Raw genomic sequence first — 57,078 nt, forward strand, 5'->3', positions numbered from 1 at the left:
ATCGAGTGGGAATGATTCCGATGGGTTCGCAGGCTATCGCGAACCATCGGAATATCCCCATAGATATCTGAAAAATAACAGAAAACAACTTTCTTTCATTCGCCTCCTATCGCCCCCAAGCGACGGGCGAAATCGGCTTGCCTGACGGTTCGTCGCCATCTTGTCCGCGGCGTCAGTCGCCGATACCGTCAAGGGAATGGAGCGCGCTGACGGTGTTTTTCTGAGATTATCTATCAGAAAAATAACGGGAAATATCCAACGAGAAGGGCCGAAATGGCCTGACGGTCTTTTCCCCGAGATCGGTGCGTTCAACCGACCTTTCGGAGACCTCCCGTGCTCACCGACGCAGCCCTCAAATATCTGAAACCAAAAGCGAAATTCTACAAAGTCACCGACCGTGACGGTCTTTATGTCCTGGTCTCTACGACGGGGGCTCTGACGTTCAAATTCGACTACCGACTGAACGGCCGCCGAGAGACCGTCACCTTCGGCCGCTATGGGCCCGCAGGTCTTTCGCTGGCCCGTGCGCGAGAGAAGTGCCTGGAAGCGCGAAAGCTGGTGGCCGATGGCCAGTCGCCGGCGATCGAGAAGCAGCGGGACAAGCGCCGCAAGCTCGAGGCCAAGAGCTTCGGCGCGCTTGGCGAAAAATGGATGTCCGAGGCCAAGATGGCCGACAGCACCCGGGCCATGCGCCGCGCCATCTTTGAACGCGACGTGCTCCCGCCGTTTCGGTCGCGGCTGCTGACCGAGATCGCGGCCGATGACGTTCGCGCGGTTTGCAAGAAGGTGAAGGACCGCGGCGCCCCGGCCACCGCTGTACACGTCCGGGACATCATCAAGATGATCTTCGACTACGCGAACCTGCATGGCGCCAAGGTTCCGAACCCGGCCGAGGAAGTCGGACCCTCCTCGATCGCCACCTTTGTGCCGAGGGACCGTTCCCTGTCGCCGACCGAGATCCGCCTTCTCTTCGGGCTTCTGGAGCAGGTGGCGACCCTGCCGACGATCCGCCTGGGGCTGAAGCTGATCGTGCTGACCATGGTGCGGAAGAGCGAGCTGCAGGACGCCACCTGGGACGAGGTCGACTTCGAGAACGCGGTCTGGACGATCCCGAAGGAGCGCATGAAGCGCTCAAAGCCCCACAGCGTGTACCTCGCCCAGCAGAGCCTCGACATCCTGATCGCCTTGAAGACCTGCGCTGGGAACTCGCCCTATCTCCTGCCGTCCCGCTACGAGGCCAACCAGCCGATGTCGCGGGCGACGTTCAACCGGGTCACCGCCGCCGTCGCCGAACGCGCGGAGAAGGAGAACCTGCCGCTGAAGCCCTTCACCGTCCACGACTTGCGGCGAACCGGCTCGACCCTGCTCAACGAGCTGGGATTCAACAGCGACTGGATCGAAAAGAGCCTCGCCCACGAAGACGGCCGCTCCTCCCGCGGCGTTTACAACAAGGCGGAGTACGAACACCAACGCCGGCACATGCTCCAGGAGTGGGCCACGGCCGTGGATGCCTGGATCGAGGGTCGCAAGTACGTCCCCGTCCTGACGCCGCCCATGGCCGCCGTGATCGGCCCCGAGCCTATCGAGTGACCGGCCGGGTCTTGCGCAGGCGAACGTCGGGGCCGGGCGCCCGGGGGGCGAGGTTCGCGTGGGAGGCGGCGCGCCGCTCGCGGATCCAGGTCTCGACCTCCGACAGACTCCAGACCACGCATCGCGGGGTGAGGTGGAACCTGCGGGGAAATTCTCCTCGCTGCTCCATTTCGTAGATGGTCGTGTCCGCGAGCGGGACGATGCGCCGGAGCTCCGGCCGCCGGATCGTCTGCTGGCTGGTGAGCGGGTCACCCTCCGGTCGCCCTGGGGCCGTCCGGCCAGGGGAATGGGAGTAGCCGGCGGTGTCGTTGGTCGGGCTCATCGACATCTATCAACTCCGTTCAATGTCCACGGAGATGGGATTGGAAGTTCAGGCGACTGAAAAGTCTCGGGAGGGGAGGCGTAGGGCCGTGGCGGCCTCTGGCGTGGAGATCGGATGGGCAACGCAACACGGGCACAGTCGCGCGCTGCTTTGACCAATGCGCGTCGACGCGACGGGGTGATAGAAGTCTCGTTGAAGTGGGGGGGCGCGATATGGAATGGACCAGTCCATGGGAGCCCGTTGAGGACCTAGAGATCCGCGGAAGGCTGGAGCGCCAGCTTCGGCGCGAACTGCCGCCCCATCACGTCCTGGCCCATCTGGATGTGACCGCGATCGCCAGGCAGCCGGGCGCAGACGACGTGATCTTCTCCCTGGCCGATGGGCGCGTAGCCCAGGTTCACCTCACCTGGTCGGATCCTCCGCCGGTTTCGAACGGCCCCGCGGTTCGCCTCTGCGGCTCGCTCGCGGCATGGCGGGAGGCTGACGCCCAATCGGTGACCGGCCGCGAGTTAGGTCGCGCCTAGCCCGATCTTGGCCGCCGCGTTCAATCGGGCCTCAAGGGCGATCACGCTGGCCATCACATCGTCGAACGCGGGTGGGTCGCCGAAGATCATCCCGCTCATGGCGCGATAGTCGCGGGCCAGCGGCTCCAGCATCTCCGGGGTCGGGGCCAGGGCGAAGGATCCGGGCGCCGCGCTCGCCAGATCAAGGTCCGGGCTGTTGAAGAACATCTTGGCATGGGCCACGCAGTCGGCGCCCAGCTCCAGGTTGGCCGCGGCGGCCGGTCCGACCTCTGAGGCCATGAGCCGATGGAGGTCGTAGTAGTGGCGGGTCACGCGCTGACCGCCGCCGCGAAGCTCATGCCGCGTCTCGAACCAGCGGCGCAGGCCATGGGCGATCACCACCTTGTCCCAGAAGGTGCGCTCCGGATCGACGGTGATCACGCCATCGACGTGAAGATCGAGCTCCGGCAGGTCATCATCGACATAGGGCCGCACCGTCACCACCCGGTTCGGGTCCAGCGCCGACTTGGCGCCGGACTCGATCTTCACGGCCGGGCGCACATAGGCGGCCTTGTCGGCTGTGGGGCTCACGGCCGGATACCAGAGGAGCAGGGTTTGGCCGTCGGCGTCGTCGGGATCGAGCTCCACCCGCGCACCCGGCGCGGGGAGTCCGGTCTCGACGATCGCCTGGGCCAGGAGGGCGCTCATCTGTTCACGAAGAGGACCTGCGATATAGGCCTGGCACGCCGCCTTGATCCCTTCGAGCCTGGCTTTGCGCCGCTTCCCGCTCAGGCCCTCGAGTTCCGCGACTGACGCCCCCTGGCCGAGATCGTCGCGGAATACCGTGACATCGATGTCCTCCGAGAACCGGGAAATGAGGCCATAGCCCTTTGAGAGCGAGGTGCCGCCTTTGAACAGCAGGCGCGGCTGCCTTGGCTTGAGCCGGTTGAACAGTGCGTCCAGGGTCCAGCAGACCCAGAAGTCCTTCTCGATATTGTCCGGGCCCGTCTCCAGTCGCGCGGCCGTCGTCAGGAAGGCGCCGCGCCGGTCTTCGGCCGAGGCGGCCAGGAAGGCTCCGTAGTCAGGCATGTGGCGGTCCCCCTAGGCGCGTTTCAGATCGTGAGGATCGTCGACCAGCAGATCGCGCAGGAAGTCCTGCATCCAGCCCGGGAGAGTTGAGAAGCCCTCGCGAAGGTCCGCGACAATGGCGGGGCCTTGCGCGGGATCTCTGAGGATGCGTAGCAGGCGCTGGCGGATCTGCGGCCGGTCGGCCGGTAGGCGGTCCTTCAGCCAGTGCAGGGCCTGCACGACGCGCATTGCCGGCCGCCCCGCCCAGTAGAGTTTGCTGGGGGCCGCCCGCTTGAACGCGATGTTCAAGCCGCCGAACTGCTGGGGGGAGAGCCGGGCGTCCGTGTGCACCACGACCTTGGCCGGAACGGCGTCGCTCAGGCCAAGATCGTTGGCGGCGGTGATCCCATCCACCAGCATGCGGGCGTTGTCACGACGTCCCAGAGTGTCGATGACGGCCTTGGGATCGGGCGTGCTGGGTTGGCGGGTCAGGCTGTTGAGGCGAGGGCGGTCATAGAGGCCTCGGCCGATGCGACGCACGTCACCGGCGCGGACCAGGCGATGCAACGCCTGGTCCACCGCGTCGCGCGATCCGGCGTCGACGAAGTCGGTCGGCGTCCAGACGCCGAAGGGCGCCTGAGCTTCCATACGCTCCAGGATCGTCGCTTTCAGGTCGAGGGCCGGGCCACGCATCTTTGTCTCCAGTTGTCAGGAATATGTATCCGAATTTCTGACAAATCAATGAATGTCAGAAAGTGGCATGCAAATTTCTGACAAATCCTCACGGCCGTCGCCGGCGAGGCGAGAAGGAGACGTCCAGGCCCATGCGCCGCGCCTGTTCATCCAGCCAGGTCTCCGCCGACAGGTCGCGCTTGCGCACATGCTCGGTCAGATCCTGGAAGAGACGCCGGAACCCGCCCCAGAACACCCGCGGTTCGATGAAGGTGATGTCGTCGCCCAGGTCGTCGTGGAAATTGCGCAGCGCCAGCATCATCACCACCATCGGCTTGTTCTCTGCGGTCTGAACCGCGAACTCCGGCGATTTCAGCCAGACGCTGGCGATGATCGCGAACGGGTCGCTGTCGGTAGCCTCCGCGAACTTGATCACCCGCTCCAGATCAATGCGGTCCTGGCCGGCCTCGAAGCGCTCATAGGTTCGCAGCGGCAGGTCCATGGCGCGGGCCACGTCGGCCGCGCGCAGCCGTCGGTACTTTCGCACCCCAACCAAGGCGGCCGACAGCAGATCGCCGATTGTTGGCTCAACTGGCTTCGGCTCATCGTCGGCCATAACGCCCCGAACAGCTGCAAACTGGCGCCGCCCTGCGTCGAGCGCATAGGGACCTTACTCCTTTTAGGGTTGTGAAGTCAGCATCGCGAATGGTCAGCAGTCGGGGGAGGGGGCGGGCGTTGGAACCTCTGTGGAAAGGCCCGCTGATTGGGGCCGGCCCGCCGCCGGCGCGCCGTCTCCGGCGAACCCCCTGGCTCATGGACCGGACCCTATTCGCGGCGCCCGCCGGTGACCGTTCTACGGGATCAACTCCGGGCGCTCAATATCGCGGGTCATGACCCGACCTCGGCGGCGGCCGACCGGAACGCAGGCGGCGCTCATCAACTGCGCGCCCGCCGAAAACCGCCGGATGCTCCCCACAAACCGCCGATCCCCCGCCAGATTCCGGCGCGGGCGACGGGGGAGGGGCTGTGGCGCTCTCTTTTCCTACCCTTGGGCCGCCTGCCGCGCTCCGATGAGCGATCATGGGCATGCCGTCATCGCGCCGGGATCGTGAGGAGCTTCGGTCGGGTCGGACCGACGGTCCGCCGCGCCCCAAACCCAACCGCGCGGACTTCGCCTGGGAATTCCTGCGCCGCAATCCAGGCTATCGGGCAGTGGCCAAGGCGCGGGTCTGGACTCGCAGCTTTGAGGATCCCCACGGCGAGGAGGCCGCCAGGCCCTGGGGACTGCAGTTCATCGCCGACCCGGATATGCCGGCCGGCGTCGCCGATGTCTTCTGGCGTCCCGAGGTCGCACCCAGCCAGGTCGTGATCCTGGAGCGCTCCCGATTGGTCATGGCGACGCCCCTGCGGTTGGGAGGCAACGTCGCCCTTCAACGCCGCGGGACGAATGGTCTTCACGTGAGGCTGCAGACCGGCGTCCAGGCCCTGGTGCGGGACGGCGATCTTACGGAGCCCCTGGCGGTCGTCCTGCCGATCTCCGGGCAGTTTTCGGCGGCGTTACGCGCCGCCCAGGGCCTGCAGCGAACCCTAGCCGGCGCGGCGTCACCGCAGGACGATCTGAGGCCCCAGCTGCGCCTGCGCTTGGACCGGGCCTTGGCGGCATTTGACGGGGCTGGACTGGGGTGGAGCTATCGTGCGGTCGCGACGGAGGTCTTTGGGAGCGCCATCGTGACGCGAGAGGCTTGGCGCACCTCGACTGTCCGCGACACCACAATCCGACTTGTTCGGGCCGGTCGGTTGATGGTGGCCGGAGGGTATCGATCGCTATTGCAGGGAGAGAAGCGCAGCGCTGTTGGGAGTTGAGCGAATGGCAAGGTTGGGCTCTAGGCTGACGTTCGGAACTTCCGCTCATCGACGCCGAACCGTTGCGAATCAAGCCAGCAGCGTCAGCGGCGCGAGTGGCTTCAACACGTCCATTGGTGCGGAGCGAGCCGAAGCGCCTAGCGAAAGACCACGTTGAAACTCAGCCGACTTTTGCTCTGTGATGGTGAAGGCCCGGCCACGAGCATACTGCAAGCATAGGCGCAGCCTGAGCGGGGCATTGATTGCGGTTTCGTGCTTAAGCTGTAGTATTGCTCCGTAAGAGACTCAGCGCGCAGCCTTTTGGGGGCCTGTAGAGTGAGGTTGCGTCCGGTGACTAGGGGCGGAGATCAGCAGGTAGTGGAACGTTTTGAACGATAAGATGGCGCTTGGCCTGCTGGCCGAAGTGATGGGCTGGGCTGATGATGAGGAGGAGGTCGCGACTAGCGAGTATGGCTGGCTCCGATTGATGAGCTCGGTGAAATACGACGGCTACGCTGATTTCCACGCCGGCATCAGATTCCTCGAAAGCCTAGCGACTTGGCTGAAGCAGTTTGCGAAGGTCGACCGGGCGGCCGCCTATCAGTTCGTGAAGACCCGCCTCGTCTATGTGTCTCTGCCTGAACTGCATCGCCTGATCGAGACTTTCGTGCCGGAGGTCGTCACACCAACCATCCGGGGGGTGGTAGCGCAGGAACTGGGGATCAAACCCTATGAGGTCTGGCAGACCCAGCAGGGGGCCGACAGCTTCAAGCGCCACCTGAGGCAGACCCTGTTCGTTGGCATGAGCGACGGTAGCCGTATCGACATCCTGCGGCGCGTCAACAGCCGTCGCCTATCGACAGAACAGATCGTACCAATGATGAACATCGATCGCGCGAAGTGGCGCGATCTCGCCAAGAAGCTGAACAAGGAGGTCGAGGTCGGCGCGAAATTTGAACACGTCTACCTGATCGACGACTTCACAGCCTCAGGAACGACCTTCATCCGCAAAGAAGAGGACGGATGGACGGGGAAGCTGACAAAGTTCAACGCCCTGATCAAGGAGACCCAGGACGATATGGGGAGCGATTTCCCAATCGCCCAGGGCTATCACCTCCACGTCCACCACTACATCTCCAGCGATCAGGCGCGTCTCGTGCTGGATGAGCGCGTAAAGCAAGCGCAAAGCGATTGGACCGAAGCCTGGTTCGGGGAAGTAGACGTCACCGAAGGCCTTCGGCTGCCGGCGTCTCTGAAGCTCTCGCCGGAGTTCGACAAGGCGATGCTGGATTTGTGCGACCGCTACTACGATCCCGCCCTCTACGAACGCCTGAAGCAGCACTGCGACCCGGACGTGCAGACCGACCTGAAGCTGGGCTATGCGAACTGTGCCTTGCCTCTAGTGCTAGACCACAACACCCCCAACAACAGCATCTCGCTCCTATGGGCCGAGACCGCCGGAGGCGAAGGCGCGCATGCGATGCGCTCGCTCTTCCATCGGCGCGATCGACACGGCTAGCCATGACCAATCCCTTCCTCCGGCGGGCCACCGAATTCATCCGCGACGATTCAGAATTCTTGTCGATTGTCAGCCCTGAACCGCTCTCCGCGTTTCTCGGCAAGCACCCAAAGCGGTCGGCTTTCTTCGACATGCCCGTGCGCGTGATCGGCACGCCGGGCAGCGGCAAGACCATGATAGCCACCTTGGTGGAATATCGGCTGGTGGAAGCCATCCTGCGGGACCAGAGCAGCCAGAACAATCGCGCCCTAGCTGCGGCGCTCACCGCGACCGGCTTCTGTAACGGCGATGAGCCGACGGTGGCGGCCGTACGGCTGCCCATGGAGTCGGAGTATCGGGATTTCTGGGAGCTGCCCTACGATGAGAATGTTCGCACAAAGCTCGTCCTTTCACTGATCCAGGCCCGCGCGATCCTGGCGCTGTTCCGCAATCTGACCGCCGATCGCCGCCGCCCGGTCTCGGACGTCAAATTCTCGCTTCGAGAGGAGTCCGAGGCCCAGCTGGAGGCCATCGGCGGTGCACAGCCGGAAGCGGTCTTGGCGCGAGCCCGGGAGGTAGAGCGGGCGGTCTACTCGGTCGGGGCGAGCCTGATCCCGCCCGACCTCTCTGCAATTCCCCCAGCCGCTCAGGATCCCTATCAGCCGTTCGAGAGCCTGCGCGACATCGAGATCACTTGGAGAGAGGGTAAGCGGATCCGTCTCAAGTTCCTGGTGATCCTCGACGATGTGCACACGCTACACCCAGACCAGCTAGACATGCTCTTCCGCGCCATGGGGAAGCGCGAGATGCGTATTGGGCGCTGGATGATGATGCGCTTCGACGCCCTGTCTCCGGCGTCGGCCTTCCAGTCCCTAGACGAGGAAGGCGGGCCCGGAATGAAGGTCGACCGGGATTTCCTCGACATCTTCATGCAGCAGTCCTCGCGCAGTGATGACCGGCGAGGGTTTCGCAGGCTCGCGGCGGACATGTCGGACCGCTACCTGCGACTCGTGCCTACCCTTCGTGACCGGCGGTACACGCACTTCGCCCGCCTGCTCAGCGAGCAGCCGCCCCGGCTCACCGACGCCAAGGCCGATGAGAACCGCGAGGCGACCGACCGTGAGCAGCGTCGACATAGGATCGCCCCGCAGCGGCGGCAGGCCATCGACGACATGGTCCAGGCCTATGCGAAGGGGGCTCAGTCCGTTGACGTGGATGAGGACGTTCAATTCGGAATGTCTCGCATCCTTATGAACCGCTATGTGGTGCGCCTCGCGGCCCAGGCCCCCACGCTCTTCGAGGACGAAGATCCGGAACCGCGGACCCCATTGAAAGCTGACGCCGATGTCGCGGAAGCCGCTCGCCTGCACCTGCACCATGACTACCAGCGGCCACTGCACTATGGGCTGAGCGATGTTAGCGACGCGGCGAACGAAAACGCTGAACTCTTCCTCCAGATGGCAGGCGCCCTTGTGGACCGGATCGAAACCCGCGCGATCCGCGGCCAGGACCCCGCCCTGACGCCCGTTCAGCAGCAGGCAATCCTGCGCGACAAGGCCAAGGACATCGTCGCCAGATGGTCGTTCCCCTTCCATCGCAAGGTCCGCAGCTTGGTCGATCATATCGCCGGGGAGTGCCTGGAAGCCTCTCTTCTCGGCAATGCGCCGCTCGGGCCGGGTGCCAACGCCATCGCCGTTCCGGATGCGCAGATGGACGCCTTGCTGCGCAAAGGGGAGGAGCCAGCCATGGTGCTCAAGTACGCCCAGGCCTATGGTGCCATCGTTGCCGTGCGGGAGTACGGCCAGGGCGGTAAGAGCTGGTGCCTGCTCGAGCTCGCCGGCCCAGTTTGCCTCAAGTACGGCCTGACTCTGCGCCGCGGCGGCTTCCTGGAGCGCCGCGTCGACCAGCTCGTCGACCTGATCGAGGCGCTTTGACATGCGCCCGCATTGGGAAAACTGCATCACACACTTCGACGCCGCGGTCGACGGCTTCATCGCGGACTATTTCGGCGATCTGGAACGACGCTGCTTCCTGCTCGCCGGTGCCGGGTTCGACCCTCGCGCCCGACTTATCGCTGAACGGCTCTCAGCGGCGATGTCGGATCGGCTACAGGCCGTGTTCATCCGCGAGAACCGGATGGATGCGGCCCTGAACCTGATGTCCGACGCCGAGGCCAATGAGAGAGCGCTTCGTGAACTCGTGCCGCGGTGCCGGGTCGAGCACCTTTCGGTGTTCGCCGAGGACAATGCGCCGGTTGGTGGCACCAGGATCAGCGCGCTGCTGAACGCCATGGAATGGCCGGACGTGACTGATGTTGTCCTTGATCTCAGCGCACTCTCGGTCGGCATCGGGTTTCCTGCAGCGCGCCTGCTGCTTCACCAGTGCGAAGCGCGCAAAGGCGTAAATTTCCACCTCATGGTCACCTCGAACCCTGAGCTCGACGCCCGGATTACGGGAGAACCGTCCCAACAGGCGGTTACCGTGCGCGGGTTTGCAGGCGAAGCGGTGATGTCGGCAGAGTTGCCCTTGGCTCCCGTGTGGCTACCGCACCTGGCGCCGGGCAAGCAGCTGACGCTTGCGAAGATTAACGCCGGGGGCCAAGGCTATAAGGTCTGCCCGGTTGTGCCGTTTCCCGCGCGAGAGCCGCGTCGCGCAGACATGCTGCTGGCGGAGTACGAGAACGAGCTCCGCAACGAGTGGGAGGTGGACCCGAGGGACCTCATCTATGTGTCGGAACGTAATCCGCTCGACACCTATCGGACTATCTCCACCCTGAAGCACCGTTACGATCAGACCTTCGCCGAGATCTACACCCCGCAGATCATCCTCTCCCCCGTGGGCAGCAAGGTCATGGCCGCCGGGGCCTTGATGGCCGCCATCGAACACAATCTCGTCGTCAAACACGTGGAGGCCTTGCGCTACGAGCTCGCACCTGCGACTGGCCCCACTCACGCCGCCGCCCTGCAGGATATGATCGTGCACGTTTGGCTGCACGGCCCGATATATGACGTCTACACACCACCCGATCCCGAGCTCGCGGCCGAGCCCATCGCCGAAAGCGACGCCTAGGGTCCGCAGATGAACCTGTTCGCTGAAAAACTGGATCATCTGGCGGCAACGGTCTCGCTGGCCGCGTCGCAAGATCACGGCGCCTTGGCCTGTGCGATGACCGCTCGCGGTCCAGGCTTCGCGACGGCGGTCGGGTCCGGCGGCTCCGCGATCACCGCGTCGTACTTTGCGGCATGCCGGCGCACCCTCGGCTTCGGTCCTACCTGGGTGACGACCCCTGCTGACTTCGTCCTGACCGGAGAGAATGCGACTGGCGGCGCCGTGTGGCTGTTCAGCGGAAGTGGCGACAACACCGACATCGTCGCCGCCTATGATCGCGCCACGGCCATGCGGATCCCCGATCTCTTCGTCCTCACCAGTCGGAAGGACGGCGAGTTGGGGCACCGGGCGACAAAGGACCTCTTCCTTGCCGCATGCGGGGCGGAGAAGGATGGCTTCCTTGCCACCCATACTCTCGCCGCGGGAATGACCGCGCTCCTCACGGCCGCCGACCTGGCCGCAGGTGGGCAAGGGGCTTCGCCGGGCCAGCGTCTTGCCGCGGCTGCCGCCGGCGTCCTTGATCCTGAAGCCCGAGCGCGCGTCGCCGAAGCGCTTAGCTCCCTTCGCCTGACCGACAGCCTTTTTGTTCTGCACGACCCGCGCCTCGCGCCGGCCGCCCTGGCCATCGAGACCTCCGCCTGGGAGGCCGCGCTCTGTCCCGTGCAGAGGGTGGACTTTCGGAATTTCGCCCACGGTCGGCATGTTTGGGCGGCGCACCGTCCTGGCAATGTCTTTGTTCTGGCGCTGACAAGCTTCGAGACCCGGGCCATGTGGTCGGAGATCGAAGCGAGGCTTCCCGCGGCGGTGCGGCGTCTCGAACTCGACGCCGGCGGTTGCGGCCGGTTCGCTACCGCGGTCAGCGTGTTCTCCGCTCTTGCGGTGGTGGAGGGCATGGGTAAGGCGCTCGGCGTTGACCCCGCGCGGCCGGGCGTCAGCGATTTCGGGCGAGACCTGTTCGCCTCCGGTAGCCTTCAGGACATGGTGCGCCGGCTGCCGGCACCCTTGCGCGCGAAGCGCCTTGCTGTCGATAAGTACGATTCGCAGGACGCGGCCCAGCTCGATCTCGAGGCTTGCCACGCGGCGATCCGAGCGACCTGGGCCGAAACCCCGATCTCCGGCCTCGTCCTCGACTTCGATGGGACGCTGGTCGCGACCCATGCGCGAACCCGGCCAATTGGGCGCGAGATCGGCGTGGCCTTGAGGCGCCTGATCTCGCAGGGACTGCGACTGGGAATCGCGACAGGACGAGGGGGTTCGGCGTCGCATCAACTCCGCAGGACGTTGACCAAGTCCATCCAAGGCGACGTGCTCATAGGATACTATAACGGAGCCTGCATCCTGCCGCTCGACCAGGATCTTGAGACCTCTAGGCCCCCGGTCGCGCCGGAGATCTCAGCCGCGGTCGCTTGGCTGACCTCCGTCTACGGGCTGGCGGCGGAGAAGATTCACAACAGCTGCGTACAGCTGACGCTCCAGCGGACGGACGTGCCCGATGTCGGAGCGCTGGACGAGGCGCTCCGGTCCGCGGGCTGCTCAGGGTTGCGACTCGTTCAATCCGGGCACACGGTGGACATCTGCTTGGCGGCCACCTGCAAGACGTTGGTGGTCGCTGCGCTCGCCAGCCGTTGGGGGCTCGACGACAGTTCAATCCTTCGCGTCGGGGACAGTGGCGCTCCCCAAGGCAATGATCATGACCTGCTTGGTAGCGAAATGGGCGTGAGCGTCGGCGAGCTCTGCGGCCGTGCGCGGCAGGGATGGCCGATGTTCGGGCCGCCGATCGCTGGACCGGACGCCGTCCTGCGCTTGCTTCTCGCCCTGAGGCCGACAGAGCCGGGTCGCTTCCAAATCGATCTTGACGCGTTAGATGCAGTTGACTGACCTCATGGGTGCGCACAAAACGAGAACATCGGTAGGTGTGGCCTCCATGGAACGTTTCATCGACGTCGCTGGCACCGGGTTCACCGTCCTGGATCGGGTTTATGTGGGCGAGGCCGCCACAGAGGCGCTCGGTGGTTCGTGCGGTAATGTGCTCGTCTCCCTGGCCATGCTCAGCCATTCGGTGGCGCCGGTGCTGGTGCTCGGTGCCGACGACGTCGGAGATCAGCTGGTTTCAACCTTCGAGGCCGCGGGCGCAGATACGCGATACATCGTGCGGCGTCGCGAAGTTGCTTCGCCTGTCCTGGCCCAGCAACTCGATGAGGTGTCAGGCCGCCATTGGTTTACGACGACCTGCCCGGACACCGCCGAACAGCTTCCGCGATACACTAGTATTGTCCGGGAAGACGTGGACCAAGCGCGGTCGGTAATCAGGCGCTGCAGCGTGTTCTATGCAGACCGTATCTCAGACGCGATCGTGGAAGCGATGGAGGCTGCTTACGCCGCCGGGGCGATCGTCTATTTCGAGCCGTCAACGATCGACGACGAGACCTTGTTTGAGCGGGCGCTGCGTGTCACCCGCATCCTTAAATACTCCTCAGATCGCCTCGCGGAGAAGACCGTGACGCGCCACCTTCAGGCGAACGCGATCTCGATCGTGACCTATGGCGCCGCCGGTCTGGAAGTCCTGAGGGAGGGCGAGCGCCATTGGTGTGACGCTGTCCCGGCGGAGAGGGTGCGCGACACTTGCGGTTCGGGCGACATGGTCAGCGTTGGCCTGATCGACTGGCTGCTCGGGGCGGGGAGATCGGATCGGCCCCGGACGCCGTCAATGCTGCTGCACGGCATTCGCGCAGGCCAGCGTCTCGCCGCCGCCAACTGCGCCTTCGCCGGGGCGCGAGGGGTCTTCCATCGCTATGGCGCGCATGGCGTTCGCGCGATCATGGACGGGTGTCCAAGATCCTCCATTGATCAGGTCTGCAACGACTGAGCCTCGTCACTCTGCGGCGGCGAGCACGATCCCGCGAAACTCCGCGCGCAGTTCCATGAGCATCACGCCCAAGGTATTCTCACCAACGCCGTTGACCTCTCCCCACAGCCGATTGACGGGGTTGTCCACGATCGCGCTTTCCACCAGCCGCGCGTCTCCGGTCGAGAGCAGCAGCTCTCGAAGGTCGTCGTGTTGGGTGAACTTGGCCCGAAGCACGCGGCGCATCCGATCGAACTTGAGTTTCGACCAGCCGGGCGTCACGTCCCAATAGTAGAGACCGTGCGCAGCCATGGCGAGCAGGGCGGGTGAGGGTGCCGTCATCAACCAAGCCTTCACTTCAGGCTTTCGCGCCTTGCCCGCCTGGTAGGCGTGCTCCGAGGTCCTATAGCGCTCACCCTCGAATTCGATCTCCCGGCGATATAGATTGCTGAAGACGCCGTAAGGCTTCTCGTTCGCGCGGTAGAAGCGAATCTCGTCAGTCATGACGACTGCTCCTTGCAAATTAGCACGCCTATGATATGCAAATATGCATGAAATTGACTACTGAGGCAAGAGAGAATCTCGCTGCCACCATCAAGGAGCGGGTCGCGGAAGTGTCCGAAAGCATTGGGGAAATCGCTGCTCTGGCGAACGTCGATCCGAGCCAGGCGAGCCGGATTTGCCGAGGGCAATTCAAGACCGCCAGCCACAACGTTGTGCGGATTTGCAATGTGATCGGCGTGCCAATAGAAGGCGTGGCTGAGCCCTCAGCGTTCCCCCGTCCCTCCCGCGACCAGCGCCGGATCGAGGCGACGGTGGTTGCGCTCTGGGATCGGTCGCCAGACGACGCTGATCGTCTCGTCCGGTTCCTCCGAAATCTCCGGGCGTTGCGCGGGCCCAATCCGGACGTTGAGGCCTAGGGTGCCTGGCACCCAGACATTTCGACTTGCGAATCTGTGCCTCAGCTTTGCCGATCTGCCGACAGCTTCGCCACATCGACGCGTGGCGCAAACCGCATCAATGCCTCAACCCGGCGTCGGAACTTGAGGCAACAACATCGGCTTCCGGCATTGAGCTGAAGGTCTGCTTCTGGCGGATTGTGTTGAAAAAGGCGGTCGCTGGGCGGGTTGCGAGGTTGGCGCGAGCGGCGACGGTGGCCCCTCAGGCGGTTGTGGTGACCGGTGGCGGGATCAGCTTGGCGAGTTTCCGCAGGTTTTGGGCTGTGGCTGCGAGGTGGAACTCATCTCGGGCGCCTTGAGGACCACGAAGGCGCAGGCGGTCGAGCTTCAGGATACGTTTGAGGTGCGCAAACAGCATCTCCACCTTCTTCCGCTCTCGTCGTGAGGTGACGTAGGCGTCGGTCTTGGCGATCTCGCGAGCGATGTCCCGGGCGCCTTCGTAGATCGAGCGGGTCACTTTCCGCGCCGGTGTGTTGGGCGAGCAGCGGCTCTTCAGCGTGCAGGCGTCACAGTCGGCCTTGCTAGCCCTGTATCGATAGGTGTCGTCGGGCGGCGCGTTGGGCCTGGGTGTCCGGAAGGCGCGGCGATTGCGCTTCAGGGTCTTGCCGGCTGGACAGCGATAGATGTCGGCGGCTGGGTCATAGGTGAAGTCGCTGCGGGCGAAGGTCCCGTCGTCCCGGCCGGACTTGTCGATGACGGGGATGTGCGGCGCGATCCGCTGCTTGTTACCAGCCAGTCGAGCATCTCGGCCGAGCCGTAGGCGGTGTCGGCGGCGATCCGCGCAGGCAGTAGATCGTGGCGCTCAGCGACCCGCTCAATCATCGTCCTGACCGCGCCCACCTCGGCCTGGCGGACCGCGGTGGTCGCTTCGACATCGACGATCACCGCATGATCGAGGTCGATCAAGTAGTTGGTGGAGTAGGCGAAATACGCGGCCCCCTTGTCGGCGCCGGTCCAACGCGACGCTGGATCGGCCGGGGAGATGAACTTCGGAACGACCGGTGTCGCCCCGCCAAACGCAGCGTCATCGAGCACCGCCAGATACTCGTTGATGGCGCGGCTGGCCGCCTCCGGCGGCAACCCGTCGGCGCCCCGGACGCTCCGCTGGCGATTAGCGTCGGCCTTGATCAGACTGGCGTCAGCGGCGAAGCCCTCGCCGCCCACCAGGCCCTCGCGCATGCAACGGTCAACGACCGCCTCGAACAGGTGGCGCAGCAGATCGCTCTCGCGGAAGCGACCGTGACGGTTCTTCGAGAAGGTCGTGTGATCGGGCACGTCGCCGTCAAGGCCGAGCCGGCAGAACCAACGGTAAGCGAGGTTGAGATGGACCTCCTCGCACAGCCGCCGCTCCGACCGGATGCCGAAGCAGTAGCCCACGATCAGCATCCGGATCAGCAGCTCGGGATCGATCGAGGGGAGGCCGATCGGGCTGTAGAACGGCGCCACGTGCGCCCTGACGCCTTCCAGATCCATAAACCGATCTATCGACCTCAGCATGTGGTCGGCAGGTACATGGCGCTCGAGCGAAAACTCGTAGAACAGCGCCGCCTGATCGATCCGATGATCACCCATCATGGCCGACTCTCCTTCCCGCAATGGAAGTGAATCAGCCCCGCATCACCGCTTCAACCCGCCTTTTTCAACACAATCGGCGCTTGCCGGACCTTGAATTGCCAGCCTGTGAGGATGCTCGCCCTGCAAGCCTCCTAACGGGCGCCGCCGTGCAGCTTGCCCACCCTCAGTTGCTCTCCTGTCGAGTTGGACGGCATTGCGCCGCCGGGGAGGCCGGGACCGTGGAGCGAGTCGCAGCCGGCTAATCCGATAGCGGCTTGAGCACGGCCCAGGGCTCGACCCTGAGCGCCTCTGCCAAGCGCCCAATTGCCTTAGCCTAGGGAGGCCGCGTCCAGCGCTCAAGATCGCTTAGGTAGCCGATCATCCCGCTCGGTCCCACGAGTTCCTGCATAGTCACCCTTTTGCCCGCGTTACCCACTACCGGGCCCAGGCATCTGGCTGACAAAATCCTCACGACGTCGCGCACCCGCCGCGCCACCGCATGAGGCTTAGATGCAGTACCAAATGCCCCCGAGCGAAACTGACTTCACCGTGATTGATCGGTTGCCGGCCGTCTTGGCCCGCATCGGAATGAAGCGATCGTGGCTCTATCGTGAGATTGCCGAGGGGCGCTTTCCTCGGGCTCGGAGAGTCGGCGCCCGCGCAGTCGGTTGGCTCCGCGCCGATGTCGTCGCTTGGGTTGAGGCTCGAGGACGGTGAAGCGGACCCCACGGAGGCGCAAAGATTACAAATATAATTTCCATGTCGTGACGCTTGGCTGGGGCTCTCAGCGGACACCGCCGCACGCCCACAGAAGAGCCAGCGAATGAACAGCTATCAGCATCTGCCCGACCGTGAAGAACCCGCGCCAGCGCATGCGGCCCGCCGCGGAGTTGCTGCAGCTAGGGTTCGACCTTATGGCGGCGGCCGCCGCCACCGCCGATACGGGTCGGAACTACGTCGAGCGGTCTGCCGACTTCCGGGATGGTCTGATCATTGCGCTATTGGTGCATAGGCCCATGCGGGCAGCCAACGTCGCGCAGATCCGCATTGGGAAGCATCTTCGTCCTTCCGCGGGCGGCTGGTCCGTCACCTTCAGTTCGGAGGAGATGAAGGCTCCTCGGGCGTTCGAGTTCGGCTGGCCTTCTTCACTGGTGGCCGGGCTCAATGAGTACCTCCAGGTCTATAGGCCTCGACTGCTCCGCCGGGTGGGGGCGGAAGCCACCGACGCCCTTTTCGTGTCGACGAACGGACGCGCATTTGACGCCAATCGCGTGGGCGAGCGAGTATTTCTTCGGACTCGAGCGGCCTTTGGAACGCCGGTGAATGCCCATGCCTTTCGGTCAATCGCCGCGACGACAATCGCCACCGAAACGCCAACGAACATCACGGACGCAGCGAAGGTGCTTGGTCATGCATCTCTTCGAACGACGAGGGCGCACTACATCCAAGCGCAGGCGATAGACGCCGGCCGAACCATGCACAGGGCGCTTGAGGAGTTGCGCTCCACTGCCCGACGACGGGGCGACAGGTAGTCAGGTCCAATGCGGGTTGAGACGCCTTGGGTGGCATCCGTTTCGAGGCCGCCGCGCTTTCTTGGCCATGCTTCGTTGGCATCGGAATTCAGAAATGTTGCGCCGAATTCCGGGCCGTTGGTATTGTTGTTGGCATATATCTCCCGGTAAAATTTAACTTATTGAAAAATAATGTGTAAAGCGAGATATATGAGTCCTGACGGCCCCACCAGCAAGCCTCCGCGGGCGCCGGCACGCGACCCTCGGCGCGGGCTGCGACAGCCGAGGTTTGGGCTAGGTCCCACGAGGAGGCCTATTTGCGCGACTGTCTGGCAGTCGGCGCAGTCTGAGGTCGATTTGTCTCCGCGCCCGATGGCCTGACGGAGCCTTCGCCACTTACGAGAACAGGTGACGCCCTCGTTTCTTGCGATCGGCAGGATCATCAGGGCACCCATCCCTCAGGACGTTCACCCTAGGAGCGGAGACGAGATAGGCCCGGTAGCGGGCGGCGGGTCCGGCGCCACGCGCGCCGCGATCGATGTCGCCAGCAGGGGTGACGCGTGAGAAGCAGCGCAGGAGGTCGCGGGGTTCGAGCCGGCGCGCCAGATCGACGATCAACCCCGGTTGGCTGAGGTCCGGACGAACGGCGGGCGCGCCGTCGTAACGCGCGCGTTCGGTGATCTGGATTATGGGGGCGTCGATCAAGCGCTCGGCCGAGAGCTGTGCGAGGGCCCCGTAGCTGACCGTGCCGATCCAGGCGGCGTTTTCCTCAACGCGCCGCAGGTCGACCGCGATCGAGAATTCCCTCCACCCGCGGAGCGGAAGGATCGGATCGAAGGTGCCGAAGGCGCGCGATTGCGGCGCGGCCATATAGATGAGCGCCAGGGCCGAGAGGCTGAAGCCCACGGCGATGGCGACGCCGCGCCAGACACGGGCCGCCATGACCTGGGACCCGCGGTCGGCCGCGACTGCCGCGCAGATGACCAGGGACGCGAACACCGGGACCGGCCAGTGGCCCTGCACACGGTCGTGCAAGCTGTGCAGCAGTAGGTAGGCGACGAACGGCGCACTGGTGGCGATCGGCAACAGGAGGTGAACCGCGCTGGGGTCGAACCGCTCGGCCCAGCCGTGCCGGGCGCCGCGATGGGCGTAGATCGCGATCATCGGGTTGAGAAGGAAGACCTGGCTGATCAGCAGGTCGGCCAGGTGGGCAGGCGAGAAGCCGGAGGGCGCCGCCCGTCCGAACTGCTTGGCGAAGGTGATCCACTGATGATCGGCGTTCCAGACCACATTGACGCTGAAGATTGCGACGGCGGCGAGGGCTGCGGACCAAGGCCAGGGTGATCTGAGGATCCGCCTTCCCTCTGGCAGCAGCCCCAGCCAGAGCAGCACGCCGGGAGCGAGGAACAGGGCCGAGTACTTCGAGAGGACCGCCAGGCCGGCCGCGATGCCCGCCGCGGGCCACCACCCTTGGGAACCGCCGGCCCAGACCTTGGCCAGGCACCAGATCGTGACGATCCAGAACAGCGTCGCCGGCGCGTCCGGCGTCGCCAGGATGCCGCCCAACCCGATGGTGGTTGTCGCGTTGTACCAGACCGCCGAACGTAAGGCGGTGGCGGGGCGCGCGCCAAGCGTGCTGGCGACGGCCGCCACGAAGCAGGTCGCGAGTCCAGTCGCGAGGACCGACACCAGACGCACACCCAGCGGATTGTCGCCAATGAGGGTGACGCCGAGGCGGATCCACCAGGCGATCATAGGCGGATGGTCATAGTAGCCGAATTGCAGGTGCTCGGACCAAAGCCGGTAGTAGGCCTCGTCTTCAGTGAGGTGGATCCAGCGGGCGGCGAGCAGACGCAGCACCGTCAGGCCGATCGCGACCGCAGCCACCTGGATGTGGAGACGGCGCGATCTCACCATACCGCGAGGGACGTCGTGACGAAGTTCCACGCCGCGCCCACACCGGCGCCGGCGAGGCCTGCGAGCCACCAGATCGGAACGTGCTCGTGCAGCATGGCGGCCACGGCGACATTGGCGGCCAGACCGACACTGCAGAGCAGGCAGAACCGCAGGTATCCCGTGAGCAGGGCCAGGCCCCGCTTCCGGCGGTCCCGATAGGTCACCAGGTTGTTGATCAGATAGTTGGAGGTCATGGCGGTGAGGGCCGCGACAAGTTGGGCTTCGGCGAAACCCACCCGCAACATGCCACGCAGGACCGTCAGGTGAATCGCCACGCCGCCGGCGCCGACGAGGCCGAATAGCAGCAGGCGCGGCGACAGGACGTCATGGCTGAGCTTGGAGGCCAGCAGGCCCAGGTAATGCGCCACCACCCCGCCATCGAGCTTGCTGTCGCCGGAGGTGCGGGGGCGGAAAGCGTAGGGCAGTTCGAGGCAACGCGGCGGACTCGGCTGCGAAGCCAGGATGTCGAACAGCACCTTGAAGCCCTGATTGTTGAGCCGCGGCGCGACGGCGTCGATCAGCGGGCGGCGGATCATGAAGAAGCCGCTGACCGGATCGGTCAGCTCGGCCGACAGGGCCTGACGTCCAAGCCAGTTGGCGAAACGGCTGCCCAGGCGTCGGCGGGGCCCCAGGGCGGAGGCGTCGGCGCCGAGCCCGGCCAGGAACCGGCTGCCGATGACAAGGTCGGCCTGGTCAGCCCGCAGGGCCGCCAGCATGGTGGGCAACAGGGTTTCGTCGTGTTGCAGGTCGCCGTCCATGACCGCGACATAGGGCGCGGCGCTGGCTAGAGCGCCTTCGATCACCGCGCCGGCCAGTCCGCGCCGGTTCATCCGATGCAGACATTGAACCCGCCCATCCAGGGCGGCGATGCGCTTGACGGCGTCTGCCGTGCCGTCTGGCGAATCGTCGTCGACGAAGATGACCTGCCACACGACGTCGACGAGGACCGCATCCAGTCGTGCGACCAGTTGGCCGACATTGCCACACTCATTGAACGTCGGAACGACGATGGTGAGTTCCAGCCCGCGAGCCGCCGCCGACGAGCGCGAGCACGGGGTTTCGTCGGAGGACGAGTCTGCGGGCTCAGCGGCCAAGGTGTCGAGCAAGGAATACCCTCCCCCCCGATGCCGGGGCTGGTGATGTCTTTTGAACGACGACGCGGTCGCCGAAGCGCCTCATCATTTTCTTTGGAGGCAGATCGACGTCGGCGGCGTCTTGATTCTTAGACTGGAGCGCGGGGTGCGCATGAAGCCGGCTGATCGATGGCGCACCGGGGTGCGACGGGCCGCCCTGGGGGCGATTTCGGCGCTGACGACGCCAAGCGTCGGATGGTCCGCAGACGTCGTTCCGATCCCCGGCTATTGGGAGATCACCAGCATCGCCACCCTGATCATCAGCTCCAAGACTGTGGAGCAAAAGTGCTTCACCGACGGAGACATCTCCAAGTTCCTGCAAGGGCCGAGCAATCGCCACTACACCTGCACCTATCCCACCCGCGTCGTGGGCGATGGCCACATCCTGTTGCAGGGTCGTTGCGTGACGAAGCGCGGACAGGTCGCCTTGATCAGCGCGAGGGGCGACTACGCGGCCGAACACTTCCGTCTGACGGCGCGACTGCGGACCAAGATCGCGGGGGCGCCGCTTGCGGCGACCGCCACCACCACCGCCCGTCGGATTGGCGATACCTGTCCTGACAAGGTGCCGTCCTAGGTGTGTAGTTCCAGCTTCTGATGGTGCATCATCGATCCTGAGGGGTCAGAAGGAGGATCTACTTTGGGAAGCGTTTATCACGGCTGCGCCCGCACGACGCCGCGTATTCGAGCCGATTTCCAAGCGGCGCAAGAGAGCAGCAGGGCCCTTGCCGTTCGCTACGGCCACAATCCCAAGACCGTACTCAAGTGGTACAAGCGGCCAGGCCGACCACGGCCCACTCCTATCAGGGTGACCAGCCTGATCCCAGACTTCGCGCTGGTTCTGCGTTGGTCGTCAATGACCCCATTAAAAGACGATTGCAGCGCAGATCGGCGGCCGGCCGCCCCTCTAACTTAGGCGATCTAGCCGCAGGCGCTCGCGCTTGTCGGTCAGGTGCGCCGCCGACAGATAGGCGACGGCCACTGCAGACAGGCCGCTTCCGCCTGACAGCAGGAACATGAGCAGGATCTGGTATTTCACCGCCTCCAGCGGGTCGAGGCCGGCCAGGATCTGTCCGGTCATTATGCCCGGCAAGGTCACGATCCCGGCCGCCGACATCTGGTTGATGATTGGCAGGAGTCCGCGGCGGATCGCGGTCCTGACCAGGGGCGCCATCGCCCCGGCGTAGGTTTCCCCTAGCGCGAGCCGCGCTTCGATAGCGGATTTTTCCCGGCTCACGCCGCCCAACATGCTGTCGAGGGCGATGCTCGCAGCATTGAGGACGTTGCCAAGGATGATGCCCGCCAACGGTATGGCGTAATGGGGGTCAAACCATGGATCTGGCCGGATCGCCGTGGTGAGGGCCAAAATCGCGGTCAAGGCGGTGGCCACCGCGACGCTGCCTGCGCCGATCAGGTAGTTCGCCTGCCCCTTGAAACGCCGCTCCGACCGCGTGGCGACTTCGCGGCCCGCCACCAGGACCATGACCACGACGATCAAGACCGTGGAGGCCGGATTGTTGAGCGCGAAGATGAAACGCAGCAGATAGCCGACCGCCACCAGTTGGATGACCATGCGCACCGCGGCGATGGCGATCTGCCTGTGCATGCCAAGGCGAAGGGCGATCGAGATCACGGCGTCGAGGACAATCAGCGACGCGGAGATCGCCAAGTCCTCGGATGAAAGCAGGATGGGGGTCACAGGAGGGCCAGGCGTCCCTGGCGCATTTCGTAATGCCGATTCCCAAGCCTCTGCGCCTGAACCGGATCGTGGGTGACCAGGACGAGGATCAAGCCCGCCTTGAGGCGGGCCCGCAGCACCGCCTCGGTGCGAAGGATGCTGTCGCGATCCAGCGAGCTGGTTGGCTCATCGAGCAAAAGCACCGGGGGCTCGAGCATGAGGGCCCGGATCAGCGCCAAGCGTTGTTTCTCCCCGGTCGAAAGGCGCGATACCAGGCCCTCAAAAAGTTCGGCCTTCAGCCCCAGGCCTTCGGCCAGGGTCCGCGCGGCGTTCAACTGAGATGGCGCGAAATGTTCGGCGACCCGGTCCGCCCACCAGCCGGCTTCGGCGGCCACATAGACGACCTGGCGACGCCACGAAGGCGCGGAGCATTGGCTTCGCGCGACCGCCCCCAGCACAACCTCGCCGTCGTTTTCGTCAAGGTCGGCGATCATGCGCAGCAGCAGGGATTTGCCGGACCCGGACGAGCCCGTGATCGACACACAAGAACCTGGGGCGATCTCGAAGTCGAACGGACCGGCGAGGCGGCTCGACAGGCCACGAACCTGGAACATGCTCACCTCACCTCAGTTCGGTCCGGCGCGACCGCGGACGTGGCGTCCCGCCGCGGGCCGCTGGCCTGGAGGGCCATGACCGCGGCAAGCGCGATGCCGGCTCCCATTGTCCAGCCGGCCAGCACGTCGGTCGGCCAGTGGACGCCCAGATAGACCCGGCTGACGCCGATGGCGACAACCAGCAGCGCCGCGCTGACCAGCAAGACACGTTTCACCGAGGCGCGCGGATTGCCTGCCGCGAGAAGGGCCGCAAGGGTCAGGTAGACGACCGGGGCCATGACGGCGTGACCGCTCGGGAAGCTCGCCGAATAGACGAGATCGTGCTGGGCGACCAGGTTTGGCCGGGGTCGGTTGATAAGGTGCTTGATTGCCTCGGCTGCGACTTGGGCGAAAATCACCGCGCCGCCGAAGATCAAGGCTTGGGTCCTCCGTCTGTGCAGGATCAGCAGGACGATCGCCAGGCCGGAGATCAGCGCGAGCGCCGTGAACCCGCCCAAGGCCGTGACATCGCGCGCCGACTCCTGCAGCCACCTCGGTCCGAGCGGCGTTGCGAGATCAGCGGGCGTCCGAAACGAGAGCAGGACCGCCCGATCAAAGGGCGTCGTCTCCTGCTCGCGGACCTCTCCCGTCAGAGCCAGAAACGCCCAGACCCCCACCATCAGCGCGAGACAGCCAATGAGGAGACGCACTTCCGTGCGGCGGACAAAATGACGAACGGCGTTAGGTCTCGCGGCTGGGGACAAGAGGCTCGCGGAGGATTTCCGATGAGTTCGCGGAGGATGTTGAACCATCATGGATGCCCCTTAGCCGATAAGCCATTGCAGACCACAGGACTTCCCTTCGACCCCACGCTTGCCTCAGGGTCAGCAGTTAGGCGGCCGTGGTCTCCAATGCGGCGCTGTCCGCCCATATCCTTCACGCCGGAAACCGTCATGGCGCTGCCCCTATGGGGATCTGTGTCGGAAAAGACTGAAAGCCCAGACAGTTTGGTCAAAGTCGCCAGCAGACGCCTTCCCGGAAGCGGGGCGCCTCATTCGGGCGATCCGAAAGTGGCCTTCGCTTCGGCGATATAGTCACGGGTGAGGGGCGCTGCAGTCTGGCGTCGGGCGATCTGCAGTTGGAATACGACGATGTCCTCGAACCGGAACGCCGCCTCCGCCATCGACAAGTAGTACTCCCATAGGCGGCAAAACACTTCGCCGAACAGCGCCACCGCCTCAGGCCGCCGCGCCAGAAATGAATTGCGCCATGCGCGAAGGGTTTGGGCATAGTGGAGGCGAAGCACCTCGACGTCGGTCACCACCAGTCCAGCTCGCTCGATGACCGGTAGAATCTCCGACAAGGAAGGAATGTGGCCTCCTGGGAAGATGTGCTTGGTAAGCCACGGGTTGGTCAGGCTCGGGATGTCCGATGAACCGATGGTGTGCAGCAGCATGACGCCGTCATCGGTGAGGCGGCTTTTGCATGCCTCGAAGAATTCGGCGTAGTGGGGCAATCCTACATGTTCAAACATGCCCACGGAGACGATCCGTTCAAAGCGCCCCTCAACGGCCCGATAGTCCTGCAGCGCAAAGCTGACCTGGTCGGAAACCTGTTGGTCAGCTGCGCGCTGACGGGCCTTGGCGAGCTGTTCTGCTGATAGCGTCACCCCGAGCACCCTGCTCGCATTCGCCGCCTCGGCCAGAAAGCAGGACAGTCCACCCCAGCCGCAACCTATATCCAGCACGCGGTCGCCCGGACGAAGCGCGAGTTTCGCCGCGACGTGGCGCATCTTCGCCACCTGCGCCTGGGCGAGCGTCTGCTCAGGGTGCTCGAAGTAGGCGCAGGAATATTGCCAGTATGGATCCAGGAAGAGTTCGTACAGGCGATCGTCCAGATCGTAGTGATGACTTACATTCCGCCGCGATGACTCCGGGTCATTGCGACTGAAGCCTCGGGCGAGCGCGCGAAACCGGTCGATCCACCGCGCTGTCCAGGGCGTCTCGTCCTCCGCAGCGTCCTGCAGGATCAAGACCAGGAAGTCATAAATCGATCCCTGATCGAGGACGAGACGGCCCTGGGTGAACATCTCCCCGGTCTTGAGATCTGGATCGATAAGGACGCCCCAGATGGAGGCGGGGTCGGTGAATCGGGCGACCACGGCATTGCCCGTCCCGTCACCGAAGCACAGGCGCTCGCCATCGGGCGCAATGATCACCAAAGTCCCCGCACGGACCTGGGGTCCCAGGGCGCGGCGAAGGAGACGCGACGCCAGCATCATCGCGCGCGCCGGTGCTGATCCCAGGGTGTGCGGCGGGCTTGAGCCTGCGCTGCGGGCCGACCGTGCACGAACCGGTAGGGTAGGACTGGGTCCATGACGGGGGGCCTCAAAGGCGCCCTGACGAAAGGACTTCGCCGGGTCGCTTAAGGGAACGACGTCACCGTCGGGCCATATCCTCCGACCTAGTACCTGTAGTCGAGCCTGACGCCGACGGTGCGCGGCCGCTGGGGCGTGATGGCGGCCTCATGTCCGAACCGGAAGGGATTGCCAAAGGCGAAGGTGTTGGCCCGCCCATCGGCTGGGTTGTCGAGAAACAAGGCGCCTGTCCAGCGCTCCGATTCCAGGGCCGCCTGCAGACGTCCGGAAAAATAGTCGCCCATCCGGTAACTGGACTGCGCGTCAAACGTGAGGTGCGAAGCTCCGATGTAACCCATCGCGGCGTCCAGTTTCAGCTCAAGTCCAGATTGCAGAGGGCGATGATAGCTGACGCCGAGACTCGCCGTGACCGCGGCGACACCAGGTAAGCCGGCATCGCTCTGAGACCGGAAGGCGGGGTTACGTTTGGTGATCTGGGGATCGTTGAGCAGACCGGCTGCGCGCAGCTCCCAGTGGTCGCTGGCGCGCCAGGTCGCCTCAAGTTCGACGCCCCGATTTGCGCCGTCGCCGACGTTGACCGCATAGGACAATCCGGAGGGAAGGAACTGATCAGTCTGGATATTGCGCCAATCGGCGAAGAAGGCCGCGGCGCGCAGATGAAGCTGACCGTCGAGCAGGGAGAGCTTGGTTCCGACTTCGTAGTTCCAGAACTCATCAGGGTCGAATTCGTGTTCGGGGTGACCGGCTTCACCGTCGAAAGCCTGGTCGATCGGCCCGGCGGTATTGACGCCTCCGGCCCGATAGCCTTCCGAAACCTGCCCATAGATCACGATGTGATCTCGGGGTTGAAACCTGACGGCGAACTTTGGCGAGAGGCCAGCGGCGTGCCCGGTCGCGGAGAAGTCGCGACGTGACATGCCTTGAACCACCGTCGACATCACGTCGAAATCGAACCTAAACCATCGCACGCCTGCGACCAGGGTAAGTTGCTCGGTCAGGTCGTAAGAGGCCTCGCCATAGACCGCGAATTCGCTGAGTTCGTCCACCCGGCGCTCTCCGTAGCGCTGGCCGCGTGAAGGTGTCCTCTGATTGAGCTGCGTCTCCTGCGTAGAATTGCCCGACGATAGAAATCCCCCCGCCAGCCACCGCCAAGGCTGGCCCTGCGGGGAGGTGAAGACTATCTCATTGACTTGCAGGTCGATGTCCTGCGAGTCGTCCAGTGCCGCGACCCCCTGAGCAACGCCGAATGCGGGCAAGGCAAGTGAGGCGTCATAGCGGCTCGTGAAATGGTGGCTCAAGCTCGCGCTCGACGCCACGAGGCGCCCCCAGGGGCCTTGCCCCTCAAGTGTCAGGTAACGCTCGTCAAAATCATTGTCGTGAGGTTCCCGCACGGCGTTGCCGCGGCTAAGGCGCCCGCTGACCGTCGTAGCGTATTGGGTGTCGGCGGTGAGGATCGATTGATGGATTAAGCCGCCGGTAAGGGACCAGTCGTCATTGATCGCGGCCTTGAGGGCGGCCCTCCATCCGTCGCGCTCGAAGTGATTGATCCGCCGGACCGCCAGATTGACGTCATCGACATAGCCGCTGGCGGCTTCGCGATAGACGGACCCCCGAAACGCCAATCGGCCAGCCACGATCGGGCTGTTTAGGGTTGCGGAGATGTCGTGGTTGAGGCCGCCGGATTGGGTCGCGGACCCGCTGACCGAGACGTCTGCGGACCAGGCGTCCAAATCGGGCTTTCGGGTCACGATGCGGACGATGCCGCCGATGGAGCCAGCACCATAAAGGGTGCCCTGCGGACCGCGCATGACCTCCACCTGATCGATATCGACAAGTTTTAGGTCGGGGTCTGGGGCATTATAGGTGATAGGCACATGGTCGACATAAAGCCCCACGGTCGACTGGGTCTGTCCGGTGAACGCGCCGTCCGACATCCCCCTCAGGAAGATCTTGTCGCGCCCGGGTCCTAGATTGGTCACGGTCATGCCGGCAACCTGATCGGCCAGCGCCGTCAGGTCTCCAACACCTCTGGCCTCGAGCTCCCGGCCGGCGACAGCGGTGATGGAGTATGGGGTGCGACCGGGCAGATCCGTTCGCCGACCCGACGTGACGACCAGTTCCCCCAGCTCGACAATTGGCGCTGGGGCTGGCGGCGGCAGCGTCGACGGGTGGGCCTTGGAGGGGCGGCGACGGATCAGGATCGTTCGCGTTTCGGGAATCACGGCGATGCAGCCCGAGGCGTCCATGAGGCGGGCCAGAGCATCGGCCAGTTCGTAGCGGCCCGACAGCTTGGGGCTTGAACCTCGACAGGCGCCAAGGTCGCCGCCGAGAGATACTTCCGCCTGGAGGGCGAGTTCGAGCAGTGCATCTGAGACCGGCTGGGCCGGTATGTGAAATCGATAGACTTTGGGGGCCTGACGCGGCGCCCCCCAGGCTGCCGAGGTCGGCGTCAGCGCCAAACCATAGACCGCGAGGCCCATGAGTCCGCCATAGGTCCATCGCCCGCGTTTCACGCGCGAGACCTTACCGCGACTCGCGGGCCATCAGGTGTGTTTCGTCAGGCTTGATGACGGCTTTCACCGGAAGGAAGGTTTCCAGCGAATGCAGCATGGGCTCCTCGCGGTCAATTCGCAGGGATCCCGTAAAGCGTAGATGCAATGCGCTTGGGTCGACAACGACGGGCTTGCCGAAGTAGCGCGAGAGATCCCTTGAAACCTCTGTCAGGGGGCGATTGTGGTAGATCAGGAGCCGTCGACGCCAGGCGAAAGCGTCCTCGGGATCGACCTTTTCAACTCGGCTGCCCGTCGCACCCTCCGTGTGGCTCAACTGCTGGCCGGCGACCAGTTTTGCTTCGGGCGCGCGACCGGCCTGGCCGACGGCGACGATTCCACGCTTGACGGTCACCCTGAGCTGTCCGGCGTGATGCAGGATGTTGAACTCCGTCCCCAGAACCGTGACGGCTCGATCTCCAACGCTCACCACAAAGGGCCGTGTGGCGTCATGCGCCACGTCGAAGGCGGCCTCACCCTCAATAAGTGAAACTGTTCTCTGACCACGTTGCATGCGCACCGCGATTTCTGTCTCCCCGTTCAGAACGATGCGTGAGCCATCGTCGAGGGACACAGTCTGGAGCTGACCCGTGCCGCTCCGGTAGACTTGGGGATGATCTTGCAGCCCCGGAACGATGAAGAGCAGGGCCGCAGCGGCAATGGCTGCGGCCGCCCCAAGTGCTTGTAGCCATCCGGCTGAAATCCGCCGCGACGTCTGGGGCCGGAAGGGGACCACGACGCCAGTCGACGCTTGAAATGGCGCTATCTCGGTCAAACCCTCGATTTCGATCCAGGCTGTCTCGATCTCCCCATAGGCGGCGCTGTTGGCTGGTGAGGCCTCTAGCCACTCGCGATAGGCCAGCCAGTCGGCCTCGGTCGCGTCGTCGTCCTGCAGGCGCACAAACCACGCCAAAGCCTGCTCGCCCGGATCGGTGTGAATTCTGGTCATCGAATCCCTGACGTCGCCATGGACACAACGTCTTTCAGAAACTGTTTCCCTGGCGACAATTTAGTCACAGTCATCGCCTCACCTTGGCAACCAGGTGGCGCAAGGCGTCGATCATGTGCTTTTCGACGGCGCTTCGCGACATTCCAAGCCGAGATGCGATCTCGGCATGCCCCAGGCCCTCGAATTTATGCAAACGGAAGACCCTCTGGGTTCGTTCGGGCAGGGCTTCAAGGGCGGTTATGACCCTCTGAAGCTGCTGCCGCGCGGCGACAACGGCTTCCGCGTCGGGGATGTCGGCAATGTCCTCGGCTGCGGAGAGGACATGGTGCGTCGTGCGCCAAGCATCGTCTCGGGCGGCGGCGCGGTGCTGTTGGCGCAGACGATCGAGCATAAGATTGGCCGCAAGGCGATAAAGGTAGGCGCCCGGATTGCGGATTGCTTCATCCGACTGCGTCATGGTGACCTTGAGATAGAGGTCCTGAACGAGATCTTCGGCTTCCGTCATGGAATGAAGGCGGGCCAGGAAGAACCGTCTCAGTCCCAGTCGCCGTTCGAAATAGGCCGTCATCAGAGGCGTTGGCGTCTTGTTGTCCACGTCGCGTTGACCCCGGTCTTGCCGCGCCAGTTGGTTAGCAGGCTCGCGCCCTAGGCGCACCCGTTCCGGATATTTTTGAGGCGCAGGCCTCCACGCATCGTCCCTTCATTGGGTGGCGACGGCTCGATCGTCTGGGCCGACCAACGGTGCAAGGGAATTCATGCGCATCTATTGCGACTTTGACGGGACGGTTACACGTCGCGACACCACAGATCTTGTCCTTGGCGCGCTGGCTTCGCCGGCCTGGGAAAAGTTGGAAGTCGCCTGGGTGAGGGGACAGATCAGCGCCGCCGAGTGCATGCGCCGCCAGATCAGCCTCATCCAAGGGTCCGACGAGGCCCTCGACGCCGTTCTCGATTCCGTGGAGATCGACCCCACCTTTTCGGGGTTTGTCGCCTGGTGCGAAAACCACGGCCTGCCGCTGACAGTCGTCAGCGACGGGGTGGATCGGTTCATTGGCCATATCCTTCGGCGGCACGCCTTGGGCCATGTGCCGGTGGTCGCCAATCGGCTGGCGGGCCGCTCCGATCGGTGGCGCCTGAGGCAACCGCACATGAAGCCGGGCTGCGCCGCAGGGTCCGGGGTCTGCAAATGCGCCGTGGCGACGCAGCCTTCCAGCGGACCCATCGTCTTCATCGGCGACGGCCGCTCGGACTTCTGTGTCTCGTCGCGCGCCGATATCCTCTTCGCCAAGGACAGTCTCGCCCGCTACGCGGCCGGCAGAGGCAAGGCCTTCCATGCCTTCACATCCTTTGACGACGTGACGCGCGCCCTAGCGCGGTCGATGGCGCCGTCGTCAGCGCCGCCCAAAGTCCGCGCTCTCAGCCTCTGAATTCAGGAAACACCATGTACGACACTGCTGAGGCCCCGGTGGCCAATCACGACCAATTGCGGGCCATGGAGGCCGAGTACTGCTCCTGGGGCGACACCGTCCACTACATGCCGGAGCCCAAATATTTCGAAGGTTGCGACGGCTCATTCATGTTCGACGCCGAAGGCTGTCGGTTCCTGGATCTGCAGATGTGGTACTCCGCCGTCAACTTCGGCTACCGAAACCCCCGCCTAAACGCCGCCGCCCACCGGCAGCTGGATCAGCTGCCCCAGGTGGCCTCCCAGTACCTGCACCGGGAGAAGGTCGAACTCGCCGCCATGATCGCCCGCGACGCGGAGCGGAAATTCGGCGCCAAGGGACGGGTGCATTTCAATGTCGGCGGCGCCCAGGCCGTGGAGGATTCGCTCAAACTGGTGCGCAACGCGTCCGGCGGGAAGAGCCTGATGTTCGCCTTCGAGGGCGGCTATCATGGGCGCACGCTGGGCGCCTCTGCGATCACGTCATCCTACCGATATCGCCGCCGCTTCGGCCACTTCGGCGACCGGGCCCAGTTCATCGAATTCCCGTATCATTTCCGCGGCCCCAAGGGCATGAGCAAGGAAGAGTACGGGCTCGAATGCGTGAAGAAGTTCGAGCGGCTGTTCGAGACCGAGTATAACGGCGTCCTCGACACCAAGACCGGCCAGGCCGAGTTCGCGGCCTTCTACGTGGAGCCGATCCAAGGCACGGGCGGCTATGTGATTCCCCCGCCCAACTTCTTCATCGAGCTGAAGAAGGTGCTCGACCGCCACAACATCCTGCTGGTGGTCGATGAGGTCCAGATGGGCTTCTTCCGTACCGGCAAGCTTTGGTCGATCGAGCACTTTGGCGTCGAGCCCGACATATTGGTGTTCGGCAAGGCGCTGACCAATGGGCTGAATCCGCTGTCCGGCCTCTGGGCCAAGGAAGCCCTGATCAATCCTACCGTCTTCCCGCCTGGCTCCACGCACTCCACTTTCAACGCCAATCCCATGGGCACCGCCGTCGCGCTCGAAGCCATGAAGATGATGGCCGAGACGGACTACGAAACCATGGTCATGGCCAAGGGCGCCTACTTCCTGGAGGGGCTCCGGGAGCTACAGACCCGCTGGCCGCAGATCGGCGATGTCGACGGCCTGGGGCTCGCCCTGCGCGCCGAAATCTGCCAAGCCGACGGCTTCACCCCCAACAAAGCACTCCTGGACCGGATCGCGGAGGAGGGCCTCAGGGGCGATGTCGAGATCGATGGCGAACGCCTGGGTCTGATCCTCGACGTGGGCGGCTACTACAAGAACGTCATTACCTTCGCCCCGTCCCTGGAGATCAGCCTCCCCGAGATCGACCTGGCCCTGAGACTTCTGGACGCCCTCCTGCGCCGTTGCGTGGACTAGACGTCGGTGCGGCCCTTGTTCCTGCACCTGGATGACGCCCTGGACGGTCAGGTCTCACTGCTTGACCGTGGATGCGCCGCGGGGGGGCGGAGGATCGCGGCCCAGGACCTTGGTCCGTCCTTGCGCCTGTGGAGCCGGCCCCTGGCGCTCAAGTACCTCGAAGACAGATTGTGGAGCGCTGCGCCCGCATGCCCCCCAGAGATCACCTTCGCCGGCTCAGGCGACTTTCACCACATCACACCGCTCCTGTTGGCGCGCGCGATCGAGGCCTCGGGCGTCGATCAGGTGACCGTGGTGCATTTTGACAACCACCCAGACTGGGTCCGCTTCCCCAACGGCCTGCATTGCGGGTCCTGGGTGGGGCAGGCCGCCAGGCATCCGAAGACGGCGCGCCTGATCACCGTGGGGGTCTGCAGCAACGATATTGATCGTAGCGAAACCAAGGGTGCCGACCTGGGACTTATCCAGGACGATCGGGTGGAGCTATATCCTTATCGTTCGCCGAGAGGCGGGGCGTTCGTCCACCTGGGCGGCCGCGAATGGCCGACTATCCTCTCCATCGGCGAGGATGGGTTCGCCGACTTCCTGGCCAGGAGAATTCAAACCCGGGCTGTCTATCTCACCATCGACAAGGATGTTCTGCGGGCCTCCGACGCCGTCACCAACTGGGACCAGGGTCAGACCAGCTTTGGTCTCTTGAGGGCGCTGATTGAGAAGATTGGATCACAGCATCGCCTGATCGGCGCCGACGTCGTCGGTGACTGGTCGCGGCCACGCTATGGCGGCGGCGTGGCGGACGCCTTGCTCAAGCGCGGGGAGGCTTTGCTCGACCAGCCGTGGTCGCAGCCCAATCCCGTCTACGCGATGCAGGTGAATGAAGCCATCAATCTGCGCCTCTTGGAGCTCTTCGCGGAGGTCTGTCCATGATCGCGATGGGGTTAGGGCGCAGCGTCAGCCTGGTGGCATTCTGCATCGCCGCTGAGGTGGCTCGAGAACTGGCGTTCAAGCATGCGACGGACAGGGCGGGGGATAGCAAGAACCTGGCGCTGGCCTTGGCACAGGAGCCCTTGATCTGGATTGGGATCCTCCTGTGGCTTCTCGAAACCATCGCGTGGCTGGTTGTGCTTCAACACGTGCCCCTGAGCGTCGCCTTTCCCGCGATGATGCTGGTCTATGCCAGTATTCCGGCCGCGGGCGCCTTGTTTCTGGGTGAACGGCTCAGTCGAAGCCAACTGATCGGCGTCGGCTTTGTTGTGTTGGGCGTTGGCTGCGTCAGTCTTTCGGATCTCCAGGCATGAACCCGACGCCTGATCCCAGCCGCGTAGTGCCCAGCGGGGGTCAACGCCCCGGCGCGCACGCATCAGCCGGCCGACACTTGTCGTGCACAAGGTTGGGGCGAAATGACTGATCAGAGTTTCCGCCTTAAGGGCACGCGCCGCACGGGAGTGCTGCTGCTCCATGGCCTGACCGGCGCACCCAGCGAAATGAAGTTTCTGGCCCGCCGACTTCATCGGCAGGGATTCGACATCTACGCGCCTCAGCTGGCGGGACATGGCGGCGACGTTCGCGCCTTGCTCGCCACGACTTGGCGCGATTGGCTTCAATCTGTGTGCGAGTCCTACGACGTCTACCGGTCCGAGGTCGATGAAATCTATGTGGCCGGTGTTTGCGTGGGAGGCGCCTTGGGCCTGCTGCTGGCAAACGAACGACCCGACATCAAGGCCTGCGCCGTCTACTCCATGACCTTTGAATATGACGGCTGGAATATGCGCCGGTGGTGCGGGGCGGCTGGACTCATCCAGGTGGTCGCCAACCTGCCCCTGCTACGGAAGATCAGCTTCGAGGAACCGTTCCCCTACGGGATCAAGGATCATCGCCTGCGCGATCGCATGATGCGCATGCCCGTGGAGTTCACCGATGGCGCCCTGGATCGCCTGCCGCTCGGCGCGCTTTACCAGATGTACCGGCTAGGCCGCCGGGTCCTGCGTACGGGGCGCGCGATCAAGGTCCCAACTTTGATCCTGCACGCCCGACACGATGACATGAGCCATCCGCGCAATTCCGAACGGTTACGCGACTGCCTGGGCGGTCCGACCACCCTCAAGCTGCTCGATGACAGCTATCACATGATCCATGTCGACCAGGAGCGTGACCGCGTTGCGGCGCTGACCGGCGTGTTCTTCGGCGCCGCGGAGCTTGCGCCGCCGCAACCGCGCGGAGCAAGTCATGCCTGAGGCACGGATCGTCGAGTCCATCACGGCCATTGGTCGGGACGCCTGGAGCCGAATCTTTCCGGGTGAAATCGAGTCCTTCGACTATCTGCTTGCCGTCGAACAGGCGGACTTGGCGGGCTTCCGGTGGCGCTATGTCCTAGTGGAGGAAGGCGGGCGCCTCGTGGCCGCGGCGCCAGCCTTCTTCACCGAATATCTTCTCGAGACCACGCTGAATCGAACCGGCCAGCGCGTCGCCGCCGCCATCCGCCACGTCTTTCCCGATGCGCTCACCCTCCATCTCGCATGCCTGGGTTCGCCCTGCACCGACACGGCGCTGCTGGGTTTCGACCCTGGCGCGGACTCCGACAGGCGGCTCGTCCTGCTTCGCCGCCTGTTGGCGGAGTTTGACCGCGCCGCCAAGGCGGACGGCTGCGGCCTACTGGCGGTGAAGGATGTTCCGGAAAACGCCCGCGACCTGTGGGCGGCGGCGCTCACCGCTCGCTATAGACCGGTTCCCGGCTTGCCTGTCGCGCAATTGGCGATCGATTTCGATTCCGTCGAAACCTATCTGGGCCGCCTCTCGGCCGGCACCCGGCGCGACATGCGCCGAAAACTGAGAGCGCGGCAGGCGGTGAGGGTCGAGGTTCGTCACGATCTTGAGGGCGTGATTGATCGGGTGATGTCGCTCTATGGGCAGACGCGCAGTCGCGGCGAAATGGCCTTCGAAGAGCTGACCCCGGCCTATTTCACGGGGGCCCTCGAACGGCTCGGAGGGAACGCAATATGCGTGCTCTACTATGCCGATGACAAGTTGCTTGCGGCGAATTTATTGCTGAAAAACAACGACCTGTTGCTTGACAAATTCTTCATGATGGATGCTGAGGCAGGGCGCGCATATAGTCTCTACTTCCTGAGCTGGTTTCAAAATCTCGAACTTTGCCTGCAAGAGGGACTGAGCCGTTACCAAAGCGGTCAGGCGGCCTACGGAAACAAGTTGCGGCTTGGAAGTACGCTGCTGCGAACCTCGATGTACTTTCGACACCGCAATCCGGTGCTGAACGGCGTCCTTCGCCTCGTTGCGCCGCTGCTTTCGGCAGACCTCGGTGCGGAGGCGGCCGCATGACGAAGTCTTCACCGTCCTCGCGGCAAAGGCGCTGGGCGTTCTGGTTACTTTGGGCCGCTATGCCCCTGCTCGCTGTGGGATATCAGATCGCCGCGGAGGAGGCCGCGCGCGCTCTGTCCAACAGGCCACTTGATCTGAATTGGTTGCGGTTCGCCGCCAGCCTGCCCTGGTTCCAGGCGTTGGTCATCATTGATGTGGTCAGCTTCGTCGCCTGGATGGTTGTGCTGGCCGAGTTCCAGCTGAGCGAGGCTTTCACCATTTCGGCGGTGGGCTACGTGCTCGTCATCGCGGTCAGTTGGACCGTGTTCGGCGAGCCGGCGGGGCCGTCGCAGATCATCGGCGCTGGCGCGATCCTGGTTGGAGTCTGGCTAATCGGCCGGAGGGAAGGCGCGCCGTGCTGATGACCTTGGCGTTGCGGAGCCTGCGCCACGGCTGGCGGCGGTTCGCCCCTGCTGTGTTCGCCGTTGGCTTCTCAGGGCTGCTGGTTCTGCTGCAGGCTGCGGTGATATTGGGGATATTCTCCCTTTCCAGCATCTATGTGACGCGGTCGACAGCGGACCTGTGGGTTGGGTTCCCGGGCGTGCAAAGTTTGGATCTTGGCCGGCCGATTTCGGGACAGGCCGAATTCTTCATGCGAACCCAGTCCGGTGTTGGCCGCATCGAGCCCTTCCTTTGGGGGTCTGGAGAATGGAAAACCGCCAACCACGGGGTGGTCAACGTCTACCTCGTCGGGGTGGATACCCAGCCTGGCGCCATGGCGCTTTCAAACGCGCTCGATCAGGACCTCCGAGCCGCCCTAGAGACGCCCGACAGCGTGGTGATCGACGCTGCTGACCGGCGCAAGCTTGAAGTCAGGGTTGGCGGTACGGCTGAGATCAACGGCCGCCGGGTGCGCGTCGCGGGTCTAACCTACGGACTGCGGGGACTGGGGGGGGTGAATGTCATCAGTTCGCTCGCCACAACTCGGAGGCTGGACCCTTCGTCGGGACCAGAGGGCGACGTCGCCTATTTTCTCGCTCGCGTGGGGAGCCCGGCGGCCGCCAAGGCCGTCGCCGCGCGCCTGAACACCATTGGCGCGCGGCGAGGTTTTGAAGCCCTCACGGCCGGCGGGTTCGCCGACCGGACGACCCGCTACTGGCTGTCGGAGTCTGGCGCGGGCGTCGCCTTCATTTTCGGAAGCATCGTCGCGGTGTTGGTGGCCGTGGTGATCACCAGCCAGACGCTGCTGGCGGCCGTGTCTGGCTCCATCAAGGAGTATGCCGCCTTGCGTGCGCTGGGATTTTCAATGTCCGCCCTGCGGACGATCGTGTTGGCGCAAAGCTTCTGGGTCGGCGCCTGCGGCATGACCATCGGGGCGGTCCTGACAGCCCTATTGGCGGTCGTCGCCAGGGCCCAGAACGTTCCAATCATCCTGTCCGCGGAGGTGATGGGCTTCGGCAGCCTGATCATTCTGCTGGTCGCGCTTTTGTCTGGGGTGCTGGCCCTGCGTCGTGTCGCCCAGGCCGATCCGGCGGCGCTCCTACTATGAGTGGAACCTCCATGTTCAAGCCTGTTGGCGCCGTCGCGTGCGCAATTTTGCTGACGACGGCCTGCGCGCCCGCCCGGGATGATCGCGTCCAGGCCCGGTCCGCGCCCCCGCCGGCCGCGGCGGCGCGCGGTGTGGTGGAGAGTGGCGCCGGCCTGATCAAGGTCAGCGCCGCCCGCGAAGGCTTGGTCACGCAGGTTGACGTTGAAGAGGGGGATCCTGTCGCCGCCGGGCAAGTCCTGGCGATCTTGGATGACCGCCAGTCTCAATTGCGCTTCGCGATCGATCAAGCCGAGCTGGCTGAGCAAAATGCGCGGGTGGGGACGGCGGACGCCAAGCTCTCAGGGGCCAGACGGGACCTAGAGCGGGTCCGCCGGCTTGTTCGCCTGGAGGCTGCGACGACCCAGGAGGTTGATCAGGCGATCACCGCAGAGCACGTCGCCGCCGGCGAAGCGGAGGAGGCGGTGCAGGCTGCCCGAGTGGCGATGGCCCGCGCACAGTTGTCCCAGGCCGAGATCGCCTCGCAGACCATCCGCGCGCCCGCGGCCGGCCTGGTGCTGCGGCGCATGGCTGTGGCGGGCGGATCCGCCACCGCGGCGTCAACGCTCTTTGTCATCGCGCCTGACGGCGGGCGCGTCGTTCGGGCGGAGCTGGACGAGTCCCTATCGGACCGAGTTCAGCCGGGGATGGCCGCAATGGTCTCCCGGGAGTTTGACGAAGGCGCACCGCAGCGCGCGCACGTCCTGCGCGTCGCAGAGTCCTTCTCGGGCGCATTGCTCAATGATGATCCTGCAGCCCGATCTGATAGTCGGGTGCTCAATGTCATCCTGGCGCTGGACGGCCGCCCGGCGTTCAGGCTTGGTCAACGAGTCCTGGTGCGGTTCACCAAATGAAACAGCGGTTTGTCACCGGAGTCACGATCGCAGCGTTGCTGGGGATGCAGGGGTGTGCGACCCCCGTCCCGTCGCCAGGGGCAAAGGCCGTCACAGACAGGCTCGTTCCCGCAGGTCCGTCGCCTTGGCGTCTAGATTTCGGGGATCTAGCTCTGAGAGACCTCCTTCGCCAGATAGATCTCGGTTCGCTCGACATTAAGATCGCCATGGCGCGCCTCGACCGCGCCGACGCCGAAGTCGCGGCGGCCAGAGCGCTGAGCCGCCCGCAGATCGAGATCGGCGTGAACGGGGCGGTTGGCGGACACAGTCTATCCGAGCAGGCGGCGGCGGGTTCACCCTCCCTGACTGCGACCTACGAGCTGGACATTTGGGGTCGAATGGCCAGAGCCCGTGACGCCCTAGAGCATGAGCGGCACGCGGTGATTTCGGAGGTCGTTGTCGCCCGGCGTCTGGTCGGGGCGGAGGCCGCTCAGGCGTACTTCACCCTGCGCGCCGCGCAGTCCCTGACCGATATCTTGGACTCTCGCCGTCGCGACGCCCAACGGCTGGTGGACCTGACACGAGCCCGTTACGCTGCGGGCCGCGCCAGCCGAGATGAGGTGTCATCGCGCACGCAGGCCGTCGCGGACCTCGACGCCGAACTCACGGCGGCGCGGTTAGACGCACGGCTCGAGACGCTACGTCTCGGCGTCTTGCTGGGCAACACGACAAATCCCATCATCCCGAGCGCCAGCTCATCCCCTTGGGTGTTCCCCTCGAATGAGCTGCTTTCGTCGGAGACGGTGACTGCCAGGCCGGACGTCGCCGCGGCCTATGCCCGATTGAAGGCGGCCGACAGTCGTCGGGCCGAAGCCGTCGCCGCGTCGCGACCCCGCTTCGTTCTCAGCGCCTCTCTAGGCGCCGCGGACCCGAGCGTCATCAATCTCCTGGATGCGAAGGCGCTCGTCTGGGCGGTGGCGGCGGAGGTGTCGCAATCAATCGTCGACGGGGGGGCTCGAAAAGCTCGGATTGGGGCGGCCTCGGCCGAGGTCGACCTTGCCGATCTCGCCTACCGCAAGGCGGTCGTCCAGGGGTGGGCGGATGCGCGCCGCGCCCTGGCTCAGGTGACGGCGGCAGATGCGGACCTGGCGAGGGCCGATGCGCGCCGCCTTACCGCAAACGAGCAAGTCACGATCGTCCGCCGTCGACATGAGGCCGGAGCGGCCGACGCCCTGGACATCCTGGGCGCTCAAGATGGGATCGCAACCGCGGAGATCCGCGTCAACGCAGCGAGACTTAGGGCGACCTCGGCCAGGATTGATCTCGCCCTTGCCGCGCCGGGAGCCTGACCATGCCGATGATCTCCGCAGTTGGCGTGGAAAAAACCTATGGCGAGGGCGTCGCGCAGATCGCGGCCCTGACAAGCATGGACATGGTGGTGACCGCCGGGGAGTTTCTGATGGTCACTGGCCCCTCCGGTTCCGGAAAGTCGACCCTCCTGGCGATACTATCGGGCCTGCTGCAGCCAAGCCGCGGCCATGTCGAGGTAATGGGGCGCAACCTCGGCGCCTCGAATGAGAAAGATCTCGATCATCTGCGACTGCATCAGTTTGGATTCATCTTTCAAGGCTTTCACCTCCTACCGTTTCTCACCTCGCTGGAGCAGGTGGCCATGCTGCCTGAGCGCCAGGGATTGTCGAAGGCCGCCGCGCGAACACGTGCTCTAGAGGCGCTGGAAGGGGTCGGCCTTGGTCACAAGCTGCATAGCCTGCCCGAGGCATTGTCGGGCGGTGAGAAGCAGAGGGTCGCGATCGCGCGCGCACTCGCGAAGCGACCGCAGATCATTTTCGCCGACGAGCCCACCTCCGCGTTGGATTCCGTCAATGGCGGCCTTGTCGCTGACCAACTCAGGGCCGCCGCCCTGCGCCAGGGCGCAACGGTTGTCTGCGTCACCCATGACGCCAGATTGATGACCCGCGCCACCCGCTTGGTCCAGATGGAAGACGGCCGGCTACGGGCCGCAGCGACGCCTGACACGTAGGCCGCGTTGGCTCGACGAGCACTGCCGGGACCGTCCGTGCCCCGCCGCAACGCGCCAGGAGGTCTTCCGCATCTCAAGCGCGGCGGGGTGGGGATCGAATTTTGAGGAGGTCCGACGGCCTCGGCGTCATCTAAATATGTCCTCCAGACCAAGCGTATCCCGAACCCTTCAATGCCAGGCCGGGGATGACTCCCGTCGCCTTGACGCGCCGGCTGTTCGTGCGGGCGACGCGCATTGTCCTTCCGGGCCATGCGAGGAAAATCGCCTGCCGGCGCGCGGTGCGCTTGTTCCAAACCGTCGGCCCCACCTGAGCGCGATGAGCCTTGGGGTCGGCGTGGTGATGGTCCAACTCATGGCGGCGCCGGCTTCTGCGCAGCCTGCCGCGCCAGCGATGCGCATGGCCGCCGTCTCGGCTGCGACGCCGGACCCGTGGCAGGCCTTCAACCGGCGCATGTACGACGTCAACGGGCGGCTGGACGACAGCATCTTCGCCCCGATCACCCACGCCTACATGTCGGCGGCTCCGCCGCCCCTGCGCAAGGCGTTCGGCGCGGCGATCGACAACATGCGAGAGCCGCGCACGACAATGAACGATCTGCTTCAGGCGCATCCTGGCCTGGCGGTGCAGTCCACGGGCCGATTTCTCATCAATTCCACCCTAGGGGTGTTTGGCCTCTTCGATGTGGCCTCTGCCTCAGGACTTCCGGTCCACCGCGCCGACTTCGGCCAGACCCTGGGACGCTATGGTGTCGGGCCGGGAAATTATGTCTTCGCGCCGGTGCTGGGCCCACTAGACCTGCGGGATGGTCTTGGACGGCTCGTTGATGCCGTGACCGACCCCCTGTCGCTCGTCGCTGGCGGCTGGACGACACCGTTCGGCGCATCACGGTTGGCGGCCTCCGCCCTGGACTACCGCGCGGACGCTGACGCCCAGATCAAGGCGTTGGGGCAGGACGCCACAGACCCCTATGCAACGGTGCGCTCGGCCTACGGGCAGCGCCGCGCCTATTTGGTCGGCCAGGCAAGGGGGGACGAGCCCGACTTGCCTGACTTCGATGCTCCCCCTGAGGCGCCCTAGACCGTGTCGCCAGATCCGACGCCGGCTCATCTGCTCTCGCCTGAATCCGCGCCGATGCGCGGGCCCACGCCTATCGCGGACGTCAAATGACCTTACAGAAAGCCACGACCGCACTTGGCCTGTGCTGCGGCCTCCTATCCGGTACGATGGCGTGGGGCCTGGAGCCTCCGTCAAGTCTTGCCGCATCGGCGATCTCGGCGCGCCGGGACGCTTCCGCCGAGGTTTTCGTCGCGCAGCAGGCGCAACGAGCGCTCACCATTCTGGCCGACCGCCGCCGTGGCTTGAAATCCAAGGACGACGACTTCGGAGAGCTGATCGACCAGGTCGTCGACGTTCCGAGAATCACGAACTTTGTCCTGGGCAAGTACGCCCGCACGATCACGAGCGACCAGCGGTCGCGGTTCGCAGCCGCCTTTCGCAAATATTACCAGAGCGCCTATGAGGCGCGTCTGGGCGACTACGGCGGGGAACAGATTTCCATCCTTGGCTCCACGATTAGGGGGCCGGAGGATGTCGTGGTCAGCAGTGTCGTGAGAGGGGGAGGCCTGAAACAGGATCTTCCAGTGGCCTGGCGGGTGATCTCCAGTGGATCGACCCGGAAGATTGTCGATGTCCAGGTCAAAGGCGTGTGGCTCTCGATCACCCAGCAGCAGGACTTTGTCTCAACGCTCGACAACGCCCACGGCGATATTGAGCTGCTCATAGCTCAGCTTCTCCGTGATCCTCACGCTCAAGCCAAGCGGCTGGCTCACAAGAGCTGAGGCGACGCACCTCGGCCGCCACGGTGCTCAACATTGCTGAGAATGCGCCACCGCCGGCCTCCCTCGATGGCTGCCGGCGCACGACCTGACTGGAGATTTCGATGCAACGAACCGACCTTGCCGAAACCGCTGTGGGCGCCGCGGTGCTCGCCGTCGCTATTGGCTTCATCGTCTACGCCCTGAGCGCGGGCGACCGACTGCGGCCCGAGGGATACGAGGCGGTCGCCCGTTTCGGCCAGGTGGGCTCGCTGGCGCCAGGATCAGCGGTCCGCCTGGCCGGGGTGAAGATTGGGTCGGTTGAGAGCGTATCCCTCGACCCCCGCTCCTTTCTGGCCGTTGTTCGCCTGGGTCTCGACCCTGCGATCAAGATTCCCAGCGACTCGTCGGCGAAGATCGCCAGCGACGGCCTGTTCGGCGGCGCGCATATCGCCATAGAGCCGGGCGGATCGCCGGAGGTCTTGGCGCGCGGCGGCGAATTCCAGAATACGCAGGGCGCGATCGATCTCCTGGGGATGATTGGTCAGGGACTGCGTCCGCAGGCGGTCGATGCGCCTGCGTCTGCGGCTGCCAAATAAGATGCCTGCGACTTCCAGGATCTTCAACGTCACGCGGTTTGTTCGCGTCGTCGGACAAGGCGGACTCGCCGCCTGTCGGGACGCCGGAGCCGTGACCCTGTTCGCCGGTCAAGCCTTTGCGGCTATGGGCAGGCGTCCCTGGTTCTTGGGCCAGATGGCCCGGCAGGTTTGGGTGATTGGTTACAATTCACTGCCTGTCGTCGGCCTGACGGCGATCTTCACCGGCGCGGCCTTGGCGCTCAACATCTATACCGGCGGAGGGCGCTTTAACGCCGAACAGATCATGCCGCAGATTGTCGGGCTAGGCATCACGCGCGAACTCGGCCCGGTCCTCGCGGCGCTCATGCTGGCTGGCCGGGTTTCCGCCGGGATCGCTGCCGAGATCGGCGCGATGCGCGCGACCGAGCAGATCGACGCGCTGCGCACCCTTTCGACCGACCCGTTTCAATACCTCATCGCGCCCCGCCTGGCGGCCGCCATCCTGGTGCTTCCGCTCCTGACCCTCGTGGCCGACGCCATTGGCGTGGGCGGGGGGTGGCTGGTGGCAAGCCAGACACTTGGTTTCAACCCAAACGTCTATATGCGCGCGACCATGGATTTCCTTCGGGGGTGGGACATCGGTTCGGGTCTCGTCAAGGCCGCGGTCTTCGGACTGATCATCGCCACGATGGGCTGTTTCCATGGCTTCAAGGCTTCTGGCGGTGCGCGCGGGGTCGGTCGGGCGACCACCGACGCGGTCGTTTCCGCCGCTGTTCTTATCTTCGCGTCAGACTATCTGCTGACGACGCTGTTCACGCACAAGCCGTGAGCGCGCTCCCAAAAATCGAGTGGCGCGGCGTCACCAAACGTTTCGGCGACCGCGCGGTCCTTGATCGTTTGCAGCTTTCGGTCCTTCCCGGGCGGTCCCTTGTGGTCATCGGGGGATCGGGCCAAGGCAAATCGGTGATGCTCAAGACCGCTCTTGGCCTCCTTCGGCCAGAGGGCGGCCAAATTCTGATCGACGGCGAGGACGTCGCGCGGCTGACCGGACGAGCGGCGCAGCAGCGGTTCTCGCGCCTGGGCATGTTGTTCCAAGGCGCGGCCCTGTTCGACAGTCTGAGTGTCTGGGAAAACATCGCCTTTCGGCTCATCAACGCTGATGGAATTGCCCGTCATGAAGCCAGGCGCCGGGCCCTGGGGGCCCTCAGCAAGGTACGGCTTGGCGCCCGCGTCGCGGACCTCAATCCCGCCGAGCTCTCTGGAGGCATGCAGAAGCGTGTCGCACTCGCGAGGGCCATCGTGGCGGAGCCCGAGATCATGTTCTTTGACGAGCCGACCACCGGCCTAGACCCGATCACCGCCAGTGCGATCAACCAGCTCATCACCCAGCAGGTCAAAGGGTTGGGCTGTACGTCCGTCACCATTACCCATGACCTCGCGTCAGCCCGCGCGATCGCCGATGAGGTGGCCCTGCTCCATGACGGGAAGGTTCAGTGGCAAGGGCCAGTGGCCGATCTGGACCGATCCGAGGACCCCTATGTGGAGCAGTTCGTCGGCGGCTTTGTCTCGGGGCCGATCACGTCTGACGTGTGACAACAGTGTCGGCGAATTGCCATGCGCTATCGCGCCAGCGGGCCCAGGATCAGCGAACATGAACGCAGCAAGTGTTGGGCTGATATGATGGTGAGATGCTGTTCGGGGTAGTCAAATCGGCCAAATTTTACAGATTTGAGTGACGTCAGATCTGCAAAGCAGGGTTTGAGCTTGGGCAGAGCTGCCTCGAGATCGCGGTCTTTCAAGATGATCAACCCATTGCGGCCGACGAGCATGCTGAGATCTCGTCCGTAGGCGAAGCCACGTGGATCGGCTGAGGCCACGACAATGACGTGCTCGCCGGACGTGGCTTGGCCGATCTTTCCGGCTTCCATCCATTTCGGCGACACGATGAAGGCATCCTGATCGTGATATTCTGGAAGCGCCTGCAGCGCTTTGACGATTGGCGTCCATTCCACCAACTCCACCGAAGGATCGCCCTTGGGGAAGGCGGTTGGCCACAGGCGCCCAATCGCCCCCGTCGATGCCTCAATCAAGAGGAGTCCCCAGAGCGACAGGAGCGCGCCGCCGGCCAGCAACACCCATCGCCGCGGCCACCGGCGTATGGCGTCGGCCCGCGCAAGCCGGTCACCAAGTAGCGGCATGACAAAAAGCCAGGCCGGCATGGACCAATGGGGCAGCGCGTTCTGTCCCCAAAGTGGCGTGACGGTGAAAAGCGAAATACCAGGCAGGCTCAGCGCCAGGCAGAACGCGCGCCTTGTATCTGTCCAGTCACGCGGGGTCTGGGGCCACATGGCCGCCACGGCAGGCGCATAGACCCACGGCAGGAGAAGCGCCATCTGTCCCAGGGCCGCGGTCAGGATCGCCGTGGGGCGAAGGTCGTGGGCAGGGGTGGCGCGGCCGCCTTGAAAGAGGAAGGAAACCCAGCCGTGCTTGGCGTTCCAAACGATCACGGGTGAGACGATGGCCATCGCCAGGACCGCTGCGATGTAAGGACCAGGCCTTCGGAGTTGGGAGCGTCCCTGCGGGGTAGTCAGCAGGAGCAGAGCGACCCCAAGGGCGAACAGGACCGCCTGGTACTTTGAGAGACCCGCCAACCCGATCCACACGCCGGCCAGCGGCCAGGAGATGTTGTGGACGGCAAGCGGACCGGCGCGCCGGGCGTCGGGGAGGGTCAGCAAGGGGGCAAGGCGATTGGCGGCGGCCAGGAGGCAGAAGATCAGCGGACCATCGGGCAGAATCCATCCCCCGGCGGCGACGGAGAAGAAGCCTGCGAGGTTGATCGCGATGACCGAGCACAGCGCCGCCGCCGAGCCAAAAAGCCGGCGTGTGAGGGTGAAAAGCAGCCAGGACGAGCCCGCGAACAGCAGGACGAACGGCACGCGGGCCGCGCGGCCATATCCAAGGACACCACCGAACAGGTGGATGATCCATTGGTGCAGCGGAGGGTGATCAAAGTACGAAAGCTGGAGATGCCTCGCGATCGACAGGGAGTAGGATTCATCGACTCCCAGACCGAGCCAACCGGCGGATATCAGACGAAGCCCCAGAAACGCGGCGATCCAGGTCAGGGCCCGCCTGGTCATCTCAGTCTCAACGGGCGTGGCGCTGGCCCGAACCTGCCTGCGCCAGCTCAAACCCTGGATGTCCGGCTTGGGCGCAGCAGGGCCGCGCACTCGCCGCCGTAGGCCGGCCCTCTGGATAGGCCATTGCGATCCGCCCGCGGTTCAACGGCGCCGACAATCCTGGTCACGGTCGAGACGGATGCGTCCCGGACGCCGCCAGCCTCGGCCTCATTCCCAGCCGGGGAGTTGTCGCCCAGGACCTCCGCTACCAGAGCCCGCTTGGGCTTTATCGCCTGATCAGCCCCAACGGCCAAATCGACAATGTTGTCGCACTTCGCCCTACCCGTCGCCTTGGCGAGAGGAGCGTATCCATGAAAGTCGAAGGGGCCGAAACGCTTCCTGGTGACGTGCGCGACCCTGCCAGCGTGTCCGCCTGTGCTTAGGCGCGACTTGCCGGCGGGTGTGACCTTGACGTCGCCCGCAACCACGAAGGCGTTGAGGCTATCCGTTCCGGGGGCGTCGGGGTGCGCAGGCATCGGTCCCATGACACCGAGCCCCTTCGCCGACCGCCGGACTTTGGGGCGAATTGAGGTATACGGCACGGGCTCGAAGGCGAACGCCAGGCGATCGGTGATCCCATGCTCAAGGGGCAGGGGAGCGGCGTCGTCCTGGCCTTTGGAGGTCGACCGACGACCATCGACCAGCTGGAGGGCGCCGTCCGCTTGAGCTGGAAATTGACCGGTCTCTGGCTCCAAATTCCGGCCGGCCCTGGCCGAGACCGCCACCAGCGCGGACAAAAGGGTCGGGGCGAGGGTAGGGCGGGCCGGCATGGGCTCACTCGAATTTTCGACAGAGAATGGGCTCTCGGTGGCCGACGAAGCTGTGCCGCTGGGTCCTCAAAAGTTTTGCTGCGCCCGCCCACGGAGCCGGAGGGGCTGAGATTGGCCTTTGGTAATCTCGCAGCCATGGTCCGGTGACGACGGGGCCCTCAAAAACGGGCATGGTTTCTTGGCGGACCGGACTGTTGAAGGGCGACGCATGACATTGGGCGGCCAACGGGCCACATCCACGCCACCGCCTGCCGCGGCTCGACGCGTCTCGATGGCCCGGCTGGTGTTGGTCTGCGGCCTGGCGGCCCTCTCGCAATCACTGGCTGGCTGCGCCGCCTACCGCCCTTTGCCATTGCCCGAGCGGCCGCAGTTCTCGGGCATGGTGAGCGGATTGACGGTCGACTCCGTCCAACCGCGACTGACGCCACTGAGATCCATTCCCATTGATCCGGCAGACGGGCTGGAGCCGACCGAGCTGGCGGTGCTGGCTGTGCTGAACAGTCCGGACCTTGCGGCGAAGCGGGCGGCCGCGAAGGTGGCCGACGCCCAGATATTCGCCGCCGGCCTGTTGCCCGATCCTCAACTGTCAGCGTCCGTGGACAAGCCCATATCAGGGCCGGACACCCACACCGCGCACAGTCTAGCCGCGGCGATGGATCTCGGCGCGCTGCTGGCGCGCCCTCAGATCCGGCGGGCGGCAAAATGGAACGCCAAGCAGGCGGACCTCTCAGTCCTATGGGCGGAATGGGGGGTCGCCCAGCAGGCCCGCCAGCTCGCCGAGTCGGCGATGGCCAACGAGAGGCGCGCGGCCAATTTGCGCGACCTGCTTCGCCTCGCCACCAGCCGCTCGGAACGCTCCGATCAGGCCCTGCGAAATAGGGACGCGACCTTGCAGACCGCCGCCGCGGACCTCGCGGTCCAACTGGACGTCCAGGTCCAGGTCGCTACCGCGCAGCAGGATGCAGGCAAGGCGCGGCGAGACCTAAACCTGCTCCTGAATCTGGAGCCGGGCGTCATGCTGCCGCTGGTCGCGGGGCCCGATGCAACGCCCTATGACGAGGCCGCGATCCGCGCCGCGCTGGACAGCTTGCCGGCGCGACGCCCGGACCTCCTGGCGCTGAAGGCGGGCTATGCCGCCCAGGACGCCAATCTGCGCAAGGCCGTCCTGATGCAGTTTCCGCTCACCAGTCTCGGCGTCGCGTTCGCGACCGACACGGCCGGGGTGGTCACTCGCGGTCTGTCCGGGGCCTTCGCCCTGCCCATCTTCAATGGCGGACGAGGCGAGGTGCGGGTTCAGGACGCCACCCGTGCGCAGCTGCGAGCGGAATACCTCGCCCGGCTGGACCAGGCCGCCGCCGAGGTGACGTCCGCCCAGATTGAACTGGCGAACGCCCGCCGCCAGGCCCAGGCGCTGCGGGCCGAGGTTCCGCGTCTGGAGGCCCGCGTCCGTCCCGCTGTCGCCGCCTATGACCGCGGCGATATCGACAGTCAGACCTACCTGACCCTCTCCCAGGCCGCCCTCTCGCGCCGCGCCGACCTCGACAATCTCGAGCTCGCCGCGCGTCTCGCGCAGATCAGCCTGGAATCCGCTCTGTTCATGCCGCCGGTTGACGCGAAGGCTTCGAAATGACCCGCAGACGACTGATGCTGGGCGGCGCTATCTTCCTGACCCTGGCGGCCGTGCTGGCATGGGCCCTGCTGCGCGGCGGGCCGGACGAAGCGCAGGCCGATCCGGCGACCATCGCCACGGTGACCCTGGCGACAATCCGTCGGGTCGAGCTGCCGGAGGTGATCTCGGCCTACGGCGTTGTGCAGGCGGACGCCTTGGGCGCCCAGACCATCGCTTCGCCGAAAGCCGCGATCATATCGCGCGTCCTGGTGCGCGCCGGGGAAAGTGTCGCCGCGGGCCAGCCGCTGGTCGAGCTCGCGAACGCGCCGGGCGCGCAAATGGCCTTCAGTCAGGCCGAGAGCGCGGCGAGGTTCGCACAGGCCGATCTTGCCAGGGTTCAGCGGCTCCATGAGGCGCAGTTGGCGGCGAACGACCAGTTGCTCGCCGCACGCAAGGCCGACGCCGATGCGCAGGCGGCTCTTGCGGCGCAGCAAATGCAGGGGGCGGGACGCGCCCTCCAGGTCATGGTCGCCGCGAAGGCGGGCGTGGTCAGCTCGCTGTCCGTCGCCGCCGGGGACCATGTCGCCCAGGATGCGCCGATGCTGGTCCTCGCCCACCTGGATGGGGCGGTGGTCAAGCTGGGCCTGGAACCGGGGGCGCGGGTCGCGGTGGGTCAGCAGGCGATGATCTATCCGGTATTTGGCGCGCCGCCCATCGCTTCCAGAATCACCATGGTCGGCCGCGCCGCGGACCCGCTCACCAAGACCCTGGATGCGATCGTTCCGCTGAACGGCGCGAACCTGCCGATCGGGAGCGCTGTGCGAGGCGAGGTGACGACAGCGACCCACAGCGGATTTCTGGCGCCCCGTGCGGCCGTGGTTTTTGACGAGACCGGCCCGCACCTCTTTGTGGTGTCGCGGGGGAGGGCGCGCCGGGTGTTTGTCGGTGTCGGCCTTGACCAGGGCGATCAGATCGAGGTCAAGGGCCAGGTCGCGTCGGGCGACCAGGTGGCGGTCGAAGGCGCCTACGAGCTCCAGGACGGTATGGCAGTGAAGGTGCGCGGCAAGTGAGCATCGCCCAAATCGTCTCGCGGCGGCGGCGCTCGCTCCTGACCTTGCTGGCCATGCTGGTGGCGGCGGGCGTGGCCGGGGCGCTGATCATGCCGGTCAGCCTGTTTCCGACCGTGCTCTTCCCACGCATCGCGGTGACCATCGAGGCCGGAGACCGGCCGCCGGGTCAGATGGAAGCGGTCATCACCCGGCCCATCGAGCAAGCGGTTCGCGCCATCCCTGGGGTCCGAAACCTTCGATCCACGACGAGCCGCGGCTCGGCGGAGCTGTCGGTCAATTTCGCCTGGGGCTCGGACATGGATCTAGCCTTGCAGCGGGTTGAGGCCGCGGTGACCCGCGCCCAGGCGGGGCTTCCCTCGGGGGTGGCCTTCGATGTCCGGCGCATGGACCCCACGGTCTTTCCTGTGGCCGCCTACAGCCTGACCTCCAAGAGCGCGACGCCGGTGGAGTTGCGACGCTTCGCCGACCGCACGCTGTCACCTTCGCTTTCCACCATCAACGGGGTGGCCCGGGTGACGTCCCAGGGCGGGGCGGCCGGCGAGTACCGGATCGAGGCGGATCCCGCCAAGCTTTGGGCGTACAGCCTGTCGCTGGGTGATGTCGCCGCAGCAATCACCGGCGCCAATGTCCTGGCCGCCTCCGGACGGATCGAGGACCAGGGCAAGCTGCTGCTGGCCCTGACGGACTCGCGTCTGACGGACCCGCGCCAGATCGAGGACGTGGTGGTCAAGTCGGGCGGGAGCGCCGTCGTCCGTGTCCGTGATGTCGCTCAGGTGAGGGCCGCGCCGTCGCCGCAATGGATTCGGGTCACGGCGGATGGACGCGATGCCGTGCTGGTTCAGGTCTATCAGCAGCCGGGCAGCAACACAGTTCAGATCGCGCGGGACGTCCAGTCCGCCTTCCATCGACTGACCGCTCGGGGCCCAGCCGACATGCAGGTCAAGGCCTGGTACGATCAAAGCGAGTTGATCCTGGATTCCGCGTCGTCGCTGCGCAACGCCATCGTCATCGGCGTGGTCCTGGCGGCCCTGGTCCTGTTGGTCTTTCTGCGTGACTGGAAGATTACCCTGGCCGCGGTGGTGGCTGTTCCGGCGGTGCTGGCGGCCACCAGCCTGGTGCTGAAAATCACCGGCCAGAGCTTCAACATCATGACCCTGGGGGGCATGGCCGCCGCCATCGGCCTGATCATCGACGACGCGATCGTGATGATCGAGCATATCGAACGACGTCTCGCCCAGGGGGCCGAAAAGGGCCGAGCCACGATTGAACGAGCGGTGTCGGAGTTCCTCAGGCCTCTGCTGGCCTCGTCCGCGGCGACCATCGTCATCTTCATACCCCTGGCGTTCCTGACCGGCGTCACCGGCGCGTTTTTCAAAGCGCTGTCGATCACCATGGCGGTCGCCCTGGTCATCTCATTCCTGGTTGCCTGGTGGCTGGTTCCGGTGCTTGTCGAGCAACTGATCAAGACCCGAGGCCACGTGGCCGAACTCGATCCGAACGGCAGGATCATGAGGCGGTATCGCACGGCCCTCCAGGGCGCCGTGGCCAGGCCGCGCCTGACCGTCATCGGCATCGTGGTCCTGGCCGCGGTGGGCCTCCTGGCCTTCCGCAGCGTCGGAACCGGCTTCATTCCCAAGATCGATGAAGGCGGCTTCATCTTCGACTATGTGGCGCCGCCCGGCATGTCGCTGACCGAAACCGACCGATTGATGCGCCAGGTAGAGGAGATCATCCGCGCGACGCCGGACGTCGACACCTATTCCCGCCGCACAGGCCTGCAGCTTGGCGGTGGGCTGACGGAGCCCAATCAGGGCGACTATTTCATTCGGCTCAAGGCCAAGGGGCGCCGCCCGATCGAAACGGTCATGGACGAGGTCCGCGCCAAGGTCCAGGCGCAGGTGCCGGGCGTCGAGGTCGAGACCGCCCAGTTGATGGAAGACCTGATCGGCGACCTCACCGCCGTGCCCCAACCGATCGAGGTCAAGCTCTATAGCGACGATGTCAATCTGCTGCACGCGACCGCCCCCAAGGTCGCCGAGGTGATCGGCAAGGTGAGCGGCGTCACCGAGGTCAAGTCCGGCATCGTCATCGCCGGCGACGGTCTGGAAATCCGGGTCGATCCGGCGCGCGCGGAGCTGGAAGGCATCGACAGCGCCGAGGCGAGCCAGCAATTGGAGGGCCTGCTGTCCGGCATCGTCGCGACCCAGATCCAGTCGGGCGCCAATCTGGCCGACGTCCGGGTCTGGACCCCCGCCGCCGGTCGATCCCGTGCGGCCCAACTCGGCGGGCTGATGCTCAAGTCTCCGGCCGACGGTCACCTCTTTCCGGTCGCCCGGATCGCCTCGATCCGCATCGTCACCGGGCAGGCGGAGATCACGCGGGAGAACCTGCGTCGCATGGACGCCGTGACCGCGCGGGTGACCGGGCGCGACACTGGTTCGGCCGCGAAGGACGTGCAGTCGGCGGTGAGCCGCTCCGGTGTCCTGCCGGCTGGGGTGAGCTTCGAAATGGGGGGGCTGTTCGCCGAGCAGCAGGCCGCGTTCCGCGGCATGGCCCTGGTGTTCGCCGCCGCGGTGGCCGCCGTGTTCGTGCTTCTGCTGGTGATCTATGAAAGCTTCCGGACCGCGTTCGCCATCCTGGTCATGCCCCTAGCGGCCGCCTCGGCGGTCGCCATCGGACTGTGGCTGACCCGTGTCGAGCTCAACATCATGGCCCTGATGGGCGCCACCATGATCCTGGGGATCGCCACGGAGGTCGCGATCTTTTATTTCACCGAGTATGAGGCCTTGCTCGCGGAGGGCATCGATCCCGAACTGGCGCTGGTCCAAGCGGGCGTGAACCGGTTGCGACCCATCGCCATGACCACCCTGGCCGCGATCCTGGCCCTGGCGCCGCTGGCCCTCGCCCTAGGTGGTGGCTCGTCGATGGAACGGCCCCTTGCCATCGCCATCATCTCGGGCCTGATCGCCCAGGGCCCGTTGGTCCTGCTAGGCATGCCGGCCCTGTATCGGCTTTTGGGGGGAGCACGAGCGGGCGAGCGTGTGAGCGAGCCGGGGCGGTCCGGTTGACCGCGCGACACATTCTAAGAGCTGGATGGCGTCTCCCGAAGCCTGGATCCGGCTCTAAGCTCTTGTATTAGAGCAAGATTCAACGATCAGACGATTTCGTCTGATCGCGTCGTGCTCTAGCGCCCGACGATGAGGAGTTCAAAGGTTCCCGGCGCTACGGTTGGCCGGCCGCCCCCGACTCCGGCCACATACTGGGCGGTGGGGAGAAACACCCGTCCAGTCGCGGGGTCGAGGGTGAGGGTGCGGGCGCCCTTCTGAGTGGCAACCGTGTCAACCAGCCTGGCGTCGCCTCGCGCCACCGAGATGACCGACAAGGTCCCCGACTTCCCGGCCGAGACGAAGGCGAGTTTGCGGCGGGTATCGAAGGCGACCCCATCGGCTCCATCGCCGATGCTGACTTGACGGACCACCTTGCCGCTGTCGGCGTCAACCACCTCGGCCAGCCCCTCGCAGGAGGAGATCAACAGCCGGTCGGCCGGGGCATAGGCGATGCCAGTCGGGCCGTCGCAACCGGCCAGGGCATAGCGCGCCGTCACCTGGCGGGCGGCGATGTCGACCACCGCGATCTCGTTCCTGTCTTCCACATTGACGAACGCGCGACCCTGTCCATCGACGGCCGCAGCCTCAAGGCGTCCGCCCACGGGGATGGTCGCCACGACCTTGTGCGCCCTGGGGTCGATCAGGGTGATGTCGCCCCCCACATGGTTCATCACCAGGAGCAGCCCAGATTTCGGGTCGATGATCGCGTCATCCGGCGCAAGTCCTGTGGGAAGGGTCGCCAGGGGAGATCCAGTCTTGGCGTCCACAAAGGTCACCATCGCCTTGGCGCCGTTGGTGATCAGAACCTCCGCGCCGCCATTGATCGGGAAGGCGGCGTGGCCCGAGGCCGCCGGCGCGAAGGCCTCGGTCACGGTGCGGGACTTGAGGTCAAAGGCGTTGACCGCGGTGGAGCGGGCCACCAGCACCCGATCGCGGCCGGCGTCGAAGCTGGCATAGTCCCAACCGCCGTCCGGACCGCCAATGCGGTCGATGACATGGTAGCCGGAAGGCCCGGCCAGGGCGGTGAGCGGGCTCGCAGAAACGGCGATGCAAAGGGCGACGAGTCGGGCGGTGTTCATGTGGCATGCATCCTGACACCCTGATGCTAGATCGGACCGCCAGCCGCGACCAGGGGCGAACCATCCGGTGGCGTCGTTTCGATTCCACGAGGCGTTCCCGAGCGAAGGCCATCATGGCTGCCATGTCATGAATTGCGTGGATGCCTTCACTTGAGAGGGTTTGGCGCTGCCGTATAAGATCGCCCCCGAAAATCAGTTTTCGATGATGTAAATCATCGCGACTTCTTTCATTCTGTTTAGAGATGATCTATCGTTTTCCCAAGCGACCTGAAGATATCTCAGGGAATTGGCCCTCAATACGCGCCGAATTTCATCTCGGATGACGCACAGGCGCCTAGGCGGAGGAACGCTACATGTCACGTTGTGCAATCAACTTGTCGGCGACGGCGGTGCTGGCGCTAGCCCTTGCGGCATGCGGACGAGCCGGAGCCTCCAGCGACGTCGCGCCTCCGAGCCCCACCACAAGCGTCGCTTCGGTGGCTGTTCCCGCGGCATCCAGCGCAGACGCCGCGCTGCTTGCAGCCGCAGAGCCCTTCGAGAAACTGACAGAAACCGCATTCTCCGCAACACCTGCGGACCTTGATCTCACCATTGGAGAGGTGCGGACCGCCGCGGCGGGCGTTCGGAGCGCATTGAGCGCCAGCGCCGTAGGGCTGCTCGATGAACGGCTCGCCGCGATCGCATCGGCGCGCGGGGCAGACAGGCGCGCAGATCTCGCAATCGCGGCCGTCGAGGGCTACCGCGTGCTCGTGAGCGCGGTGTCAGCCGCCGCCAAGGTCCCCACGGCGGTGAACCTGCTCGATTATGCCGGCTTCCGCTATGATGCGAACCTCAAAGCCAAGCCGGCCCGATGGGCGGACATGGTGCAGGCGATGGCGTTCGCCCGCGAGCAATGGTCCTCGATTTCTTCGCGCGTGACAGACCCAGCCTTGCGCGGGCGAATGGACACATCGCTCGCGGAGATGGAAGACGCCGCGAAGCGTCGGGACGTGCCGGCTGCGGCTGCGGCCGCGCAGCGAGAACTTGCTTTGGTCGATGATCTTGAGAAATTCTTCAACGCCCCCTAGCCGCCGGGATTGTCGCGCTCCTGCCTGCGCCGCAATAGCTTGCTGAAATTGGGACGCAATGGACCTCGCGCCCAGGGCGGATGAGCGTGCCGTCCGTCGTCATGGAGCGCTGAGGACCAGCCCGCTGGTCGTAGCCAGGGCCAAATCCATCCTATCGCCGTGCATCTGTTGCGCGAGGGGACGGTCGTGAGAAGGTCACGCAGGCTTCCAGGCCGGGATTTGCGTCGGCGAGCTTGACCTCGGCTCCATGCAGTTCGGCCACTGCCGACACCAGAGCCAGGCCCAGACCGCTCCCCGGCGTGGAACGGCTTCGCTCCAGGCGGTAGAAGCGATCAAACAGCCGTTCGCGCTCCGCGGCCGGAACCCCTGGCCCGTCGTCGATCACCGTCAGCTGCGCGCCGCTCCCATTGTTGGAGGCGCGAACTCGAATTCGGGAGCAGGCGCCGGCATGACGCAGGGCGTTCTCAACGAGGTTGACGAGCATCTGGGTCAATAGTTCGGGATCGCCTTCAATCAACACCGGTCCTGCCGCCTCCAGTGCAAGCGTCTGGCGGGCGTCTTCGGCCGAGGGGGAGAAGGCCTCCACAACGGTTTGCGCCAAGGCGGAAAGGTCGGTCGGTCGGAACGCGGCGCGTCGGGCCCCGCCCTGGATCTGGGCGATCCGCAGGAGGGCGGCGAACGTGTCGAGGATGGCGTCCAGGTCCGTCAGCGCGCTCTCCAGCGCCTGGCCGCGTTCCCCTGGCTGGGCCAGGCCCGTTTCCAGTTTCTGCCGCAGCCGAGTCAGGGGGGTGCGCATGTCGTGGGCGATGTCATTGGATACCTGTTTCAGGGTCTCCATCAGAGCGGCGATCCGGTCGAGCATGCGATTGAAGGTCGCCGCCAATCGGTCCAGGTCATCGTCTGAACCCCGCAGCGGCACCCGGCTGGCTAGGTCGCCATCAATGATGGCTTCGGCTGTGGCGGAGATCGCCGCCAACCTCCGGTGTATGTCACGACTGAAGGCGTAGCCGCCGCCGACGCCTAGAAGCACTACTCCGACGAAGGCCCAGCCAAATCCTCGGATGACCGCGCCGTCCAGGGTCTCGATACGGTCGAGGTCGTCGCCGACAACGAGCCTCAGGTCCCCGGGAAGACGGCTCGTATAGACCCGAATGGGTTCGAGTTCCCCGCCTGGCTGGGCTATCCGCAGAACCGACCAGCCCAGGGGAGCCTTGGCTCCCGCCAGACGGCCCGCCATGGCCAGGGGGCCTGGGCCTTCCAGACCGTAGTTCAGGGCGCCGGGCGTCCGGTCCCGTTCGCGCACCGCGCCAAGCACACCGGGTAGGCCTTCAGTTCGAAATTCCTGCACCAGCGCGGCCGATTCTGCCCGGATCCGGGCATCGACATCGGCGGAGAGCGCCTGGCGCGTGGTGTACAGGGTCAAGGTCCCCAGCACGACAACCGCGATGGAGAACATCAGGGTATAGACCGCCGCCAGGCGCAGGCTTGTGGAGCGGAACATCTAGTCGGGTTCGTGCAAGATGTAGCCGGAGCCACGCACCGTCTGGATCAACTCGCACGCATGGCCGCGATCCACCTTGCCTCGCAACCGACTGACGTGGGTCTCCACGATATTGGTCTTGGGATCGAAGTGAAAATCCCAGACATTTTCGAGCAGCATGGTGCGGGTCACCACCCGTCCCGCATGCCGCATCAAATATTCGAGCAGTTGAAATTCGCGCGGTTGGAGGTCGACACGCTGCCCCGCCCGCGTGACGGTTCGCTTCAGCAGGTCGAGCTTCAGGTCCGCGACGATGAGTTCGGTGCGCACTTCCTGGGGCGGCGGCCGGCGCGCGAGGGCGTTGACCCGAGCCAACAACTCGGCGAACGCGAATGGCTTGACGAGATAATCATCGGCACCGGCCTCAAGCCCTTCGACCCGATCGTCGATTCCGCCCAAGGCGGTCAGCAGCAGTACTGGCGTCTTCACGCCAGAGGCGCGGATGGTGCGAAGAATCGCCACGCCGTCGATTTCAGGCAGCATCCGGTCGAGCACGATGACGTCGTAGGGCTCCGCCGCCGCCAGCATCAGGCCGTCGCGGCCCCGATCTGCGAGATCGACCGTGTGACCAGCTTCGGACAGCGCACGCTTGAGATAGGCGGCGGCTTCCTTGTCGTCTTCGACGATGAGCAGCTTCATGCTTAGACCCAGCTTCGATCCCGCGGTGACGGGACGGTCCGGCGGTAGCCCGCCGGACCGCCGAGCCTAGTCGGGATTCGGACCTTCCGCCTGGTTTTCCAGGATTTTGCCGGACTGGGCGTCGATCCCGACCTCGTAGGTCTTGCCATGCGATTTGATGTCGAACGAATACCGCATGCCGCTGCCGCCGGCTTCCTTCTCCAGCTCCTTGTCGGTCACATGGCCGGGCCTGGCCTTCAGCGCCGTGGCTTGGGCCTGGACGAGCGTGATGTGGGCGGTCGAGGCCAGCTCATGGCCAACATAGGGCTTCGGCGAAGCGGCGAGGGCGGCCGAACCTCCGAGAGCGACGGCGATGGCCGGGAAGATCAGAAGGCGCTTCATGGTGTTTGTCTCCGGTAGTTGCCCCGCCAGATGTCGTCACCATCGTCCTATGCCTCTCGCGTGGAGATGGCGGCGGCCATACCATTCGCCAATGTTTGACAGTCTCGATTTTGAAATGGCAGGATGGGTAAGGCGGTTATACCAACCAAATCCTCGCGGCGCGCGCTCGTCCCATACGATGATCCTGCCTACCGCAGGTGAATCACCGTCGAGCGGCTGATCCTGTTCCTTGGTGGCCTTCGCTGTCAGTTCAGGAAGAACATTGCGACGGTGGCGACGGCCAGGGTCGCGCAGGCCCGCCTTTCAGAGATCTTCAGTGCAGATCGGACCTTATCCACGCAGGCCCGGCGACGGGCTCCATGTGCTTGTGACCCCAGCGGGTCGCGCCTCTGGCGGCTGGCCTATCGCTTCGAGGGCAGCAGAAGCTTCTGGCGCTCGGCGCCTATCCCGATGTGTCCTTACGGGCGGCGAGGGAAGGGATGGAGGCGGCCAAAGACCTGCTCGCCGAGGGCGTCGATCCCGCCCTGGCGCGCAAAACCGAGAAGCGAAAGAAGCGGATCGCCGACGACCATACTTCCCGTTCTGTCGCCGACGAATGGTTTGATAGCCAGAAGGCGCGTTGGGCCGGCAGCTATTCGGAACGCCTCCGCAGCCGGCTTGACTATGACCTGCTGTCCGAACTCGGTGGCCGCCCGATCGCCTCCATCGAACCTATCGAGGTGCTCGACGCTATCCGCAAGATCGAGAAGCGCGGCGCCGTCGAGATGGCGCGCCGTTTCGTGCAGATGGCCAGCGCCGTGTTCCGATATGGGGTCGCCACCTTCCGCTGCGTGCGCGACCCCACCGCGGATTTACGCGGCGCGCTGAAGGCGGCGGGTCCTGTGAAACACCGTTCGGCGATGACTGCCGACGAGTTGCCGGACTTCA

Annotated in this window: 52 protein-coding genes and 1 pseudogene (1 of these 53 only partly in view); 32 read left to right on the forward strand and 21 right to left on the reverse strand. The window is 65.0% G+C overall.

The genetic code is table 11. The annotated features are described in order from the left end of the window. The first annotated feature begins 333 nt into the window (after positions 1–333). Positions 334–1,590 (forward strand): tyrosine-type recombinase/integrase, encoded by a 1,257-nt coding sequence (locus AC1RN5_RS21080; protein ID WP_493043657.1) that lies wholly within the window; start codon positions 334–336, stop codon positions 1,588–1,590. Here AC1RN5_RS21080 and AC1RN5_RS21085 read toward each other — a convergent pair. The 5 genes from AC1RN5_RS21085 to AC1RN5_RS21105 form a co-directional block, all read right to left on the reverse strand. Further along, positions 1,580–1,918, reverse strand: coding sequence for a helix-turn-helix transcriptional regulator (locus AC1RN5_RS21085; RefSeq protein ID WP_493043659.1), 339 nt, complete (start codon positions 1,916–1,918; stop codon positions 1,580–1,582). The genes AC1RN5_RS21080 and AC1RN5_RS21085 overlap by 11 nt on opposite strands. 242 nt (positions 1,919–2,160) lie before the next feature. Beyond that, the gene (locus tag AC1RN5_RS21090; RefSeq protein ID WP_493043661.1) at positions 2,161–2,313 is read right to left on the reverse strand and encodes a hypothetical protein; all 153 of its coding nucleotides are present in this window, start codon (positions 2,311–2,313) and stop codon (positions 2,161–2,163) included. Between the two features lie 108 nt (positions 2,314–2,421). After that, positions 2,422–3,504, reverse strand: coding sequence for a nucleotidyl transferase AbiEii/AbiGii toxin family protein (locus tag AC1RN5_RS21095; protein WP_493043663.1), 1,083 nt, complete (start codon positions 3,502–3,504; stop codon positions 2,422–2,424). Positions 3,505–3,516: 12 nt separating this feature from the next. Beyond that, positions 3,517–4,176, reverse strand: coding sequence for a DUF6088 family protein (locus tag AC1RN5_RS21100; protein WP_493043664.1), 660 nt, complete (start codon positions 4,174–4,176; stop codon positions 3,517–3,519). Between the two features lie 88 nt (positions 4,177–4,264). Continuing rightward, positions 4,265–4,771 carry a helix-turn-helix domain-containing protein gene (locus AC1RN5_RS21105; RefSeq protein WP_493043666.1) on the reverse strand — a complete coding sequence of 169 codons (507 nt, stop codon included), beginning with the start codon at positions 4,769–4,771 and terminating at the stop codon, positions 4,265–4,267. Positions 4,772–5,235: 464 nt separating this feature from the next. Here AC1RN5_RS21105 and AC1RN5_RS21110 point away from each other — a divergent pair, with 464 nt between their 5' ends. The 6 genes from AC1RN5_RS21110 to AC1RN5_RS21135 all read left to right on the forward strand — a co-directional run bounded on the left by AC1RN5_RS21110 (position 5,236) and on the right by AC1RN5_RS21135 (position 13,469). Beyond that, a complete protein-coding gene (locus tag AC1RN5_RS21110) occupies positions 5,236–6,018 on the forward strand; it encodes a DNA -binding domain-containing protein (RefSeq protein ID WP_493043668.1) in 783 nt (260 codons plus the stop codon). A 379-nt stretch (positions 6,019–6,397) separates the two neighbouring features. Further along, a complete protein-coding gene (locus AC1RN5_RS21115) occupies positions 6,398–7,516 on the forward strand; it encodes a phosphoribosyltransferase-like protein (RefSeq protein WP_493043670.1) in 1,119 nt (372 codons plus the stop codon). 2 nt (positions 7,517–7,518) lie between these two features. Further along, on the forward strand, positions 7,519–9,429 hold the full coding sequence (locus AC1RN5_RS21120) for a hypothetical protein (RefSeq protein ID WP_493043671.1): 1,911 nt from the start codon (positions 7,519–7,521) through the stop codon (positions 9,427–9,429). A gap of 1 nt (position 9,430) precedes the next feature. Then, positions 9,431–10,564, forward strand: a complete 1,134-nt coding sequence (locus AC1RN5_RS21125; RefSeq protein WP_493043673.1) for a hypothetical protein — start codon at positions 9,431–9,433, stop codon at positions 10,562–10,564. A 9-nt stretch (positions 10,565–10,573) separates the two neighbouring features. Further along, on the forward strand, positions 10,574–12,481 hold the full coding sequence (locus tag AC1RN5_RS21130; protein WP_493043675.1) for an HAD hydrolase family protein: 1,908 nt from the start codon (positions 10,574–10,576) through the stop codon (positions 12,479–12,481). A 46-nt stretch (positions 12,482–12,527) separates the two neighbouring features. Further along, complete coding sequence (locus AC1RN5_RS21135; protein ID WP_493043677.1) at positions 12,528–13,469, forward strand: PfkB family carbohydrate kinase; 942 nt, start codon at positions 12,528–12,530, stop codon at positions 13,467–13,469. A 6-nt stretch (positions 13,470–13,475) separates the two neighbouring features. Here the strand turns inward: AC1RN5_RS21135 and ybiA are convergent, their stop codons facing one another. After that, complete coding sequence (gene ybiA, locus AC1RN5_RS21140; protein WP_493043679.1) at positions 13,476–13,952, reverse strand: riboflavin biosynthesis intermediates N-glycosidase; 477 nt, start codon at positions 13,950–13,952, stop codon at positions 13,476–13,478. 47 nt (positions 13,953–13,999) lie between these two features. Here ybiA and AC1RN5_RS21145 point away from each other — a divergent pair, with 47 nt between their 5' ends. Beyond that, positions 14,000–14,368, forward strand: a complete 369-nt coding sequence (locus tag AC1RN5_RS21145; RefSeq protein ID WP_493043681.1) for a helix-turn-helix domain-containing protein — start codon at positions 14,000–14,002, stop codon at positions 14,366–14,368. Positions 14,369–14,609: 241 nt separating this feature from the next. On the opposite strand, the pseudogene AC1RN5_RS21150 reads toward AC1RN5_RS21145, so the two are convergent. After that, positions 14,610–15,982 (reverse strand): annotated as a pseudogene (locus tag AC1RN5_RS21150) (transposase). A 501-nt stretch (positions 15,983–16,483) separates the two neighbouring features. Here AC1RN5_RS21150 and AC1RN5_RS21155 point away from each other — a divergent pair. Beyond that, on the forward strand, positions 16,484–16,678 hold the full coding sequence (locus AC1RN5_RS21155) for a helix-turn-helix transcriptional regulator (protein WP_493044084.1): 195 nt from the start codon (positions 16,484–16,486) through the stop codon (positions 16,676–16,678). A gap of 134 nt (positions 16,679–16,812) precedes the next feature. Further along, a complete protein-coding gene (locus tag AC1RN5_RS21160; RefSeq protein WP_493043683.1) occupies positions 16,813–17,493 on the forward strand; it encodes a site-specific integrase in 681 nt (226 codons plus the stop codon). A 375-nt stretch (positions 17,494–17,868) separates the two neighbouring features. Here the strand turns inward: AC1RN5_RS21160 and AC1RN5_RS21165 are convergent, their stop codons facing one another. Both AC1RN5_RS21165 and AC1RN5_RS21170 read right to left on the reverse strand, forming a co-directional pair. Next, positions 17,869–19,419: a glycosyltransferase family 39 protein gene (locus AC1RN5_RS21165; protein ID WP_493043685.1), complete on the reverse strand. Its 1,551-nt coding sequence runs from the start codon at positions 19,417–19,419 to the stop codon at positions 17,869–17,871. Continuing rightward, positions 19,383–20,534, reverse strand: coding sequence for a glycosyltransferase family 2 protein (locus tag AC1RN5_RS21170; protein ID WP_493043686.1), 1,152 nt, complete (start codon positions 20,532–20,534; stop codon positions 19,383–19,385). Before AC1RN5_RS21170 ends, AC1RN5_RS21165 begins: the two co-directional genes overlap by 37 nt. 40 nt (positions 20,535–20,574) lie before the next feature. Between AC1RN5_RS21170 and AC1RN5_RS21175 the strand changes: the two genes are divergently transcribed. Next, positions 20,575–21,138 (forward strand): DUF3617 domain-containing protein, encoded by a 564-nt coding sequence (locus AC1RN5_RS21175; protein ID WP_493043688.1) that lies wholly within the window; start codon positions 20,575–20,577, stop codon positions 21,136–21,138. 330 nt (positions 21,139–21,468) lie between these two features. On the opposite strand, the gene AC1RN5_RS21180 is transcribed toward AC1RN5_RS21175, so the two are convergent. The 7 genes from AC1RN5_RS21180 to AC1RN5_RS21210 all read right to left on the reverse strand — a co-directional run bounded on the left by AC1RN5_RS21180 (position 21,469) and on the right by AC1RN5_RS21210 (position 29,302). Next, the gene (locus AC1RN5_RS21180; RefSeq protein ID WP_493043690.1) at positions 21,469–22,260 is read right to left on the reverse strand and encodes an ABC transporter permease; all 792 of its coding nucleotides are present in this window, start codon (positions 22,258–22,260) and stop codon (positions 21,469–21,471) included. Continuing rightward, positions 22,257–22,853: an ABC transporter ATP-binding protein gene (locus AC1RN5_RS21185; protein WP_493043692.1), complete on the reverse strand. Its 597-nt coding sequence runs from the start codon at positions 22,851–22,853 to the stop codon at positions 22,257–22,259. Before AC1RN5_RS21185 ends, AC1RN5_RS21180 begins: the two co-directional genes overlap by 4 nt. A 2-nt stretch (positions 22,854–22,855) precedes the next feature. After that, positions 22,856–23,542: a phosphatase PAP2 family protein gene (locus AC1RN5_RS21190; protein WP_493043694.1), complete on the reverse strand. Its 687-nt coding sequence runs from the start codon at positions 23,540–23,542 to the stop codon at positions 22,856–22,858. Positions 23,543–23,883: 341 nt separating this feature from the next. Beyond that, entirely contained in the window at positions 23,884–25,050 is a 1,167-nt protein-coding gene (locus tag AC1RN5_RS21195) for a class I SAM-dependent methyltransferase (protein WP_493043696.1), read from the reverse strand. 245 nt (positions 25,051–25,295) lie between these two features. Next, positions 25,296–27,689, reverse strand: coding sequence for a TonB-dependent receptor (locus AC1RN5_RS21200; protein ID WP_493043698.1), 2,394 nt, complete (start codon positions 27,687–27,689; stop codon positions 25,296–25,298). A gap of 43 nt (positions 27,690–27,732) precedes the next feature. Then, on the reverse strand, positions 27,733–28,707 hold the full coding sequence (locus tag AC1RN5_RS21205) for a FecR family protein (RefSeq protein WP_493043700.1): 975 nt from the start codon (positions 28,705–28,707) through the stop codon (positions 27,733–27,735). A gap of 70 nt (positions 28,708–28,777) precedes the next feature. Next, entirely contained in the window at positions 28,778–29,302 is a 525-nt protein-coding gene (locus tag AC1RN5_RS21210) for an RNA polymerase sigma factor (RefSeq protein ID WP_493043702.1), read from the reverse strand. Positions 29,303–29,462: 160 nt separating this feature from the next. On the opposite strand from AC1RN5_RS21210, the gene AC1RN5_RS21215 reads away from it, so the two are divergent. The 16 genes from AC1RN5_RS21215 to AC1RN5_RS21290 all read left to right on the forward strand — a co-directional run bounded on the left by AC1RN5_RS21215 (position 29,463) and on the right by AC1RN5_RS21290 (position 43,303). After that, positions 29,463–30,134, forward strand: a complete 672-nt coding sequence (locus AC1RN5_RS21215; protein WP_493043704.1) for an MtnX-like HAD-IB family phosphatase — start codon at positions 29,463–29,465, stop codon at positions 30,132–30,134. A 14-nt stretch (positions 30,135–30,148) separates the two neighbouring features. Next, positions 30,149–31,543, forward strand: a complete 1,395-nt coding sequence (locus tag AC1RN5_RS21220) for an aspartate aminotransferase family protein (protein WP_493043706.1) — start codon at positions 30,149–30,151, stop codon at positions 31,541–31,543. 15 nt (positions 31,544–31,558) lie between these two features. Continuing rightward, on the forward strand, positions 31,559–32,470 hold the full coding sequence (locus AC1RN5_RS21225) for an arginase family protein (RefSeq protein WP_493043708.1): 912 nt from the start codon (positions 31,559–31,561) through the stop codon (positions 32,468–32,470). After that, the gene (locus AC1RN5_RS21230) at positions 32,467–32,841 is read left to right on the forward strand and encodes an EamA family transporter (protein WP_493043710.1); all 375 of its coding nucleotides are present in this window, start codon (positions 32,467–32,469) and stop codon (positions 32,839–32,841) included. Before AC1RN5_RS21225 ends, AC1RN5_RS21230 begins: the two co-directional genes overlap by 4 nt. Before the next feature lie 102 nt (positions 32,842–32,943). Next, the gene (locus AC1RN5_RS21235; protein WP_493043712.1) at positions 32,944–33,777 is read left to right on the forward strand and encodes an alpha/beta hydrolase; all 834 of its coding nucleotides are present in this window, start codon (positions 32,944–32,946) and stop codon (positions 33,775–33,777) included. Further along, positions 33,770–34,879 carry a GNAT family N-acetyltransferase gene (locus AC1RN5_RS21240; RefSeq protein ID WP_493043714.1) on the forward strand — a complete coding sequence of 370 codons (1,110 nt, stop codon included), beginning with the start codon at positions 33,770–33,772 and terminating at the stop codon, positions 34,877–34,879. Before AC1RN5_RS21235 ends, AC1RN5_RS21240 begins: the two co-directional genes overlap by 8 nt. Next, positions 34,876–35,280 carry a DMT family transporter gene (locus AC1RN5_RS21245; protein ID WP_493043715.1) on the forward strand — a complete coding sequence of 135 codons (405 nt, stop codon included), beginning with the start codon at positions 34,876–34,878 and terminating at the stop codon, positions 35,278–35,280. Before AC1RN5_RS21240 ends, AC1RN5_RS21245 begins: the two co-directional genes overlap by 4 nt. Beyond that, complete coding sequence (locus AC1RN5_RS21250) at positions 35,280–36,407, forward strand: ABC transporter permease (protein ID WP_493044086.1); 1,128 nt, start codon at positions 35,280–35,282, stop codon at positions 36,405–36,407. Before AC1RN5_RS21245 ends, AC1RN5_RS21250 begins: the two co-directional genes overlap by 1 nt. Before the next feature lie 11 nt (positions 36,408–36,418). Beyond that, positions 36,419–37,297, forward strand: a complete 879-nt coding sequence (locus AC1RN5_RS21255; RefSeq protein ID WP_493043717.1) for an efflux RND transporter periplasmic adaptor subunit — start codon at positions 36,419–36,421, stop codon at positions 37,295–37,297. 44 nt (positions 37,298–37,341) lie between these two features. Then, positions 37,342–38,625: a TolC family protein gene (locus AC1RN5_RS21260; RefSeq protein ID WP_493044088.1), complete on the forward strand. Its 1,284-nt coding sequence runs from the start codon at positions 37,342–37,344 to the stop codon at positions 38,623–38,625. Positions 38,626–38,627: 2 nt separating this feature from the next. After that, the gene (locus AC1RN5_RS21265; RefSeq protein WP_493043718.1) at positions 38,628–39,317 is read left to right on the forward strand and encodes an ABC transporter ATP-binding protein; all 690 of its coding nucleotides are present in this window, start codon (positions 38,628–38,630) and stop codon (positions 39,315–39,317) included. Between the two features lie 397 nt (positions 39,318–39,714). After that, the gene (locus AC1RN5_RS21270; RefSeq protein ID WP_493043720.1) at positions 39,715–40,395 is read left to right on the forward strand and encodes an MlaA family lipoprotein; all 681 of its coding nucleotides are present in this window, start codon (positions 39,715–39,717) and stop codon (positions 40,393–40,395) included. 86 nt (positions 40,396–40,481) lie between these two features. Next, a complete protein-coding gene (locus AC1RN5_RS21275; RefSeq protein WP_493043722.1) occupies positions 40,482–41,156 on the forward strand; it encodes an MlaC/ttg2D family ABC transporter substrate-binding protein in 675 nt (224 codons plus the stop codon). 101 nt (positions 41,157–41,257) lie between these two features. Beyond that, the gene (mlaD, locus tag AC1RN5_RS21280) at positions 41,258–41,731 is read left to right on the forward strand and encodes an outer membrane lipid asymmetry maintenance protein MlaD (RefSeq protein ID WP_493043724.1); all 474 of its coding nucleotides are present in this window, start codon (positions 41,258–41,260) and stop codon (positions 41,729–41,731) included. Position 41,732: 1 nt separating this feature from the next. Next, the gene (locus tag AC1RN5_RS21285) at positions 41,733–42,539 is read left to right on the forward strand and encodes an MlaE family ABC transporter permease (protein WP_493044090.1); all 807 of its coding nucleotides are present in this window, start codon (positions 41,733–41,735) and stop codon (positions 42,537–42,539) included. Then, the gene (locus AC1RN5_RS21290; RefSeq protein ID WP_493043726.1) at positions 42,536–43,303 is read left to right on the forward strand and encodes an ABC transporter ATP-binding protein; all 768 of its coding nucleotides are present in this window, start codon (positions 42,536–42,538) and stop codon (positions 43,301–43,303) included. Before AC1RN5_RS21285 ends, AC1RN5_RS21290 begins: the two co-directional genes overlap by 4 nt. 26 nt (positions 43,304–43,329) lie before the next feature. On the opposite strand, the gene AC1RN5_RS21295 is transcribed toward AC1RN5_RS21290, so the two are convergent. Continuing rightward, the gene (locus AC1RN5_RS21295) at positions 43,330–44,850 is read right to left on the reverse strand and encodes an ArnT family glycosyltransferase (protein WP_493043728.1); all 1,521 of its coding nucleotides are present in this window, start codon (positions 44,848–44,850) and stop codon (positions 43,330–43,332) included. Between the two features lie 1,080 nt (positions 44,851–45,930). Here AC1RN5_RS21295 and AC1RN5_RS21300 point away from each other — a divergent pair. Genes AC1RN5_RS21300 through AC1RN5_RS21310 form a run of 3 tightly spaced genes read left to right on the forward strand, consistent with a single transcriptional unit; the run spans position 45,931 to position 51,406 of the window. Continuing rightward, entirely contained in the window at positions 45,931–47,289 is a 1,359-nt protein-coding gene (locus AC1RN5_RS21300; protein ID WP_493043730.1) for a TolC family protein, read from the forward strand. Then, entirely contained in the window at positions 47,286–48,338 is a 1,053-nt protein-coding gene (locus tag AC1RN5_RS21305) for an efflux RND transporter periplasmic adaptor subunit (protein WP_493043732.1), read from the forward strand. The genes AC1RN5_RS21300 and AC1RN5_RS21305 overlap by 4 nt, the downstream gene beginning before the upstream one ends. Next, positions 48,335–51,406 (forward strand): efflux RND transporter permease subunit, encoded by a 3,072-nt coding sequence (locus tag AC1RN5_RS21310; RefSeq protein WP_493043734.1) that lies wholly within the window; start codon positions 48,335–48,337, stop codon positions 51,404–51,406. Before AC1RN5_RS21305 ends, AC1RN5_RS21310 begins: the two co-directional genes overlap by 4 nt. Before the next feature lie 116 nt (positions 51,407–51,522). On the opposite strand, the gene AC1RN5_RS21315 is transcribed toward AC1RN5_RS21310, so the two are convergent. Further along, positions 51,523–52,524 (reverse strand): YncE family protein, encoded by a 1,002-nt coding sequence (locus tag AC1RN5_RS21315; protein WP_493043736.1) that lies wholly within the window; start codon positions 52,522–52,524, stop codon positions 51,523–51,525. A gap of 476 nt (positions 52,525–53,000) precedes the next feature. Here AC1RN5_RS21315 and AC1RN5_RS21320 point away from each other — a divergent pair, with 476 nt between their 5' ends. Further along, on the forward strand, positions 53,001–53,591 hold the full coding sequence (locus AC1RN5_RS21320; RefSeq protein ID WP_493043737.1) for a hypothetical protein: 591 nt from the start codon (positions 53,001–53,003) through the stop codon (positions 53,589–53,591). 151 nt (positions 53,592–53,742) lie between these two features. Here AC1RN5_RS21320 and AC1RN5_RS21325 read toward each other — a convergent pair whose 3' ends face one another. From AC1RN5_RS21325 to AC1RN5_RS21335, 3 genes are all read right to left on the reverse strand, one after another. Next, positions 53,743–55,092 carry a sensor histidine kinase gene (locus AC1RN5_RS21325; RefSeq protein WP_493043739.1) on the reverse strand — a complete coding sequence of 450 codons (1,350 nt, stop codon included), beginning with the start codon at positions 55,090–55,092 and terminating at the stop codon, positions 53,743–53,745. Beyond that, a complete protein-coding gene (locus tag AC1RN5_RS21330; RefSeq protein WP_493043741.1) occupies positions 55,093–55,770 on the reverse strand; it encodes a response regulator in 678 nt (225 codons plus the stop codon). Positions 55,771–55,836: 66 nt separating this feature from the next. After that, the gene (locus AC1RN5_RS21335) at positions 55,837–56,151 is read right to left on the reverse strand and encodes a PepSY domain-containing protein (RefSeq protein WP_493043743.1); all 315 of its coding nucleotides are present in this window, start codon (positions 56,149–56,151) and stop codon (positions 55,837–55,839) included. Positions 56,152–56,540: 389 nt separating this feature from the next. On the opposite strand from AC1RN5_RS21335, the gene AC1RN5_RS21340 reads away from it, so the two are divergent. Further along, on the forward strand, positions 56,541–57,078 hold the 5' portion of the coding sequence (locus AC1RN5_RS21340; RefSeq protein WP_493044092.1) for a tyrosine-type recombinase/integrase. 428 nt of this gene lie beyond the right edge of the window; the window shows 538 of its 966 coding nt (coding positions 1–538); the start codon lies at positions 56,541–56,543; its stop codon lies beyond the right edge, outside the window.

The organism is Phenylobacterium sp. GW821-FHT12F10 (assembly GCF_058806695.1).

Coding starts and splice junctions, on each gene's coding strand:
- AC1RN5_RS21085 (WP_493043659.1), bottom strand. CDS start 1,918: ATGTCGATGAGCCCGACCAACGACACCGCCGGCTACTCCCATTCCCCT.
- AC1RN5_RS21095 (WP_493043663.1), bottom strand. CDS start 3,504: ATGCCTGACTACGGAGCCTTCCTGGCCGCCTCGGCCGAAGACCGGCGC.
- AC1RN5_RS21100 (WP_493043664.1), bottom strand. CDS start 4,176: ATGCGTGGCCCGGCCCTCGACCTGAAAGCGACGATCCTGGAGCGTATG.
- AC1RN5_RS21105 (WP_493043666.1), bottom strand. CDS start 4,771: ATGGCCGACGATGAGCCGAAGCCAGTTGAGCCAACAATCGGCGATCTG.
- AC1RN5_RS21110 (WP_493043668.1), top strand. CDS start 5,236: ATGGGCATGCCGTCATCGCGCCGGGATCGTGAGGAGCTTCGGTCGGGT.
- AC1RN5_RS21115 (WP_493043670.1), top strand. CDS start 6,398: ATGGCGCTTGGCCTGCTGGCCGAAGTGATGGGCTGGGCTGATGATGAG.
- AC1RN5_RS21120 (WP_493043671.1), top strand. CDS start 7,519: ATGACCAATCCCTTCCTCCGGCGGGCCACCGAATTCATCCGCGACGAT.
- AC1RN5_RS21125 (WP_493043673.1), top strand. CDS start 9,431: ATGCGCCCGCATTGGGAAAACTGCATCACACACTTCGACGCCGCGGTC.
- AC1RN5_RS21130 (WP_493043675.1), top strand. CDS start 10,574: ATGAACCTGTTCGCTGAAAAACTGGATCATCTGGCGGCAACGGTCTCG.
- AC1RN5_RS21135 (WP_493043677.1), top strand. CDS start 12,528: ATGGAACGTTTCATCGACGTCGCTGGCACCGGGTTCACCGTCCTGGAT.
- ybiA (WP_493043679.1), bottom strand. CDS start 13,952: ATGACTGACGAGATTCGCTTCTACCGCGCGAACGAGAAGCCTTACGGC.
- AC1RN5_RS21145 (WP_493043681.1), top strand. CDS start 14,000: ATGAAATTGACTACTGAGGCAAGAGAGAATCTCGCTGCCACCATCAAG.
- AC1RN5_RS21155 (WP_493044084.1), top strand. CDS start 16,484: ATGCCCCCGAGCGAAACTGACTTCACCGTGATTGATCGGTTGCCGGCC.
- AC1RN5_RS21185 (WP_493043692.1), bottom strand. CDS start 22,853: ATGTTCCAGGTTCGTGGCCTGTCGAGCCGCCTCGCCGGTCCGTTCGAC.
- AC1RN5_RS21200 (WP_493043698.1), bottom strand. CDS start 27,689: ATGGGCCTCGCGGTCTATGGTTTGGCGCTGACGCCGACCTCGGCAGCC.
- AC1RN5_RS21205 (WP_493043700.1), bottom strand. CDS start 28,707: ATGACCAGAATTCACACCGATCCGGGCGAGCAGGCTTTGGCGTGGTTT.
- AC1RN5_RS21215 (WP_493043704.1), top strand. CDS start 29,463: ATGCGCATCTATTGCGACTTTGACGGGACGGTTACACGTCGCGACACC.
- AC1RN5_RS21220 (WP_493043706.1), top strand. CDS start 30,149: ATGTACGACACTGCTGAGGCCCCGGTGGCCAATCACGACCAATTGCGG.
- AC1RN5_RS21230 (WP_493043710.1), top strand. CDS start 32,467: ATGATCGCGATGGGGTTAGGGCGCAGCGTCAGCCTGGTGGCATTCTGC.
- AC1RN5_RS21235 (WP_493043712.1), top strand. CDS start 32,944: ATGACTGATCAGAGTTTCCGCCTTAAGGGCACGCGCCGCACGGGAGTG.
- AC1RN5_RS21240 (WP_493043714.1), top strand. CDS start 33,770: ATGCCTGAGGCACGGATCGTCGAGTCCATCACGGCCATTGGTCGGGAC.
- AC1RN5_RS21245 (WP_493043715.1), top strand. CDS start 34,876: ATGACGAAGTCTTCACCGTCCTCGCGGCAAAGGCGCTGGGCGTTCTGG.
- AC1RN5_RS21250 (WP_493044086.1), top strand. CDS start 35,280: ATGACCTTGGCGTTGCGGAGCCTGCGCCACGGCTGGCGGCGGTTCGCC.
- AC1RN5_RS21255 (WP_493043717.1), top strand. CDS start 36,419: ATGTTCAAGCCTGTTGGCGCCGTCGCGTGCGCAATTTTGCTGACGACG.
- AC1RN5_RS21260 (WP_493044088.1), top strand. CDS start 37,342: ATGCAGGGGTGTGCGACCCCCGTCCCGTCGCCAGGGGCAAAGGCCGTC.
- AC1RN5_RS21265 (WP_493043718.1), top strand. CDS start 38,628: ATGCCGATGATCTCCGCAGTTGGCGTGGAAAAAACCTATGGCGAGGGC.
- AC1RN5_RS21270 (WP_493043720.1), top strand. CDS start 39,715: ATGGCCGCCGTCTCGGCTGCGACGCCGGACCCGTGGCAGGCCTTCAAC.
- AC1RN5_RS21275 (WP_493043722.1), top strand. CDS start 40,482: ATGACCTTACAGAAAGCCACGACCGCACTTGGCCTGTGCTGCGGCCTC.
- mlaD (WP_493043724.1), top strand. CDS start 41,258: ATGCAACGAACCGACCTTGCCGAAACCGCTGTGGGCGCCGCGGTGCTC.
- AC1RN5_RS21285 (WP_493044090.1), top strand. CDS start 41,733: ATGCCTGCGACTTCCAGGATCTTCAACGTCACGCGGTTTGTTCGCGTC.
- AC1RN5_RS21295 (WP_493043728.1), bottom strand. CDS start 44,850: ATGACCAGGCGGGCCCTGACCTGGATCGCCGCGTTTCTGGGGCTTCGT.
- AC1RN5_RS21300 (WP_493043730.1), top strand. CDS start 45,931: ATGGCCCGGCTGGTGTTGGTCTGCGGCCTGGCGGCCCTCTCGCAATCA.
- AC1RN5_RS21305 (WP_493043732.1), top strand. CDS start 47,286: ATGACCCGCAGACGACTGATGCTGGGCGGCGCTATCTTCCTGACCCTG.
- AC1RN5_RS21315 (WP_493043736.1), bottom strand. CDS start 52,524: ATGAACACCGCCCGACTCGTCGCCCTTTGCATCGCCGTTTCTGCGAGC.
- AC1RN5_RS21325 (WP_493043739.1), bottom strand. CDS start 55,092: ATGTTCCGCTCCACAAGCCTGCGCCTGGCGGCGGTCTATACCCTGATG.
- AC1RN5_RS21330 (WP_493043741.1), bottom strand. CDS start 55,770: ATGAAGCTGCTCATCGTCGAAGACGACAAGGAAGCCGCCGCCTATCTC.
- AC1RN5_RS21335 (WP_493043743.1), bottom strand. CDS start 56,151: ATGAAGCGCCTTCTGATCTTCCCGGCCATCGCCGTCGCTCTCGGAGGT.